Source organism: Anaerotignum faecicola, from assembly GCA_024460105.1.
Lineage (GTDB): Bacteria > Bacillota > Clostridia > Lachnospirales > Anaerotignaceae > JANFXS01.
Window position 1 is genome coordinate 113777 of the sequence record JANFXS010000005.1, and the last position, 57671, is coordinate 171447.

General features: G+C 48.0%; 68 protein-coding genes and 3 pseudogenes (2 of these 71 running past the window's edge). All 71 read left to right on the forward strand.

The features are described from left to right. On the forward strand, positions 1–34 hold the 3' end of the coding sequence (rplO, locus tag NE664_09540) for a 50S ribosomal protein L15 (protein ID MCQ4726888.1). It extends 407 nt beyond the left edge of the window; only the last 34 of its 441 coding nucleotides appear in the window; the start codon falls outside the window, past its left edge; its stop codon occupies positions 32–34. Next, a complete protein-coding gene (gene secY / locus NE664_09545; protein ID MCQ4726889.1) occupies positions 35–1294 on the forward strand; it encodes a preprotein translocase subunit SecY in 1260 nt (419 codons plus the stop codon). 90 nt (positions 1295–1384) lie between these two features. After that, positions 1385–2023 (forward strand): adenylate kinase, encoded by a 639-nt coding sequence (locus NE664_09550; protein MCQ4726890.1) that lies wholly within the window; start codon positions 1385–1387, stop codon positions 2021–2023. Then, positions 2023–2769, forward strand: coding sequence for a type I methionyl aminopeptidase (map, locus tag NE664_09555; GenBank protein ID MCQ4726891.1), 747 nt, complete (start codon positions 2023–2025; stop codon positions 2767–2769). Before NE664_09550 ends, map begins: the two co-directional genes overlap by 1 nt. 42 nt (positions 2770–2811) lie before the next feature. Continuing rightward, complete coding sequence (locus NE664_09560) at positions 2812–3078, forward strand: KOW domain-containing RNA-binding protein (protein MCQ4726892.1); 267 nt, start codon at positions 2812–2814, stop codon at positions 3076–3078. A gap of 14 nt (positions 3079–3092) precedes the next feature. Further along, positions 3093–3311, forward strand: a complete 219-nt coding sequence (gene infA, locus NE664_09565; protein ID MCQ4726893.1) for a translation initiation factor IF-1 — start codon at positions 3093–3095, stop codon at positions 3309–3311. Between the two features lie 27 nt (positions 3312–3338). Next, positions 3339–3452 (forward strand): 50S ribosomal protein L36, encoded by a 114-nt coding sequence (gene rpmJ / locus NE664_09570; GenBank protein ID MCQ4726894.1) that lies wholly within the window; start codon positions 3339–3341, stop codon positions 3450–3452. 181 nt (positions 3453–3633) lie between these two features. Further along, positions 3634–4002: a 30S ribosomal protein S13 gene (gene rpsM, locus NE664_09575; GenBank protein ID MCQ4726895.1), complete on the forward strand. Its 369-nt coding sequence runs from the start codon at positions 3634–3636 to the stop codon at positions 4000–4002. A gap of 22 nt (positions 4003–4024) precedes the next feature. After that, positions 4025–4426 carry a 30S ribosomal protein S11 gene (gene rpsK / locus NE664_09580; GenBank protein ID MCQ4726896.1) on the forward strand — a complete coding sequence of 134 codons (402 nt, stop codon included), beginning with the start codon at positions 4025–4027 and terminating at the stop codon, positions 4424–4426. Positions 4427–4445: 19 nt separating this feature from the next. Then, positions 4446–5048, forward strand: a complete 603-nt coding sequence (gene rpsD, locus NE664_09585; GenBank protein ID MCQ4726897.1) for a 30S ribosomal protein S4 — start codon at positions 4446–4448, stop codon at positions 5046–5048. Positions 5049–5197: 149 nt separating this feature from the next. Further along, a complete protein-coding gene (locus NE664_09590; protein MCQ4726898.1) occupies positions 5198–6157 on the forward strand; it encodes a DNA-directed RNA polymerase subunit alpha in 960 nt (319 codons plus the stop codon). Between the two features lie 160 nt (positions 6158–6317). Continuing rightward, positions 6318–6860: a 50S ribosomal protein L17 gene (locus NE664_09595; protein MCQ4726899.1), complete on the forward strand. Its 543-nt coding sequence runs from the start codon at positions 6318–6320 to the stop codon at positions 6858–6860. Positions 6861–7317: 457 nt separating this feature from the next. Next, entirely contained in the window at positions 7318–8187 is an 870-nt protein-coding gene (locus tag NE664_09600; protein MCQ4726900.1) for an energy-coupling factor transporter ATPase, read from the forward strand. Then, on the forward strand, positions 8163–9020 hold the full coding sequence (locus NE664_09605; protein ID MCQ4726901.1) for an energy-coupling factor transporter ATPase: 858 nt from the start codon (positions 8163–8165) through the stop codon (positions 9018–9020). The genes NE664_09600 and NE664_09605 overlap by 25 nt, the downstream gene beginning before the upstream one ends. Continuing rightward, positions 9021–9824, forward strand: a complete 804-nt coding sequence (locus NE664_09610; protein ID MCQ4726902.1) for an energy-coupling factor transporter transmembrane protein EcfT — start codon at positions 9021–9023, stop codon at positions 9822–9824. Next, on the forward strand, positions 9821–10576 hold the full coding sequence (gene truA, locus NE664_09615) for a tRNA pseudouridine(38-40) synthase TruA (GenBank protein ID MCQ4726903.1): 756 nt from the start codon (positions 9821–9823) through the stop codon (positions 10574–10576). Before NE664_09610 ends, truA begins: the two co-directional genes overlap by 4 nt. Before the next feature lie 203 nt (positions 10577–10779). Then, complete coding sequence (gene rplM, locus NE664_09620; protein MCQ4726904.1) at positions 10780–11217, forward strand: 50S ribosomal protein L13; 438 nt, start codon at positions 10780–10782, stop codon at positions 11215–11217. A gap of 23 nt (positions 11218–11240) precedes the next feature. After that, positions 11241–11633, forward strand: a complete 393-nt coding sequence (rpsI, locus tag NE664_09625) for a 30S ribosomal protein S9 (GenBank protein MCQ4726905.1) — start codon at positions 11241–11243, stop codon at positions 11631–11633. Between the two features lie 477 nt (positions 11634–12110). Continuing rightward, positions 12111–12932 carry a ParA family protein gene (locus NE664_09630; protein ID MCQ4726906.1) on the forward strand — a complete coding sequence of 274 codons (822 nt, stop codon included), beginning with the start codon at positions 12111–12113 and terminating at the stop codon, positions 12930–12932. Continuing rightward, entirely contained in the window at positions 12889–13824 is a 936-nt protein-coding gene (locus NE664_09635; GenBank protein MCQ4726907.1) for a ParB/RepB/Spo0J family partition protein, read from the forward strand. The genes NE664_09630 and NE664_09635 overlap by 44 nt, the downstream gene beginning before the upstream one ends. Positions 13825–13836: 12 nt before the next feature. Further along, positions 13837–14106, forward strand: coding sequence for a DUF5720 family protein (locus NE664_09640; GenBank protein MCQ4726908.1), 270 nt, complete (start codon positions 13837–13839; stop codon positions 14104–14106). Between the two features lies 1 nt (position 14107). Further along, the gene (locus NE664_09645) at positions 14108–14611 is read left to right on the forward strand and encodes a hypothetical protein (protein MCQ4726909.1); all 504 of its coding nucleotides are present in this window, start codon (positions 14108–14110) and stop codon (positions 14609–14611) included. A gap of 60 nt (positions 14612–14671) precedes the next feature. Then, a complete protein-coding gene (locus NE664_09650; GenBank protein MCQ4726910.1) occupies positions 14672–15550 on the forward strand; it encodes a helix-turn-helix domain-containing protein in 879 nt (292 codons plus the stop codon). Between the two features lie 34 nt (positions 15551–15584). Continuing rightward, positions 15585–16331: a BRO family protein gene (locus NE664_09655; GenBank protein MCQ4726911.1), complete on the forward strand. Its 747-nt coding sequence runs from the start codon at positions 15585–15587 to the stop codon at positions 16329–16331. 22 nt (positions 16332–16353) lie between these two features. Continuing rightward, positions 16354–16665: a DUF5720 family protein gene (locus tag NE664_09660; protein MCQ4726912.1), complete on the forward strand. Its 312-nt coding sequence runs from the start codon at positions 16354–16356 to the stop codon at positions 16663–16665. A gap of 12 nt (positions 16666–16677) precedes the next feature. Beyond that, positions 16678–17097, forward strand: coding sequence for a DUF4313 domain-containing protein (locus NE664_09665; protein MCQ4726913.1), 420 nt, complete (start codon positions 16678–16680; stop codon positions 17095–17097). Between the two features lie 86 nt (positions 17098–17183). Next, complete coding sequence (locus NE664_09670; GenBank protein ID MCQ4726914.1) at positions 17184–17684, forward strand: PcfB family protein; 501 nt, start codon at positions 17184–17186, stop codon at positions 17682–17684. After that, the gene (locus NE664_09675; GenBank protein MCQ4726915.1) at positions 17681–17992 is read left to right on the forward strand and encodes a conjugal transfer protein TraG; all 312 of its coding nucleotides are present in this window, start codon (positions 17681–17683) and stop codon (positions 17990–17992) included. Before NE664_09670 ends, NE664_09675 begins: the two co-directional genes overlap by 4 nt. Positions 17993–18014: 22 nt before the next feature. Further along, complete coding sequence (locus NE664_09680; protein MCQ4726916.1) at positions 18015–19889, forward strand: recombinase family protein; 1875 nt, start codon at positions 18015–18017, stop codon at positions 19887–19889. A gap of 78 nt (positions 19890–19967) precedes the next feature. Next, entirely contained in the window at positions 19968–20159 is a 192-nt protein-coding gene (locus NE664_09685; protein ID MCQ4726917.1) for a transposon-encoded TnpW family protein, read from the forward strand. Between the two features lie 134 nt (positions 20160–20293). Continuing rightward, positions 20294–20590 carry a hypothetical protein gene (locus tag NE664_09690; GenBank protein ID MCQ4726918.1) on the forward strand — a complete coding sequence of 99 codons (297 nt, stop codon included), beginning with the start codon at positions 20294–20296 and terminating at the stop codon, positions 20588–20590. A 185-nt stretch (positions 20591–20775) separates the two neighbouring features. Next, a complete protein-coding gene (locus NE664_09695) occupies positions 20776–21609 on the forward strand; it encodes a methyltransferase domain-containing protein (GenBank protein ID MCQ4726919.1) in 834 nt (277 codons plus the stop codon). A 131-nt stretch (positions 21610–21740) separates the two neighbouring features. Next, positions 21741–22037, forward strand: a complete 297-nt coding sequence (locus tag NE664_09700; GenBank protein ID MCQ4726920.1) for a DUF3847 domain-containing protein — start codon at positions 21741–21743, stop codon at positions 22035–22037. Between the two features lie 231 nt (positions 22038–22268). Continuing rightward, entirely contained in the window at positions 22269–23777 is a 1509-nt protein-coding gene (locus NE664_09705; protein MCQ4726921.1) for a MobA/MobL family protein, read from the forward strand. 15 nt (positions 23778–23792) lie between these two features. Beyond that, positions 23793–25694 (forward strand): AAA family ATPase, encoded by a 1902-nt coding sequence (locus NE664_09710; GenBank protein MCQ4726922.1) that lies wholly within the window; start codon positions 23793–23795, stop codon positions 25692–25694. Positions 25695–25788: 94 nt separating this feature from the next. Further along, positions 25789–26013: pseudogene (locus tag NE664_09715) on the forward strand (type IV secretory system conjugative DNA transfer family protein). A 94-nt stretch (positions 26014–26107) separates the two neighbouring features. Then, positions 26108–28513, forward strand: coding sequence for a recombinase family protein (locus NE664_09720; GenBank protein MCQ4726923.1), 2406 nt, complete (start codon positions 26108–26110; stop codon positions 28511–28513). After that, the gene (locus NE664_09725; GenBank protein MCQ4726924.1) at positions 28510–28671 is read left to right on the forward strand and encodes a hypothetical protein; all 162 of its coding nucleotides are present in this window, start codon (positions 28510–28512) and stop codon (positions 28669–28671) included. The genes NE664_09720 and NE664_09725 overlap by 4 nt, the downstream gene beginning before the upstream one ends. Positions 28672–28681: 10 nt before the next feature. After that, positions 28682–29029, forward strand: a complete 348-nt coding sequence (locus NE664_09730) for a TnpV protein (GenBank protein MCQ4726925.1) — start codon at positions 28682–28684, stop codon at positions 29027–29029. A gap of 14 nt (positions 29030–29043) precedes the next feature. Further along, on the forward strand, positions 29044–29343 hold the full coding sequence (locus NE664_09735; GenBank protein ID MCQ4726926.1) for a hypothetical protein: 300 nt from the start codon (positions 29044–29046) through the stop codon (positions 29341–29343). Positions 29344–29441: 98 nt separating this feature from the next. Next, the gene (locus NE664_09740; GenBank protein ID MCQ4726927.1) at positions 29442–29765 is read left to right on the forward strand and encodes a hypothetical protein; all 324 of its coding nucleotides are present in this window, start codon (positions 29442–29444) and stop codon (positions 29763–29765) included. Further along, positions 29746–30033 (forward strand): molecular chaperone, encoded by a 288-nt coding sequence (locus NE664_09745; protein ID MCQ4726928.1) that lies wholly within the window; start codon positions 29746–29748, stop codon positions 30031–30033. Before NE664_09740 ends, NE664_09745 begins: the two co-directional genes overlap by 20 nt. A 249-nt stretch (positions 30034–30282) precedes the next feature. Then, a complete protein-coding gene (gene dcm / locus NE664_09750; GenBank protein ID MCQ4726929.1) occupies positions 30283–31542 on the forward strand; it encodes a DNA (cytosine-5-)-methyltransferase in 1260 nt (419 codons plus the stop codon). 12 nt (positions 31543–31554) lie between these two features. Beyond that, positions 31555–32946 carry a hypothetical protein gene (locus NE664_09755; GenBank protein ID MCQ4726930.1) on the forward strand — a complete coding sequence of 464 codons (1392 nt, stop codon included), beginning with the start codon at positions 31555–31557 and terminating at the stop codon, positions 32944–32946. Continuing rightward, positions 32936–33523 carry a hypothetical protein gene (locus NE664_09760; protein ID MCQ4726931.1) on the forward strand — a complete coding sequence of 196 codons (588 nt, stop codon included), beginning with the start codon at positions 32936–32938 and terminating at the stop codon, positions 33521–33523. The genes NE664_09755 and NE664_09760 overlap by 11 nt, the downstream gene beginning before the upstream one ends. Before the next feature lie 83 nt (positions 33524–33606). After that, entirely contained in the window at positions 33607–33924 is a 318-nt protein-coding gene (locus NE664_09765) for a DUF3847 domain-containing protein (protein MCQ4726932.1), read from the forward strand. Positions 33925–34206: 282 nt separating this feature from the next. After that, positions 34207–35802, forward strand: coding sequence for a MobA/MobL family protein (locus NE664_09770; protein MCQ4726933.1), 1596 nt, complete (start codon positions 34207–34209; stop codon positions 35800–35802). Positions 35803–35867: 65 nt separating this feature from the next. Next, positions 35868–36494 carry a CHC2 zinc finger domain-containing protein gene (locus tag NE664_09775; protein ID MCQ4726934.1) on the forward strand — a complete coding sequence of 209 codons (627 nt, stop codon included), beginning with the start codon at positions 35868–35870 and terminating at the stop codon, positions 36492–36494. After that, on the forward strand, positions 36451–37779 hold the full coding sequence (locus NE664_09780; protein ID MCQ4726935.1) for a virulence-associated E family protein: 1329 nt from the start codon (positions 36451–36453) through the stop codon (positions 37777–37779). The genes NE664_09775 and NE664_09780 overlap by 44 nt, the downstream gene beginning before the upstream one ends. 251 nt (positions 37780–38030) lie before the next feature. Then, entirely contained in the window at positions 38031–38210 is a 180-nt protein-coding gene (locus tag NE664_09785) for a transposon-encoded TnpW family protein (GenBank protein ID MCQ4726936.1), read from the forward strand. 46 nt (positions 38211–38256) lie between these two features. Further along, positions 38257–39567 (forward strand): annotated as a pseudogene (locus NE664_09790) (type IV secretory system conjugative DNA transfer family protein). 219 nt (positions 39568–39786) lie between these two features. Then, positions 39787–39915, forward strand: a pseudogene (locus NE664_09795) (Maff2 family protein). A 274-nt stretch (positions 39916–40189) separates the two neighbouring features. Next, entirely contained in the window at positions 40190–40711 is a 522-nt protein-coding gene (locus tag NE664_09800; protein ID MCQ4726937.1) for an ATP-binding protein, read from the forward strand. A gap of 361 nt (positions 40712–41072) precedes the next feature. After that, entirely contained in the window at positions 41073–42992 is a 1920-nt protein-coding gene (tet(32), locus tag NE664_09805; protein MCQ4726938.1) for a tetracycline resistance ribosomal protection protein Tet(32), read from the forward strand. 81 nt (positions 42993–43073) lie between these two features. Further along, on the forward strand, positions 43074–43529 hold the full coding sequence (locus tag NE664_09810) for a helix-turn-helix domain-containing protein (protein ID MCQ4726939.1): 456 nt from the start codon (positions 43074–43076) through the stop codon (positions 43527–43529). Between the two features lie 213 nt (positions 43530–43742). After that, positions 43743–44510, forward strand: a complete 768-nt coding sequence (locus NE664_09815) for a class I SAM-dependent methyltransferase (GenBank protein MCQ4726940.1) — start codon at positions 43743–43745, stop codon at positions 44508–44510. Between the two features lie 204 nt (positions 44511–44714). Further along, positions 44715–45161, forward strand: coding sequence for a sigma-70 family RNA polymerase sigma factor (locus tag NE664_09820; protein MCQ4726941.1), 447 nt, complete (start codon positions 44715–44717; stop codon positions 45159–45161). Beyond that, positions 45151–45354, forward strand: coding sequence for a helix-turn-helix domain-containing protein (locus NE664_09825; GenBank protein ID MCQ4726942.1), 204 nt, complete (start codon positions 45151–45153; stop codon positions 45352–45354). The genes NE664_09820 and NE664_09825 overlap by 11 nt, the downstream gene beginning before the upstream one ends. A gap of 624 nt (positions 45355–45978) precedes the next feature. Next, a complete protein-coding gene (gene mobC / locus NE664_09830) occupies positions 45979–46377 on the forward strand; it encodes a plasmid mobilization relaxosome protein MobC (protein MCQ4726943.1) in 399 nt (132 codons plus the stop codon). Continuing rightward, positions 46349–47971 carry a relaxase/mobilization nuclease domain-containing protein gene (locus NE664_09835; protein ID MCQ4726944.1) on the forward strand — a complete coding sequence of 541 codons (1623 nt, stop codon included), beginning with the start codon at positions 46349–46351 and terminating at the stop codon, positions 47969–47971. Before mobC ends, NE664_09835 begins: the two co-directional genes overlap by 29 nt. A gap of 185 nt (positions 47972–48156) precedes the next feature. Next, on the forward strand, positions 48157–48369 hold the full coding sequence (locus NE664_09840) for a hypothetical protein (protein MCQ4726945.1): 213 nt from the start codon (positions 48157–48159) through the stop codon (positions 48367–48369). Continuing rightward, complete coding sequence (locus tag NE664_09845; GenBank protein MCQ4726946.1) at positions 48359–49114, forward strand: phage replisome organizer N-terminal domain-containing protein; 756 nt, start codon at positions 48359–48361, stop codon at positions 49112–49114. The genes NE664_09840 and NE664_09845 overlap by 11 nt, the downstream gene beginning before the upstream one ends. Then, entirely contained in the window at positions 49111–49965 is an 855-nt protein-coding gene (locus NE664_09850) for an ATP-binding protein (GenBank protein ID MCQ4726947.1), read from the forward strand. The genes NE664_09845 and NE664_09850 overlap by 4 nt, the downstream gene beginning before the upstream one ends. Further along, on the forward strand, positions 49962–50150 hold the full coding sequence (locus NE664_09855) for a transposon-encoded TnpW family protein (protein ID MCQ4726948.1): 189 nt from the start codon (positions 49962–49964) through the stop codon (positions 50148–50150). Before NE664_09850 ends, NE664_09855 begins: the two co-directional genes overlap by 4 nt. Before the next feature lie 111 nt (positions 50151–50261). Next, the gene (locus NE664_09860; protein ID MCQ4726949.1) at positions 50262–51872 is read left to right on the forward strand and encodes a recombinase family protein; all 1611 of its coding nucleotides are present in this window, start codon (positions 50262–50264) and stop codon (positions 51870–51872) included. Between the two features lie 21 nt (positions 51873–51893). After that, entirely contained in the window at positions 51894–52058 is a 165-nt protein-coding gene (locus NE664_09865; GenBank protein ID MCQ4726950.1) for a Maff2 family protein, read from the forward strand. A 69-nt stretch (positions 52059–52127) separates the two neighbouring features. After that, positions 52128–52997, forward strand: coding sequence for a CD0415/CD1112 family protein (locus NE664_09870; protein ID MCQ4726951.1), 870 nt, complete (start codon positions 52128–52130; stop codon positions 52995–52997). Positions 52998–53017: 20 nt separating this feature from the next. Then, positions 53018–53473, forward strand: coding sequence for a PrgI family protein (locus tag NE664_09875; GenBank protein ID MCQ4726952.1), 456 nt, complete (start codon positions 53018–53020; stop codon positions 53471–53473). Beyond that, positions 53430–55832 (forward strand): ATP-binding protein, encoded by a 2403-nt coding sequence (locus tag NE664_09880; protein ID MCQ4726953.1) that lies wholly within the window; start codon positions 53430–53432, stop codon positions 55830–55832. Before NE664_09875 ends, NE664_09880 begins: the two co-directional genes overlap by 44 nt. Beyond that, the gene (locus NE664_09885) at positions 55829–56212 is read left to right on the forward strand and encodes a DUF3851 domain-containing protein (GenBank protein ID MCQ4726954.1); all 384 of its coding nucleotides are present in this window, start codon (positions 55829–55831) and stop codon (positions 56210–56212) included. The genes NE664_09880 and NE664_09885 overlap by 4 nt, the downstream gene beginning before the upstream one ends. Beyond that, a protein-coding gene (locus NE664_09890) for a CHAP domain-containing protein (protein MCQ4726955.1) crosses the window boundary here: on the forward strand, positions 56205–57671 show its 5' portion. The gene runs 270 nt beyond the window's last position; only the first 1467 of its 1737 coding nucleotides appear in the window; it begins with the start codon at positions 56205–56207; its stop codon lies off the right edge, out of view. Before NE664_09885 ends, NE664_09890 begins: the two co-directional genes overlap by 8 nt.

The following is a 57671-nucleotide window of genomic DNA, read 5'->3' on the forward strand; positions in this document are numbered from 1 at the left end:
AGAGGCAGCCGGCGGAAAAGCAGAGGTGATCTAATTGTTAAAGTTGTTCATCAACTCATGGAAAGTTAAGGACATAAGGAATAAAATCCTTTATACACTGCTTATTCTTGCTATTGTAAGGCTTGGGGCACATATCGCACTTCCAGGAATTGATGTTGTGGCTATAAAGGCCAGCCAGAATGCCTATTCCACAGGAACACTTTACAATATAATCGCGGGCGGATATAATTCAAGATGGTCTATAATGGCAATGGGTATCGGCCCATATATTACATCTTCGATTATAATGCAGCTTCTTACTGTAGCCATACCTAAAATCGAGCAGCTCAGCAAGGAAGGAGAAGAAGGGAGAAAGAAAATATCCTCATATTCTCGCTATCTTACGGTTGTGCTTGCGCTTATACAAGGTATCGGCATGACTTACAGCTATTCGGGAATGTTTATATCGGACAGCAAGTTCTTATATGTTGCTTCTGTAATTTCACTTGTTGCGGGCACAATGTTTGTTATGTGGCTTGCGGAACAGATTACCGCAAAGGGTATTTCAAACGGTTCGTCGATGATTATTTTCATTAACATCGTTTCAAACCTGCCAAACGGTATCAGGACGCTTGTATACTATGCGCAGACAGGCGATGCAACTGGAATTATTAAGGTGGCGGCTATACTTTTAATTTTGCTTGTTGTACTTGTATTTATAGTTGTTATAAACGAAGGCGAAAGAAGGATTCCGGTCCAGTATTCGTCTAAGCTTGCCGGAAGAAGAAATGTTGGCGGACAAAGTTCATATATGCCTATCAAAGTAAACACGGCGGGCGTTATTTCAATAATTTTCGCAATTTCGCTCCTCCAGTTCCCTGAAATGATTAGCCAGTTTATACCGGCTAAAGGGGCGTTTGCCAAGATTATTGAAATTTTAAGAATGACGCATCCGATAGGGGCGGCGCTTTATGTACTGCTTATTATTTTCTTTGCATATTTTTATACGTCAATCGTTATTAATCCTAACGAAATCGCGGAAAATATGAAAAAGAACGGCGGATTTATACCCGGTATCAGGCCGGGACAGCCTACAAGCGCGTTTATATCAAGGGTTGTAAACAGGATTACCCTTGTGGGCGCATTGGTATTTGCATGCGTTGCGCTGGTTCCTATTTTACTTCAGTGGATATTCGGCCTCAGCGTCGGTTTCGGTGGCACTACTCTTATAATCGTTGTAGGAGTTTGTCTTGACATTGTTAAGTCGCTTGAAAGCCAGCTCCTTATGAGGCATTATAAAGGTTTCTTAAACTAAAACTAAACTGCCCGGGGGAAACAGCAACAGGAAACACCCTTCCCCCAAGTTGTTTAGGGCGTATATATTTGTTGAAAAGAGGGAATGCAGATGAAATTGGTACTTATCGGCGCTCCGGCAGCGGGTAAAGGTACACAGGCAAGGAAGCTTATTGCAAAATACAGCTTGGCATATATCTCAACGGGCGACATGCTCCGTGAGGAAGTTGCAAAAGGCACTGAACTTGGCAAGCAGGTTAAAAGCGTAATGGCAAGCGGCGGACTTGTATCGGACGAAATGATAATCGCTATTGTTAAAGAACGCATCAAGGCTGACGACTGTAAAAACGGATTTATTTTGGACGGCTTCCCACGCACTGTCGTACAGGCGCAAAAGCTTGACGAGCTTATAGGGGGCATTGACAAGGCTATCTATATCAATGCGCCGGACGAGGTTATGCTTGAAAGAATAACAGCGCGCGAAACATGCCCTAAATGCGGAGCTTCATACAATAAAATTTCTATGCCTTCCAAGGTTAAAGGGATATGCGACGTATGCGGCGATGAACTTGTACAAAGGAAGGACGACACCCTTGAAGCGGGCAAAGCCCGTCTTGCAACTTTCCACAGCCAAAGCGAGCCGCTTGTCGGATACTATGAAAAACAAGGCAGGCTTTTTGAAGTCGACGGACTTAAAGGCGCTGACAGCGTGTTCAGCGATATTGTTGCCGAATTAGGGGAGAAAGCCTAATGGGAATATTTATAAAATCTGAAGAACAGATTGAAAAAATGCGCGTTGCCGGGAAAATACTCAAGGACCTTATCGAAGTTTTGAAAAATGAAGTCAGGCCGGGAGTTACAACGCTTGAACTTGATAAAATTGCCGAAAGCTTCATAAGAGAAAGAGGAGCGGCGCCTAGCTTTAAAGGTTACGGCGGGTTTCCGGCTTCAATATGCGCCTCTGTAAACGATGAAGTTATCCACGGTATACCAAGTTTAAGAAAGCTTAGAAACGGCGATATTATAAGTATCGACATGGGTTCATATATCGGCGGTTTCCACGGCGATTGTGCTAGGACGTTTGCCGTGGGCGAAATAAGCGAGGAAAACCGTAAGCTGATTGACGTTACCGAACAGAGTTTTTTTGAAGGGATTAAATTTGCCAAAGCGGGCAATCATCTGTATGAAATCTCTTCGGCTGTACAGAGGTATGTTGAGTCAAACGGGTTTACTGTAGTAAGGGATTATGTAGGCCATGGCATCGGCAAGGATATGCATGAAGATCCGGCTGTTCCGAACTATAAGCAGATTGGACGCGGGCCGAAGCTCCAAAAGGGTATGGCCCTTGCGATAGAACCTATGGTAAATGCCGGAACTTACAATATAAAAGTATTGGACGACGGCTGGACGGTTATAACTGCCGACGGACGCAATGCCGCCCATTATGAAAACACTATTATTATTACCGACGGGGAACCGGAAATACTTACTTTATGATAAAGGATGGTATATAAAAATCACAGTTTGAGGTGAGCGTAGATGGAATACACCCAAGGTCAAGTGGTTTATTCAAAAAGTGGGCGTGACAAAACCCTGCCTTTTGTGGTATTATCAGTAGACGGGGAATACCTTATATTGGCGGACGGTGATAAACGTACCATTGAACATCCTAAGCGTAAAAAAATTAAGCATGTTCAGAAAACCAATTATATTTGTTTGAGTATTCAGGAAAAGCTCGTTAACAAAAGCTATATGCTTAATGCGGATATAAGAAAAGCGCTGAAGGAATTCAGCCAGAGAAGTTAAGGAGGTTCTAACGCGTGTCTAAAGACGATGTTATAGAGGTAGAGGGAACCGTTTTGGAGAAACTTCCTAATGCCATGTTCCAGGTTGAGCTTGAAAACGGGCATAAGATATTGGCTCATATCTCCGGCAAACTGAGGATGAATTTTATCAGGATATTGCCCGGGGATAAGGTACTCATTGAAATGTCCCCCTATGATTTAACAAAGGGAAGAATTATCTGGAGGGCAAAATAAGCAGATTCAGGAAAGGAGAAATTCACAATGAAGGTTAGACCATCTGTAAAACCAATGTGTGAAAAATGCAGAATCATTAAAAGAAAAGGCCGTGTTATGGTTATCTGTGAAAACCCGAAACACAAACAGAAACAGGGCTGATTTTTATAAAACTACTATGGCTTAATATAGGTGCATGAAACCTTGAAGGCAAGAAGGAAACCGTCATTTCGGCGGGCCGCGGCTTTGCGGAAGCGGCTGACATTTTATTTTGTATTCCGTAGGGGCAGGGGCCGGACAGACAGATAAACTTATATATTATTAATGGAGGTGCAAAGTACACATGGCACGTATCGCTGGTGTAGATTTACCAAGGGAAAAACGCGTTGAAATTGGCCTTACTTACGTTTACGGCATTGGTCATGCAAGCGCTATCAGAATATTAAAAGAAGCAGGCGTTAATCCTGATACAAGGGTTAGGGATTTAACTGACGACGAAGTTTCAAAAATCCGTGACGTGATTGACAAATCACAGAAGGTTGAAGGCGATTTAAGAAGGGAAATAGCTTTAAATATTAAACGTCTTGTTGAAATCGGCTGCTACAGGGGCATCCGTCACAGAAAAGGCCTTCCTGTAAGAGGACAGAAAACAAAAACAAACGCTAGGACAAGAAAAGGCCCTAGGAAAACAGTTGCAAATAAGAAGAAATAAGTAAGAGGAGGGTACTTGCAAAATGGCAAAGAAAGCTGTTAAAAAAGCAACTACACGCAGACGTCGTGACAAAAAACATGTTGAACGCGGTCAGGCTCATATTCAGTCTACCTTTAATAATACAATCGTAACAATTACAGATACAGCAGGAAACGCACTTTCATGGGCAAGCGCCGGACAGTTAGGGTTCAGGGGTTCAAGAAAGTCAACTCCGTATGCGGCTCAGATGGCGGCAGACACAGCGGCTCAGGCTTGCTCGGATTACGGCCTTAAAAGCGTTGAAGTTTTCGTTAAAGGCCCGGGCAGCGGACGTGAAGCTGCTATCCGCGCCCTTCAGGCAGCGGGCCTCAGCGTTACAATGATTAAAGACGTTACTCCTGTTCCACACAACGGATGCAGGCCGCCAAAACGCAGAAGAGTCTAATTAGGAGGTGCTCAGTTAAATGGCAAGAGATATGGTACCAGTTCTTAAAAGATGCAGGTCGCTTGACCTTGATCCGATATATTTAGGAATTGCAAAGAAATCTAAAAAACAACCGCAGAACACAAGAAGGAAAATAAGCGAATACGGCCTTCAGATGAGGGAAAAACAGAAAGCTAAATTTATCTACGGCGTTCTTGAAAAGCAGTTCAGGGGCTACTATGCAAAAGCTGAAAAAATGGCTAAAAAAGAAGGTATCCCGGGCGAAAACTTACTTATGTTATTAGAGCTTAGGCTTGATAACGTTATGTTCAGGCTTGGATACGGCCGTACAAGGAAGGAAGCAAGGCAGATTGTACGCCACAAACATGTGCTTGTTAACGGAAAGCCTGTTGATATCCCTTCATACCAGCTTAAAGTAGGCGATACTGTTGAAATTAAAGAACAGTACAAAAATGCACAGAGATATAAAGACGTGCTTGAAGTAACAGATACAAGGATTGTTCCGGAATGGCTTTCGGCAAATCATGACGCTTTAAGCGGCAGCATTGTTGCAAGGCCTCAGAGGGCTCAGATTGACGTTCCTGTTGAAGAAACATTAATTGTCGAGCTCTACTCAAAATAATAAAGATATGAGAATTAAGTTCCCGCGCTTTAGAATAAGCGTGGGTACTTACTTCTTTATTTCAGCGGTGGAAATTTTTCCCTGCTTTGTAAAGTTTAACTATGCCGGTGAAGCGGCAAAAACTAAAATCCATAGGGGAGGTTTGAATAGTGTTCGAGTTTGAGAAACCTCGTATCGAAATTGCTGAAATGGCACAAGACGGAACATATGGACGTTTTGTTGTTGAACCCCTTGAAAGAGGATATGGAACAACACTTGGCAATTCGCTTAGGCGGATACTTCTTTCTTCATTGCCGGGCGTTGCTGTTAGCAATGTCAAAATTGACGGAGTGCTCCATGAATTTAGCACTGTTGCGGGCGTTAAGGAAGACGTAACGGAAATTATACTTAACCTTAAAGGCCTTGCTATAAAGAACACAAGCGACAGCTATGAGCCGAAGGTTGCCTATATCGACGTTGACGGCGAGGGCGAAGTTAAAGGATCGGATATCAAGGCCGACAGCGATATTGAGATAATGAACCCAGACCACCATATCGCAACTTTAAGCGGAGGCCCTAACAGCAAGCTTTATATGGAGATTACCATTACAAGAGGGCGGGGCTATGTCGGCAGCGACAAAAATAAAAAAGACGATCAGCCGATCGGCATGCTCCCTGTAGACTCAATTTATACGCCTGTAAGGCGGGTTAATTTCCTTGTTGAAAACACAAGGGTCGGCCAGATTACAGACTATGACAAGCTTACGCTGGAAGTTTGGACAAACGGCACTATAACGCCGGACGACGCCGTCAGCTACGGCGCGAAAATTTTAAACGAGCACCTTAACCTTTTTGTAGACCTTTCGGAAAACGCTAAGAATGCCGAGATAATGGTTGAAAAAGAGGAAGGCAAGAAAGAAAAAGTTCTTGAAATGAGTATTGAAGAGCTTGATCTTTCCGTGCGTTCGTATAACTGCCTTAAACGTGCGGGAATCAACACTGTTGAAGACCTTGCAAGCAAGACGGAAGAAGAAATGATGAAAGTGCGGAACCTGGGACGCAAATCCTTGGAAGAAGTGCTTAACAAAATGGCGGAGCTTGGGCTTGCATTAAGGCCTGGCGACGAATAATTATTAAAAGCAGGCGTTAATTTATCATTAAATATTTGGATTAACAGCGGCTGTGTTTGTAACTATTGTTAATAAAGCGGGCAAGGTTGCACTGGGACGTAAGACCGAAGGAGCTGTCGCAGTGGGGTAAACCTTGCGTCAAACAGGAGGATTTTAAATTATGACTGCATCAGGATACAGGAAACTCGGAAAAACATCTTCACAGAGGAAAGCCCTTTTAAGGAACCAGGTTACAAATCTTTTATACCATGGCAAAATTACAACAACAGACACAAGGGCAAAAGAGGTTAGGAGAATCGCTGAGAAGATGATTACTCTTGCCGTTAAAGAAAAAGATAACTTTACAGAAGTCGAAGTTATGGCTAAAGTGCCTAAAAAAGACGAAAACGGCAAACGCGTTAAAGAAGTTGTTAACGGCAAAAAAGTAACGGTTTATGATGAAGTTAAGAAAACAATCAAGAAAGACAACCCTTCAAGGTTAAATGCAAGAAGGAAAATGCTTGCTTATCTTTATCCTGTAACAGAAATGCCGAAAGACGGAAGGAAAGCAAGGAAGCTCGCTAAGGAAGTAGATATGTGCGCTAAACTTTTTGACGAAATCGCGCCGAAATATGCTGACCGCAAAGGCGGGTACACAAGGATGATTAAGCTTGGCATGCGTAAAGGCGACGCTGCCGAAATGGTTATTTTAGAGCTTGTATAATATGCTGCTTTAAACGTCTTAAGGCGTAAATCAATGGGGATTAAGTTGGCTTAATCCCCATTTTTGAGATTGAGGCAAATTAAAATTCGCCTTATGGGACAACATAATATTTCTTACTTTATTTGTGGTTTTTATTAAGAACAGGGTACGGCTGGTTTTAATAAAAACTATAAATTCTTTGCATTTTTGCTTTTTTATGGCCCGCTTTGGAAATTAAGTTTATATTATAGGAAAGAATAAGTTTTGGAAACGTAAGGCCGGTATAAATATAAGATGATTGAGGGCGTATTGTATCAGGCTTAGACGGCGCGGCATTTGAGAGAATACGGCTTAAAATGGCATGAAGGATTTGGAGCGGAAGATTAGCGGGCGGCAGATTTTTAAACTGTAAGGCGCTTGCAGTAAGAAGAAAAAACAGGCAGGCTTTTATAAGAACCTTATAAATGGGGTGGATTAGATGGATTTAATGGTGAAGTCCGAAAATTTAAAATATGAGTATAAAAGAACTTTTGAAAATGGGAACGAAACGCACACTGAAACTGTAGTCGCCCTTAACGGCGTTAGTATAGAAATCGAAAGGGGCAGCTTCGTAGCCGTTTTAGGACATAACGGGAGCGGAAAATCAACCTTTGCAAAACATATTAACGCGCTTATTAAACCGACGGAAGGCACGATTATTGTAGACGGATACGACACGGCGAATGATGAATTTATATGGAATATAAGGCAGAGCGCCGGCATGGTTTTCCAAAACCCCGATAATCAGATTGTAGCGACGGTAGTCGAAGAGGATGTGGCTTTCGGTCCGGAAAATCTTGGTATCGAGCCTAAGGAGATCCGAAGGAGGGTTGACGCGGCGCTTGAAAATGTCGGAATGGCCGAATTTAAAAAGCATACGCCAAGCAAACTTAGCGGCGGACAGAAACAGAGGATTGCCATTGCGGGAATACTTGCAATGAAACCCAAATGCATAGTTCTGGATGAGCCAACCGCAATGCTTGATCCCATAGGGCGACGGGACGTTATTGAAACGGTTAAACGCCTTAATAAAGAAGAAGGCATAACAATTGTCCTTATTACGCACTATATGGACGAAACTGTCGGAGCTGACAAAGTTATTGTTATAGATAACGGAAATGTCGTGATGCAGGGAGCTCCCAGGGAAATATTCGTTCAGGTGGAAACTTTAAAAAAGTATGGCCTGGACGTTCCGCAGGCCACGGAAATAGCATATAATTTACGCAGATTGGGAATAGATATTCCGGCGGATATATTAACGGCAGATGAAATGGTAGGTGCGGTATGTCAATTAAAATCAACCATTTAACACATATTTACAATGAAGGCACGGCCATGGCAAAAACGGCTTTGGACGATGTGAATTTAGAGATTAACGACGGGGAATTTATAGGGCTGATCGGCCATACGGGAAGCGGAAAATCAACTTTGATACAGCACCTTAACGCCCTTATTAAGCCTACGGGCGGTGAAATCCTCTTAAACGGCGTCGATATAAACGCCGATAAAAGCAAATTAAAGAATATCAGGCAAAAGGTCGGGCTTGTTTTCCAGTATCCGGAGCATCAGCTTTTTGAAATGACGGTTTATAAAGATGTATGTTACGGCCCGGCAAACTTAGGCCTTGACGAAAAAGAAATTGATAAGAGAGCGCGGGAATCGCTTGAAACTGTCGGAATAAGCGAAGATATATTTGAAAAATCGCCTTTTGAGTTAAGCGGCGGGCAGAAAAGGCGCGTTGCCATAGCCGGAATACTTGCCATGAAGCCGGAAGTGCTCATATTGGACGAGCCGACGGCGGGACTTGATCCGAAAGGCCGCGATGAAATACTGGACGCCGTAAAAGAAATGCATAAAAGGCTTGGCATAACAGTTATACTTGTTTCCCACAGCATGGAGGACGTTGCAAGGCTGGTAGACAGGATAATTGTAATGCATAAAGGAAAGGCGGCCCTTACGGGAACTCCAAAAGAAGTTTTTGCCCAAGCCGAATTTTTGGAAAGTATTGGCCTTGCGGCGCCGCAGGCAAGTTATATAATGAAGGGCCTCAGGGAAAAGGGATTTGACGTGCCTGAAGATATTTTTACTATAGACGATGCGACAAAGGCTATATATGAGCTTATAAACGGGGTGAAACCATAAATGATTAGGGATATAACAATAGGACAGTATTATATGGTGGATTCCTTTATCCACAGGCTTGATCCGCGGTTGAAAATAGCGGCTGTTTTCACTTATGTCATATGCCTGTTTATAATTGACGATATTTATACATATGCTTTTTCAATAGCGGCTTTGGCGGCGGCTATTGCCGTTTCAAAAGTCCCCCTTAAATTTATTTTAAGGGGAATAAAAAGCATTATGATAATTATAATCTTGACGGCTCTTATTAATGTGCTTACAACGAAAGGCCAGCATGTATTCTACCAGTGGGGATTTATTACCGTGACGCTTGAAGGTGTGTATATGGCGGTAAAGATGGTTGTAAGGCTTATAATGCTTATTATAAGCTCGTCGCTTCTGACGCTCACAACAACGCCGATACAGCTTACAGACGGTATCGAATATTTATTGAAACCGTTTTCAAAAATTGGCGTGCCTTCCCATGAAATAGCAATGATGATGACTATAGCGCTGAGATTCATACCTACGCTCCTTGACGAAACCGACAAAATTATGAAAGCGCAGCAGGCAAGGGGCGCGGATTTTGAAACAGGCGGACTTATGCAGAAAGCCAAAAGCCTTGTGCCGATTCTTGTGCCGCTTTTTATATCGGCCTTCAGGCGCGCCGACGAGCTTGCAATGGCTATGGAAGCAAGATGTTATAACGGCGGCAATAACAGAACGAGAATGAATGAAATGGCTTTTACAAAGGCCGATCTTTATGCGGCGGCGGCAGTATGTTTTTATGTTGCGGTTACAATTATACTGATGGTGGCGCTATGATGAAAAAAAGGATAATGATTACTGTGGCATATGATGGCAGCGAATATTTCGGTTGGCAGAAACAGGCCGATAAAAGCTGCCCGACGGTGCAGGAAACTTTGGAAAAGTCGCTCGGCGTTTTTTTTAAGCAGGAAATAAACTGCATAGGGGCAAGCCGCACTGACAGGGGCGTCCATGCCTTCGGTCAGAGAGCTGTGATAGAGGTTTATACAACCGTTCCGACGGAAAAGCTTCCTATGGCGCTTCATTCATTCCTGCCGGAGGACATTTCTGTTGTGGACGCCGTAGAGGTGGAGGAGAACTTCCATCCGAGATACGACTGTATACAAAAAACGTATGAATATAAAATATATAATGCAAAGTACAGGAACCCTGTTTTTAGGAAATACAGTGAATTTAATCATAACAATTTGGATATAATAGCCATGGACGCAGCCGCAAAGGCGCTTATAGGCGAACATGATTTTAAATCGTTTGCCGCAAGCGGCGGCAGTGCAAAAACGAGCGTAAGAACAATTTTTGACATTTCCGTAAAAAAAAGCGGCGATTTTATCATTATAAGGGTAACGGGAAACGGATTCCTTTACAATATGGTGAGGATTATTGCCGGAACGCTTATACTGGCGGGAGAAGGCAAGATCGACCGCCGCGGCGTCAAAGAGATACTCGAAGCAAAAGACAGGACGAAAGCCGGCAAAACGGCAGGCCCGCAGGGCCTTACGCTTGTGGAAATTAAGTATGACAAATACTAAAATTACCCTTGACACACCCGGACAGTTGTATTATACTAGTTCTGTTCGACAGCCACTTAAAAACTCGTTAGCCCCGAGTTTTGAAATATAGGAAATTTACAATAATGTGTTGTTTTGCGATTGGTTTTGGCTTTAAGCCCCCCACAAGCTTGAAGCAAAAGCTTTTGGCAAAGCGTTTTGATTTTAAGGAGGTTACGTTAACTATGAGGACAACATACATAGCTAAACAAGCTGATATTGAAAGAAAATGGTATGTTGTAGACGCCAGTGGCAAAACATTAGGCCGTCTTGCATCTGAAATCGCAAAGGTTTTAAAAGGCAAAAACAAACCTATGTACACATCTTTTATTGATACGGGAGATTATGTAATTGTTGTAAACGCTGAAAAAATTGCCGTTACAGGCAAAAAAATGGATCAGAAGCTTTACACCCATCATACAGGCCATATCGGCGGCTTAAAACAGGTTACTTTAAAAAGAATGTTGGAAACAAAGCCAGAAGCAGTTATTACACATGCTGTAAAAGGTATGCTTCCTAAAAATACGCTTGGCAGGAATATGATTAAAAAACTCCATGTTTATGCCGGTCCTGACCACAGGCATGAAGCACAGAAACCTGAAGTTTTAGAAATCAACGCTTAATTTAGGAAGAGGGAGGAAGCAAAATGGCAGTAGCAAGATATTACGGCACAGGCAGAAGGAAATCATCTGTTGCAAGGGTTTACTTAGTACCGGGCAGCGGAAATATTACTATAAATAAAAGAAGCATAGACGATTATTTCGGTCTTGAAACATTAAAGCTTATTGTTCGTCAGCCTCTTGAGCTTACGGAAACAGGCGCAAAATTCGACGTTCTCGTTAATGTTCACGGCGGCGGATATACAGGCCAGGCAGGCGCTATCAGGCACGGTATTTCAAGGGCTTTGCTCGAAGCGGACAGCGATTACAGGCCTTCTTTAAAGAAAGCCGGATTTTTAACGCGTGATCCAAGGATGAAAGAAAGAAAGAAATACGGTCTCAAGGCAGCTCGTCGCGCGCCTCAGTTCAGCAAGAGATAATCTGCTGTTCAAACCGTATCAAAATGGTTCAAAAACCCCGGAAAATCAAGGTTTTCCGGGGTTTTACTGTATCTAAACGGGCTGATATGGTTTGACCAAATTTGGCAAATCGAGAGCCGTTTTCACCCAATTTTTAGTGGTCCGCAAGTGGTTAACCGGCCAAAAAGAGGGCAAAAAGAGGGTCAAGTGGTGCCCAAAGTGGTTAACCGAGAGCCGATTTTGGGGTGTTTTTGGAGGTACTTTTCAGCCTGCCTTCCCCTCGTTTTGGGCTGTGGCAGTTTGGCATAGTTTGACCTAATTTGAATAATTGAATATGAATTTGATATAGCACTCAGTATAAAATGACTGGGTGCTTTTTTCATTTCAGGAACTCGTATTCCGGCGATAGAAAGAGCCGTCACTTCACTTTTTATTTTGGAGTGGCGGCTTTTTCTATTTCCAGAAGCAACAGCAACAATTAGAAATGAGGTGAAGTCAATGAACACGCAAATCATTGCCATTGCCAACCAGAAGGGCGGCGTTGGCAAAACCACCACCTGTGCCAATCTTGGAATCGGTTTGGCGCAGGCCGGAAAGAAAGTCCTGCTGATCGACGGAGACCCGCAAGGAAGCCTGACGATCAGCTTGGGCAATCCCCAGCCGGACAAGCTGCCCTTTACGCTGTCGGACGCTATGGGACGCATCCTGATGGATGAGCCGCTCCGTCCCGGCGAGGGTATCCTGCACCACCCTGAGGGCGTAGACCTGATGCCTGCGGACATCCAGTTATCCGGTATGGAAGTATCTCTGGTAAATGCCATGAGCCGTGAGACTGTCTTGCGGCAATATCTGGACACGCTGAAGGGGCAATACTCCCATATCCTCATCGACTGCCAGCCCTCTCTGGGGATGCTCACAGTCAATGCGCTGGCCGCTGCGAACAGGATCATAATTCCCGTTCAGGCAGAGTATCTGCCCGCCAAAGGGCTGGAACAACTGCTCTCCACGGTGAACAAGGTAAAGCGGCAGATCAACCCCAAGCTCCAGATAGACGGTATCCTGCTGACGATGGTGGACAGCCGAACCAACTTTGCCAAAGAGATCTCCGCGCTCCTGCGGGAGACCTATGGCAGCAAGATCAAAGTATTCGGCACAGAGATTCCCCATTCTGTTCGGGCAAAGGAAATCAGCGCCGAGGGAAAAAGCATTTTTGCCCATGATCCCGGCGGCAAGGTGGCAGAGGGCTACAAAAATCTGACGAAGGAGGTGTTGAAACTTGAAAAGCAGCGCGAAAAAAATAGAGCTGGCCTCGGTAGATGATCTGTTTTCCACCGAAGAAGGTCGCCAGGATGCAAAGCTGGAAAAGATTCAGGAAATTCCGTTGTCTGAACTGCATCCGTTTAAGAACCACCCATTCAAAGTCAAGGATGACGAAGCCATGATGGAGACCGCTGACAGTATCAAGCAGTATGGCGTTCTGGTTCCGGCGATTGCCCGACCGGACCCGGAGGGCGGTTATGAGCTGGTGGCCGGACACAGGCGGCACAGAGCCAGTGAGCTGGCAGAAAAGGAAACTATGCCGGTCATTGTTCGGGATTTGGATGATGATGCCGCCACGATCATTATGGTTGACAGCAATTTACAACGAGAAAGCCTGCTCCCCAGTGAAAGAGCATTTGCTTATAAAATGAAGCTGAATGCCATGAAACATCAGGGGGAGAGAGTTGATTTAACTTGTTCCCAAGTTGGGAACAAGTTAGAGGGCAAGAAGTCCAGCGAGGTTTTGGCAGAGCAAGTTGGGCAGAGTAAAAACCAGATTTTTCGCTATATCCGTCTGACAGAGCTGATTCCAGAATTGATGGATATGGTGGATGAAAAGAAGATTGCCCTGAACCCAGCCTATGAGCTGTCCTTTCTCAAAAAAGAAGAACAGACAGATCTGCTGGACGCCATGGACAGCGAACAGGCTACCCCTTCCCTTTCCCAAGCCCAGCGGCTCAAGAAATACAGCCAGGAGGGGCATCTGACCCTCGATATGATGCGTGTCATCATGGGTGAGGAAAAGAAAAGTGATCTGGACCGAGTGACATTTACCTCTGACACCTTGCGGAAGTATTTCCCTAAAAGCTATACGCCCCAGCGGATGCAAGAAACCATCATCAAGCTGCTGGAGGCATGGCAGAAAAAGCGTCAGAGAGACCAGGAACGATGAAAGGAGCCGCCTATGAGGGATATTTCAGCCCGTGAGCTGAAAGGACACAACATTCTCGCCGTAGAGAGGTTTTGGGATAACACCCGCTGGATGATTGAGTTTTCCGTCCTGCGTCCCAGCACTCCTTACGGCAGCCCCGGAGATGAAATGCGGCTGTTTTTGACTGAGGACGGGTATCAGTCCGCCCTGCAAAGCCAGCAGCGCCGGGAGATCAAGATCAAAAGGCACGCCCGTGTAATTGAGGGGCATGTCTTGGATGTAAAGAAAAAACGGAGAAAATAAGATGTTTAGAGAAAAAGAAATTTGCAATGCCATCAGGACGGCGTATCTTTATCTTTTCCCCGACAAAAAGGAGCGGAAAAGGGCGCTCTCCAGATTGAACATGGAACTTGTGGCGCAGTCTGTCCGCTATCGTGGGGAAAGTGTCCTTGCTTACCAGACCGCTGGGAACCATGAGTGTTCTTTGAACTACTATGGGCCAGAGTTGTTTCCGCAGCGGGGATTTTGTATTTACCAAAAAACTATCCAGAGTCATTCTACGCAGGTGGATGCTTCTTGCATCAGGGAACTATGGCTCTTGGAGGACGGGCGGTTTGTGGATGTCTCCTGCGTGAATACGAAATATCGTTCGGCGTATGAAAGGTTTTCTACCTGTTACCGTACTATCCATCATATCGTCAGGGAGCGGGACTGGCAGGACTATCCAGCGGAGGAGGTTGCCGACGCCTTTGAGGACATCAGCCGCTATCCCTTTGATGGGAGACCAGGAGTTTTCTATGAAGTTTGAGCCGCGTCTTTACTGACAGCGGCTTTTGTTATTTTCTGACCACAGGAAGGAGTGAAGTGAATGGCAGTCTACCGCGTACAACGGACACGCGATTACACCGTTATGTCAAATTATCATCTGAAGGATAAGGGGCTGACCTTAAAGTCTAAGGGTCTGCTCTCCATGATCCTGTCGCTCCCAGAGGAGTGGAATTACACTACAAGAGGTCTGGCTTCCATCTGTAAGGAGGGTGTGGACGCCATTGGCTCTGCACTCAAAGAGCTGGAAACAGCTGGCTACATTGTTCGCAGGCAGCTTCGCGGCACGAATGGCCGTATTACTGATACCGAGTACATCATTTATGAACAGCCACAGCCAAAGAAGCCAGATCTGTCCCAGCCGGATACGGCTTCACCAGATACGGAAACCCCGGATATGGTAAAACCGGATACGGAAAAGCCCGCAGAATTAAATATAGAGAAATCAAATACAGAAAAATCAATTACTTATGGATCAAGTACCGATTCCATTCTCTTCCGGGAAACAGCGGCTGCAAGACCGCCGGAACGGAAAGGAAGGGAAGCGATGTCTGTCACAGAGATAGAAAATTATCGGGAGTTGATTTTGGAGAATATCGAGTATGACTGCTTGAAGCAGCGTTATCCTCTCTACCTGGATGACCTAAATGAGATCGTAGAGCTGTTGGTAGAAACGGTCTGTGCCAAACGAAAGACCACCCGAATCTCTGGGGCAGACTTCCCTCACGAGATTGTGCGTTCCCGCTTTTTGAAGTTGGATAGCTCCCACATCGAGTTTGTCATGGACTGTCTGCAAAAGAACACCACCCAGGTACGCAACATGAAGCAGTACCTGCTTGCGGTGCTGTTCAATGCGCCTACCACCATGAACAATCACTTCACTTCATTGGTCAACCACGATATGCACGCAGGCGGCTGGTAAAGGCTGCCTTTTATCATGCCAAAGGAGGCACGACATGAACCAGATGGAAATTTTCAAAAACCCGGAGTTTGGCAGTATCCGTGTCATTGAGGAAAACGGCAAATACCTGTTCTGCGGAACGGATGTGGCCGCTGCGCTGGGGTACAGCAATCCCCGCGATGCAATTATCCGCCATTGTAGGTATGTCGTGAAACGCGACGCACCTCACCCACAAAGCCCCGACCGCAAAATCAGTATGACTTTTATCCCAGAAGGCGATTTGTACCGCCTGATCGTTCATAGCAAATTGCCATCGGCAGAGCAGTTTGAACGGTGGGTATTCGATGAGGTCCTGCCTACCATTCGTAAGCACGGGGCTTATCTCACAAAAGAGAAGCTGTGGGAGATTGCCACTTCCCCGGAAGCTCTGATGAAGCTCTGCTCAGACCTGTTGGCTGAGCGTGAAGCGAATATTTCTCTGCGTAAGGAAAATGCACAGCTGGAGGGCAAAGCCGCTTTCTATGACCTGTTCATCGACTTAAAGCACAGCACCAATCTCAGGACTACCGCCAAAGAGTTGGATGTCCCGGAGCGCCGGTTTGTCCGGTTTCTGATAGAACGGCGGTTTGTGTACCGCACGGCATCCGGCAATGTGCTGCCTTATGCCAATGTGAAAAATGCAGGGCTGTTTTGCGTTAAAGACTACTGCAACCACGGTCATACCGGTTCCTACACGCTGGTCACGCCCCAGGGCAAGCTCTACTTTGCCCAGCTGCGGGAGATGATCTTGCTGGTCTCATAAGAACAGAAAGGAAGTGGGTTTTATGCAGGAAGGCAAAACAATCGGTCAGCTGATGGAGGAAATGCGCCAGAAAGCCAGGGCGCAGAACTACCACGGCCATGACTACATGGATCTCCAGCGATTTGCGGAGAACACGCGGCACATGATTATTTTTGATGTGCTGACCCATGACTCCCCGGTGGGCTGGAAAGGAGAACGCACCCGCCTGTTTTTGTCAGAGATAGGCTATGAAAAAGCTCTGGACAGTCAGGCAAAGGGGCAGATCAAGATTCTCAGCCATGCAAAGGTCAGAAATGGAGATTTGTTTTATGACCACAAAGAACAGATACGATAGGAGGAATCCGATATGAATGAGGAAAAGAAAGTACCCTTCAAGTGGGAATACGGGGAAGAAACCATATCGCTGCAACTTGGAATGTATGCGAATAATCAGCGGCTCTATATCGGCATGATTACCCATACAGAAGATAGAGCAGAGCCGTTTGCAGATATGACGGTGAACCTTCCAGGGTATTCCCTGGACCCCGGAGAGGCGTTTATTTCCGGTGACATCAGCAAGGACCTGCTGAGATTCATCAAAGAGAACAAATTGGGGAAGGTGCTTCCCTATCAGGTGCAGTCCGGTTATGGAAAATATTCTGCTGTTGCCTTTGATCTGGAAAAGTTGAAGGCATTTGACCCTAAAGGCGTGGCAGAGTTTCGGAAAGAGTGGAATCTGCCGGATAAAAAGCCGGTAAAGAAAAAGAACCGCGGGATGGAGCGATGAAGAAATATTTTCTCCGGCGGCTGGTGGTTCCGCCTTAGAAAGAAATGCACCACCCCTGCACATTTTGTGGAAAGGAGGAGATGAAAATGCAGGAAGAAGTGGAAAACAGGACTTTAACGCTGGTTGTCAGCGGAACAAAGTTTACCGGCAGGCTGCTCAAAGCTGCCATCAGTAAGTACATGGCCCACTGCAAGGAGAAGAAGCTGCAAAAACAGAGAAGCCGTGACGCTCCTGTGACACCCCACGGCAAACAGACCGTCAAGCAGCTCATTGGTCAGAATCAGGGGATCTCCAATATTGAGATCACAGACCCCTCCATCAAGGAATTTGAGAAGATCGCCCGAAAATATGGTGTGGACTATGCGGTAAAGAAAGACCGCAGCAGCTCCCCGCCCAAGTATCTGATCTTTTTCAAAGGCCGTGACGCCGACGCACTGACCGCTGCATTTACCGAGTACACCAGCAAAAAGGTCAAGAAGGCCGAGAAAACGGAACGCCCGTCTGTGCTGGCAAAACTCAGTCAGTTCAAAGAGATGGTCAAAAATGCCGTGGTGGATCGTACCAAGCGAAAGGAGCTGGAGCGATGAAAAAGCAGTTTGACATCAAAAAGCTCGTTTTGCTGAACCTGCCCTATCTCCTGATGGGGCTGTTTGCTACCAACTTCGGGGAGGCATGGCGGCTGGCTCAGGGGGCAAATGCTTCGGAAAAATTCCTTTCCCTGTTTGCCGTCCTGCCTGGGGCGCTGCAAAGTTTCTGGCCCAGCCTGCACCCGTTGGATCTGCTGGTGGGGCTGTGCTGCGGTGCTGGTCTGCGTCTGGCGGTATATCTCAAGAGCAAGAACGCCAAGAAGTACCGTCACGGCATGGAGTATGGTTCTGCACGGTGGAGTGCATAATCTTAAGTGTAAAGAACTCTACATGGACGCACAGGAGGATATGCACATGAATGATTACAACAAAATCACAGCCCTTTACTCCCGCCTTTCCGTAGGCGACGAGGACAGGGACGGCGGCGAAAGCAACTCCATACAGAACCAGAAGAAGTTTTTGGAAAGCTACGCCAGACAGCTAAAATTGACGAATATCCGGCACTACATTGACGACGATGAAAGCGGCAGATTTTTCGACCGCTCCGCCTACTCCCGCATGATAGAGGACGTAGAAAACGGTAAAATCGGCGTGTGTATTATGAAAGACATGACCCGCTGGGGGCGCGACTATCTCCAAGTCGGCAACGCTATGGAGATATTCAGACGGAACAATGTGCGCTTTATCGCGGTCAACAACGGGATAGACAGCGAGAAGCCCGACACATTGGAGTTTGCGCCCTTTATCAACATCATGTCGGAGTGGTACGCAAAGGACATCAGCAAGAAAGTAAAGACCGGCATTAAGACGAAGGGCATGAGTGGAAAGCCGATTGCCACCGAAGCTCTCTATGGCTATGTCAAATCCCCGGACAACAAGGATTTTTGGATAATCGACGAGGAAGCCGCCGGAGTTGTCCGTTTGATTTTTCGCCTGTTTCTGGACGGGAAAAACCGCAACCAAATCGCCGTATATCTGACGCAGGCGCAAATCCCAACGCCCACATTCTACATGAAAGAGCGCGGGCGGGGAACGTGCAAAAACAGGGCGCTCAATGAGGATAACCGTTACAAGTGGAACAAAGCCACTTTGACCCATATCCTTACACGGCAGGAGTATTGCGGCGATGTAGTCAACTTCAAGACTACAAAGCATTTCCGGGACAAGCGGAACCACTATGTAGACCGGAGCCAATGGCAGATAACCGAAAATGTGCATGAGCCGATTATTGACCGCGCCGACTTTGAAACCGCACAGCGGATTTTGGAAAACGCGCCCGTCAGACGCCCCAACGGGGACGGGGAAATCCACCCTTTGTCGGGCTTGCTTTTCTGTAAGGATTGCGGCGCAAAAATGCACATCCGCATAGATTACAGAAACGGCGGCAAGCGGCACGTTGCCTATTGCAGCGAGTACCACAAGGGAAAAGCCAAAAACCCCAAATGCCATTCCCCGCACATCATTGACGCGGACTTGCTCATGCAGACCGTCGCGGAAGTGCTGAAGAAAATCGAGGACTATTCTATCAGCAACCGGGCGGAGTTTGAAGCCTTAGTGAAAAAGAACCTTGCCATGCAGCAGACCGACCAGACCAAAAAGCAGCAGAAGCGTATCCCACAAATCACGACGCGCCTTGAACAGATCGACAAGGTGCTGAACAAGCTCTATGAGGACAACGCCCTCGGCACTATCCCGCAAGACCGCTACGAGCAAATGTCGCAGAAGTATTCAGAAGAATACTACGCATTGAAAACGGAGCTTTCCATACTCCAAGAGCAGCTATCCGCTTATGAGAACGCGGGAGGACGGGCGCAGAAGTTTTTGAAGCTGACGGAACGCCATGCCGCCTTTACTGACCTCACCCCCGCCATTCTCAACGAGTTTATCAGCAGGATTGAAGTGCATGAGCGCGACCAGAAAAGGGCGAGATACGCAATCCAGCACATCAGCATATATTTCAACTATATCGGCAGATTTGAGAACGAAGTAACGCAGCTTGCAGAGCCGACAGAGCAGGAAATCCGGCAAATGCGGGAAGAAATCGAAGAAGCCAAAAAGGAAAAGAGCCGCGCCTACCACCGGAAGTATTCAAGGGAGTACCGGGCGCGAAACCTTGAAAAGCAGCGGGAGTATGAGCGTATCAAGGCGCGGGAATACCGGGCAAGGAGAAAGGCGCAGACCGCCGCCGCACAGCCCGCACAGTAAAACAGAATAACCGACAACCAAGAGGGATTTTCCGGCTACGGGAAGTCCCTCTTTTGTGCCCGGAGAAAGGAGCTGCCTATGGCAGAACAGACCCCCGACAGTATCATCACGACGCAGAGAAACGGGCAGACTATTGTTGCGGAGTTATTTTTCAATCACAGCAGCACAGAAACATTCCGCGACAAGCTGCTCAAGACGATACTTGCCGACAGTTCGTGTTTATCTGCGTCTGACGGTCAAGAGCCGGAAAAATCGGAAATCTTGCGATAACAGCCGCCCCGACGATACATTCCACGTCCGGGCGGTTTTTATCGTCAAAAACGCCGTTTTCTCCAAGTCAAGAGCCGGAGAAAACACCCGAAAAATGCCCCTATTGCGTAACAGGGGCACAGAAAGGAGTTTGCATGAGAACAGGGCTTACCAAGCAGGAAAAGACCACCGATATTTGGTTTGACGAGAAAGACCCCCTTATCCATATCCGCACCCACAACACCGCCTTGAAAAAGCGTCTGCTTGCATACAGCCGCCGTTATCCGGCGATCTGCCAGCAGACTGACGCAGACCCGGAAACGGGCTGCATGGAGTTTGACATTGAGAAAGGCCGCTTCTCTTTCCGTCTGACCGCCCCATACAGCGAGGAACGGCGGGAAGCGGCGCGGCGGTATGCCAGAGAGAGCAACGTCGCCGACAGGCTGAAATAGAGTTGAAATGTTCATAGTTTTGTGCTATACTTTTTCTAAAAGCAGAGTAATACTGCGGAATTGATTGGAGGACAACACAATGGTTACATTTATGAGATTAAGATAAAACCGCGAGTTATGTTGCGGTTATCCGTATTGCATAACTCGCTTATTGAAGCAGAGATGTAATTACGGAGGAAAAACAAATGAATAATAATTTATCACGCTTTGCAGACAGCAAGGTTTATTTTCAATGCCCAATTTGCACAAAATCAATGGATATACAAGGCAATAGCCTAATTTGTAGACATGGACATTGCTTTGATATTTCAAGATATGGGTATGTAAATTTGTTGTTAAAATCATCGCCCAAAACCAACTACAGCAAGCGGTCTTTTGACAACCGGCACCAAATTTTGGAGTATGGCATGTATGATGTTGTGTTGGAGAAAATCATACAGTTTATTTCTGATACGCCATCTATAAGAAACATTTTAGATGTTGGTTGCGGCGAGGGTTTCTATGCAAGGCAGATACAGCAAAGAACAGAACGAAACATCTTTGCCTTTGACTTGTCAAGGGAGGCAATACAGATTGCATCAAAAAAAGACAAGCGCAAAGCAGTGAAGTGGTTTGTTACTGACTTATCAAAAATCCCTTTGAAAGACGGAAGTATGGATTGTATTTTAGACATATTTTCGCCTGCACACTACAAAGAATTTCAGCGATTGCTATCTCCTAACGGATATGTTGTGAAAGTAATTCCTACGAAAAATCATTTGAGGGAAATCAGGACTAAAGTGCAAGCACACTTGAAAAATCCAGATTATTCAAATGAGTCTGTCGTTGAATATTTTGAGAAATATCTTAAAACCATTTCAAGAGAAACGGTTTCAGCCACCGTACAGTTGTCATCAGAACAAAGAATGTCGTTTATTGAAATGACGCCGCTTCTCTTTTGCGTTGAAAAAGATTGCGTTGATTGGCGTACTCTCACACATTTGACAATCGAAGCTGATGTTTTAATAGGAATGTATTAAAGGGCGTATTGATATTTAATATTCCCATTTATTGAGCAGAACGGAGTAAACCAAACACCCTAATCAAAAGGACAGCCGAGGAAATCGACTGTCCTTTTTCTATGCCGACAGGTAGAAAGGAGTGACCACCCATGACGAAACCGAGAGAAAAAAAACGCGAGGAATTGCAAGCCGAGATTGAGGACGGGAAGAAGAAAATCCGGCAGCTTGAAAATCGGGAAAAGGTGTTGCGGCAAAAGTTATCCCAAGAGGAACGCCGGACGCGCAGCCACCGGCTGGTCGTCCGAGGCGCAGTCTTTGAGAGCATTGTGCCGGAAGCCAAGACCATGACCGATGAGGAAGCCGCCGCCTTTCTCCGGCTTGCCCTGACGAGCGAGGAAGCGCGGGCTTATCTGAAAAAACGCACCGAGGGCGGGAAAAGCGAATAATCCCTTTGGAACAAAGGGCGCACTTATACACCCTTGCGGGCGTGTGCGCTCTGCCGAGGGCGTATCTCCGCACAGGGAACTTTCCCCGCGCTCCGATATGGCGGCTTTGCCGCAACAAGGGGCTGCACCCCTTGCGCCGCTTACGCGGCTATCCCTGCACACCCACAAAAACAGTACACCCGCCGTTGGCGTCTGTACCATTTTTGCGGGTTTGGTTATCCTATCCGGGAGGTGATACCCATAGCCATTTACCATTGTAACATCGGCATTGTGAGCCGAGGAAAAGGCAAGTCAGCCGTTGCCGCAGCCGCCTATCGAAGCGGCGAGAAAATCACAAACGAGTGGGACGGAATGACCCATGACTACACCCGCAAGCGCGGCGTTGTCCATACGGAAATCCTACTGCCGCCCCATGCCCCGCCCTCTTTCTCTGACCGTTCAACCTTGTGGAACAGCGTGGAGCTTTACGAGAAAGCCGGGAACGCCCAGCTTGCCAGAGAGATTGACGCAGCACTCCCCATAGAATTATCCAGAGAGGAACAGATCCGGCTTGTCCGTGAATACTGTTCCTCTCAATTTGTTTCAAGAGGAATGTGCGTTGATTTTGCCATTCACGACACCGACAGCGGCAACCCCCATTGTCATATCATGCTTACCATGCGCCCCCTTGACGAGCGCGGCGCATGGGCGGCGAAGTCCAAAAAGGAATATGACCTTGACGAGAACGGCGAGCGCATACGCTTACCAAGCGGCAGATACAAGACACACAAAGTTGACCTCACAGGCTGGAACGACAAGGGCAACGCGCTTTTATGGCGCAAGGCATGGGCGGATATTTCAAACGCCTACCTTGAACGCGCCGGACACCCGGAGCGTATCGACTACCGCAGCAACGCCGAGCGCGGCATTGACGAGCTGCCCACCGTCCACATGGGCGTAGCGGCCTGTCAAATGGAGAAGAAAGGCATAGCCACCGAGAAAGGCGAGCTGAACCGGAATATCCGAAAGGCAAACCGCCTTATCCGGGAAATCAGGGCGCAGATTGGAAAGCTCAAAGAATGGATTGGCGAACTGTTCAAGGCGCGGGAAACCGCCCCGGAGCAGCCCCCGCAATCCCCCGGCCTTGCAAATCTGCTGATGAAGTATTTAAGCGTTCAGAGAGAAAAGAGCCGGAAGTATTCGCAGAGTTGGCAAAGGCAGCACGCCGCCGATGAACTGAAAACCGTTGCAAAGGCGGTCAACTATCTTTCCGAGCATGGTATTTCTACCCTTGCGGAGCTGGACGCTGCCCTTTCCTCTGTCAGCGACCAAGCCGACGCTATCCGGGAGGGCATGAAAACCGCCGAGAAGCGCATGAAAGAATTGCAGAAATTGATTGAATACGGGAAGAACTACACCGAGTACAAGCCCATTCACGACGAGCTGAAAAAGCTGAAAAATGGCTGGACGAGCAAGCGTGACAAGTACGAGGAAGCCCACCGCGCCGAGCTTACGCTATGGAACGCAGCGAGCCGCTATCTCCATGCAAATCTGCCGAAAGGGACAAAGACCTTGCCTATCTCTGAATGGGAAAAAGAGTACGCCACTCTCAGCGGGCAGAGAACAGCGGAATATACCAAGCTGAAAGAAACCCGCGCCGAGGTTGCCGAGCTGCACAATATCCGCAAGTGCGTTGATATTGCACTGAAAGCCGACCAGCCGGAGCAGACCCGCGCCAAGCGGCACGACTTAGAACGATGAATGGAGTTGAGATTTTTGTACTACACCCAAGAACAGATAGACCGGGCGAATCAAGCCGACCTTGTTTCTTTCCTGCAATCACAGGGCGAGCAGCTTACCCGCGCCGGGAATGAATACCGCTGGAAACGGCACGACAGCTTGACCGTCCGGGGAAACAAATGGTACAGGCACAGCCAGAGCAAGGGCGGCGGCCCCGTTGATTTTGTTATAGAGTTTTTCGGCAAGAGCTTCACCGAAGCCGTGGAACTTCTCACAGGAGAAAAGGGAGCCGCACCGCCGCCGGACAGACCTTGCCCCGCGTCCCTTTCCGACTTCCGGCTACCACCCCCAAACAGCGACAACCGAACAGCGAGGAACTACCTCACAGCAGCCCGCCGCATTGATGAAGATGTGACGGGCTTTTTCTTTGCCCGCGGCGATATTTACGAGGACGCAGCCCACCACAACGCCGTATTTGTGGGGCGGGACGAGGACGGAATACCGCGCTACGCCCACAGCAAGGGAACGGCGGGAAACTTCCGGCTCGATGTGAAAGGCAGCGACAAAGCCTTTAATTTCTGTTACCGGGGCGAGGGCGACAGGCTTTTTGCCTTTGAAGCCCCCGTTGACCTGCTCTCTTTCCTCTGCCTGTTCAAAAAGGAATGGCAGAAGCAGAGCTATTTGTCATTGGGCGGCGTGGGAGAAAAAGCCCTATTGCGTTTCCTTTCTGACCGTCCGAACATCAAGACCGTTTACCTCTGCCTTGACAGCGACCAAGCCGGAAACGACGCTTGTAGCCGCCTTGCGGAGCTTGTGCCGGAGGGCTTGACCGTCCACCGCCTTGTGCCGCTGTTTAAGGACTGGAACGAGGTATTGCAGCACCGGGCAGAAATCACAGACGGGAAGTATATCCAGGAAGCAGTTTACGGCCTGAAAGAGCCGCCGCAGGAAGAAACCGTCGAGATTATCCGCATGAGCGAGGTTGACACGCAGACCGTTGAATGGCTATGGGAGCCGTATATCCCTTTCGGGAAAGTAACCATTGTGCAAGGCAACCCCGGCGAGGGCAAGACCACCTTTGCCCTACGCCTTGCCGCTGCCTGCACCACCGGGGGAACGCTGCCGGGAATGAAGCCCCTGCCGCCATTCCAAGTGATTTACCAGACCGCCGAGGACGGGCTGGGCGATACCGTCAAGCCCCGCTTGATAGAAGCCGAAGCCGACCTTGACCGCGTGCTTGTGATTGATGAAGCCAAGCGGGAGCTTACCCTCTCCGACGAGCGCATAGAAAAGGCAATCACGCAGAACGGGGCGCGGTTGATTATCCTTGACCCAATACAGGCGTACATGGGCGAAAAGACCGACATGAACCGGGCAAACGAAGTGCGCCCCATGTTCCGCCGTCTTGCCGATGTTGCCGAGCGTACCGGGTGCGCCGTTATCCTTATCGGACACTTGAACAAAGCTGCCGGAGGGCAGAGCGCATACCGGGGCTTAGGTTCTATCGACTTCCGCGCCGCAGCAAGGAGCGTCCTGCTGATCGGGCGCGTGAAGCGGGAGCCGAATGTGCGTGTTATCGTCCATGACAAATCTTCCCTGGCGCCGGAGGGCAAGCCCGTTGCCTTTTGCCTTGACCCGGAAACAGGCTTTTCATGGATAGGCGAATACGACATAACCGCCGACGAGCTGCTATCCGGCGCGGGCGGGAACACCGCCACCAAGACCGAACAAGCCGAGAAGCTGATACTTGACCTGCTTGCAGACGGGAAAGAGCTTGCCAGCGAGGACATTGTAAAGGCCGCAGCCGAAGCCGGAATATCCGAGAGGACGGTACAGAACGCCAAGCGCAACATGGGCAGCATTTTGGGCGCAAGGCGTGTCGGCGGTCAATGGTATAACTTCATCAAGAAGAAGCAGCCGCCCGAACCCGCAAGCTGAAAGTGCAAAACGCAGACCCTTTGCACTTTGCACTTTCGCACTTTCACAAGAATTTGCGTCAATAACTCAAAAAAGCACTTGACAAAACGCTTCATGGGGAACCCGTGAGGATATTGCTCCCTACATCGACCCGGTGTTCCAGAACAATGTCATTCTCACAAAAACCGAAAGCCTGACCATGAACAGCCGCCCCAAGGACCCCAAGACCGCCAGAAACAAAAATGTGCTGGTGATCGGCGGCTCCGGTTCCGGTAAGACCCGCTTCTGGTTGAAGCCCAATCTGATGCAGATGCACAGTTCTTATGTGGTCACAGACCCCAACGGTTATACTATAAGCAGATAGACAAAGGGTGTGTTTCACAAGCACGACCGATGTTTACCTGCTTAATTACATAAAGAAGGGAGGTAAAACCGTGGCAAAGAAAGAAGAAATCAAAATTACAGCTCTGTATGAGCGTTTATCAAGAGATGATGAACAGGCTGGAGAATCGAACTCCATCCAGAACCAAAAGAAATATCTTGAAGAATATGCCCGTCAGCATGGGCTGAGAAATATCCGGCACTTCTATGATGACGGCTATTCCGGTACGAACTTTAATCGTCCCGGTTTTGCCGCCCTGCTGGAAGAAGTCGAAGCCGGACGAGTGGAGACCCTTGTGGTAAAGGATCTCAGTCGTTTTGGTAGAAACTACCTGCAAGTTGGCTACTACACAGAAATCCTTTTCCCGAAAAAGGGCGTTCGGTTCATAGCCATCAACAACAATGTGGACAGTGCTACCCCGCAGGACAATGACTTCACGCCGTTCTTGAACATCATGAACGAATGGTACGCCAAGGACACCAGCAACAAAATTAAGGCAATCTTCAAGTCCAGAATGAAAGACGGAATGCGATGCAGCGGCTCTATCCCGTATGGTTACAAGAGAAAGCCGGACGATAAGCAGACTCTCATCGTGGACGAGCCAGCCGCAGAGGTTGTCAGAAAAATCTTCCGTCTGGTTTGTCAGGGCAACAGCACCACCGCCATTGCGGAAATGCTGACAGCAGAGAAGGTGCTGATTCCCTCCGCTTATGCAGCCTTAAATCAGCCGAAGAATTGCAGACACAAGAATGTGACAGACCCCTGCCGATGGAGTGCAACCACCGTTGGCTACATCCTTGATCGGCAGGAATATCTCGGTCATACTGTGTTGGGCAAGTCCATCTGCGAGAACTTCAAGACCAAGCAGCGCAGAGCCGCAACGCCGGACGAGCTGATGATTTTCCCCGATACGCATGAAGCCATCATCGACCAAGACACATGGGATATTGCCAGAAAGATTCGCTCGAAGAAAAAGCCGAGAGTGGCGAATGGCACCTACTCCCACCGCCTGTCCGGCTTGGTGTACTGTGCTGACTGTGGCGCAAGAATGGGATTTATCAGTCCCGAAGCAAATCATAGCGAAAAGCACTATGATTCAGATTCCGCTTTTCAATGCGGCAATTATCGGAGCAAGAGCGGAGAATGTGTTTCCCACTATGTAAAAACATCGGTTCTGGAAGCGGCAATTTTACAGGCAATTCAGGCAGTAAGCAAATATGTCCTTGAAAACGAGGACGAGTTTATTCAGCAGCTCAAAGCCGTTTGGAATGAGCAGCAGACCAGAACGGCAAACAATGGCTATCAGGAACTTGCCGAAGCAAAGAAACGAATGGCTGAGCTGGACGAGAAAATCAACAAGCTCTATGAGAGTACCTTGAGCGGCTTGCTGCCGGAGCGACAGGCACAGCGCATGATTCAGCAATACGATGAAGAACAGATTTTGCTGGAAAAGCGTGTTGCAGAGCTGGAAAATCTGGTTCAGCACGATGAAATCAAGCAGGTGGACGCATCCCGTTTTATCGCTCTGGTCAAGAAATACCGGGACTGCGAGGAGCTGACCGACACTATGCTCTATGCATTCATTGACAGGATTGAGGTTCACGAAGCCACAGGCGGTCGAACCATTTACCGACAGCAGAACATTGATATTCATTTCAATTTCATCGGTAACTACTACCCGCCTGTTGAAACTGTTTCCGAGGAAGAACGCATTGCCGCCATCGAAGCCGAGCAGCTGCGAAAGAAGCAGGAAAAGGGCAAACGCTCGGAAAAACGCAGAAAGCAAAAGCTGTATGCTATGCGAGAAGCTGCACAAGCCGGAGACCCGGTTGCTATCGCACAGTATGAAGAACATCTGGCATATCAGCGTGAGCGGAATCAGAAGCACCGCCAGAAGCTAAAGGAAGCCAGAGAAGCCAGCCCGGAATATATCAGTCAGTTAGAGGAAAAAGAGCGCATCAAGCGTGAAAAGATACTCGAAACTGAGCGTAAGCGAGTGGAGCGAGCCAAAAAGAAAAACAAACTGACACGGGCTGAGCTGAAAGAAAAGGCAAAGACAGACCCCGAAGCAGCCAAGCAGCTGGAAGCAATGAGAGCCAAGGAAGCCGAAGCCAGACAGCGCAAAAAGGAGCGTGAGGAAGCGAGGATGGCAGCTGATCCAGAGTACGCCGCCATGATGGAAGCCCGAAAAAAGGAGTATATCCGCACAAGGACTGCCAAGCGCAAAGCTGAACACAAAGCCCTTGTGGAGCTTGCCAAGACCGATGAAGAAGCCGCAAGGAAGCTGGCTGAGAAGCGGAAATATCAGAGCGAAGCCACCGTTAAGTGCTATCAGAAATTGAAAGCCGATGCGGAAGCCGGAGACCCCGAAGCCATCAAACGATACGAAGCCCACCTTGCCAAGCGCAGAGAGGACTACCACAAAAAGAAAGCAGAAAAGGAGGATATTCCAGCATGAACGAGTTATGGATAGTCAGATTTGTCCGCAAGGACGGCAAGCCGGACGAGGAATATTACTATCGTTCTCTTGCCGAAGCAGAGCATCACAAGAACCTGTTTCTGGACGATGATTCCGGGCTGTATGAGCGCATTGAAATCGTCAGTGACAAACATTAAGGAGGACACTATGGAACTGAAATTCATCAAGAGCGGAGATTACTACATCCCCGACATTCAACTGCAAAACCCGAATATCCGTCTTGGAAAGTGGGGGCTGATGCGAAAGTCGTATCTGCGGATAGCACAGCCGTTTCTCTTTTCGGAGATGGTACTGAGCGAAACGCTATATCCCCATTGTGCGGAAATTGAAGCCGCCGCCAAGAGCCGTATGAACATCATCCTTCCCCAGCTGATGAAACACTACGGTGTGACCGAACGGCTCAAAGCCACAAATCAGCTTGAATGGGTTCGCCAGATGAACGCTTGTGTGGCACAGGCAGAGGAAGTCATTAAGGACGAGCTAATTTACAGCTAAGCAAGGAGGAAACCATGGGACTGATAAAGCTAATCATTAAGTTGCTGGTGCTGCCGCTGATTGTGGCAGTCACCTTGATACAATGGGTCGGTATCTTCTTCACGCAGTTTTCGACCGTTATCTTCAATTTGCTTGCCGGGCTGATGTTCCTGATAACGATTGCCGGATGGATGTTCGGCATCAGCGCAGGAGCAGAAACGCTCCAACTGCTGGCAGTTGCCTTTGTGGTCTTTATCATCCCTCACATTGCGGAATGGCTGATTATTAGAATCGCCGTTATTAACTACGGACTGCGTGATTTTATCAAGTCCTGACCCAACAATTTTATATCGTCAGCAAAGCGACAGGTATTTCCTTGTGAAGTCCCTGCCGCTTTTATTTTATCAAATCAAAGGAGAACAAAACTATGACAATGAACCAGAAGAAAGCACTGTACGCCTTTGGCAGCCCTGACCGTGAAGCAACGGTCAACCGTTTCTGTACGCTGGCAGAGCTTGCCCCCGATCCTGCCGTAAAGCGATTCTTCCTTGCAATCGCAAGAGAAATGAACACCCCGACCGCCGACCGTTGGTATCGCTGTATGTTCTTCAATCTCCGCTTAGAGATGGAAGCATATCTGCGCTACGAAAAGGCTTTTGAGCGCATCGTGAGAGGCTGTCCGGCAGAGGATTGCGAGGACGGCATGGAATACAATGAGGAATGGGAGGATGACGAATATGACCCTGACAAAGTATGAGAAAGAGACCATTATCCTGTTCAACAAGGGCGAGGACACCGCCCACATCCAGACCTACAATGCCGGACTGCGAAAGCGGCTGGCAGCGTTCAGCAAGAAACACCCCGACCTTTGCTGCTTGGAAAAATCCTTCGCCCAGGGCGGCGTGATCTATGTGCTGGACAAGTCCAGACTGTCTATCCGACTGCAAGCACCGTACAGCGAAGAACGCAGACGGAAAGCAAGCGAGAGCGCAAAGCAAACCGGGTTCAAGAGCCGGACGGAATAATGTAACAGTTAGGGGCGATATGCGGTCAAAATGTCGAGCTTACATCCGATGTTTTGACTGCTCGCCAACGAAGAAATATACTATTGCATAATTCAAATGCTCATCTTAAAACATCTGTTCGATGTGCGTATATTGAAATTGTGTCCTCTGATGTCCATTCATGTCCTACATTTTCCTCTCTTCTGTTGACATTCGGGGGTTCGTATATTAGAATAAAGAATGTAAAAAACAGAGTGGAGGAATTTACCTATGGATACGGAACTGTTAACTGTTTCTCAAACAGCTCAATATCTACAGCTATCCGAAAAAACTATACGGCGAATGATTGGCAATGGTAGCTTACCCGCTTCAAAACTTGGCAATCATACGTGGCGAATTCGAGCTTGTGATGTTGATGAATATGTATCTAATTCTCACCAAAACAAGCCAATGTGTAACAATGCAGGCTCTTATGTCTTAGATCTTGAAATGCCAGAACGCCCTCGTCTCATTTCCTTGTTTTCCGGATGTGGTGGAATGGATTTAGGTTTCAAGAAGGCGGGATTTGATATTGTTTTTGCGAACGATTTTGATTCAGATGCTCAAGCGATATACTCGCTCAATTTGGGCAATATAGATCGGCGTGACATATTGTCAGTTGGCGAAGATGAAATTCCAGATGGAGATATTCTTACTGCGGGATTCCCGTGCCAGCCGTTCTCTAATGCCGGAAATCGTAAAGGTGTCCACGATTCTCGTGGCATGCTATATAAAGAATGTTTACGTATTATTCGAAAGAAGATGCCGAAGGTAATTGTTTTTGAGAATGTTAAGGGATTGCTTTCAACGAAATATATTGATGGACGCAACTTAGCAGAAGTCATAGTAGAAGATCTGTCCAGCATGAATGGCATTGGATACAATGTTGTGCATCAACTTGTAAACGCATCAGACTATGGCGTTCCTCAGAATCGTCAGAGAGTTTTGTTTGTTGGTGTACGCAAGGATTTAGGAATCACATTTGAGTTTCCTAAAAAGCAATGTAAAGATAATTTGACATTACGGCATATTCTAAACGTACCGTCTGAAGTAGCTAACAATGTAGACTGGTCCCTTTCTCCGCAGGCTTTGGATATGATTAAATATATTCCTGAGGGCGGCTCGTGGAAAGATGTTCCGTATGAGCATTTAGCCCCTCGTTTCCAAAGAATCAGAGATAATATGAAGAAGTATCATTCGCCTAACTTCTATCGGCGTTTTTCGAGAGATGAAATTTGCGGAACTATGACAGCATCTGCTCAGCCGGAGAATTGCGGTATTATACATCCCTATGAGGACAGAAGATTTACTGTTCGAGAAGTTGCACGTATTCAAACCTTCCCCGATGATTTTAACTTCTTAACGGATACAGCACGAAATATAACCGCAATGTATAAAGTCATAGGAAATGCTGTTCCGGTTACATTAGCATATAATATTGCTTCTGCAATAATGGAGCAAGTGTTCAAGAAAAATGGAAGCGAAAAGTAAGGGGATAGAATAATGGATACAGATAAAGCATACTTATTGGGGTTAATTATAGGTGGTGGCGTATTCGGAAATGCAGAAGATGTATTTAGTATTCGCTTACCATACAAAAAATGGGGTTCATACCTTGAAAACCCACAGCGTGCGGGTGAAATTGCAGGGGATATTTTGCGTAAAGTAGGACAAATGTTTCGGGCTGTCTACGACCTTTCTGTTCAATACGAAACAACACCCGGAGGCACATGGACAATTCTCTGTGAAGGTGATACAACAGCAGTAAAAAATGACCTCATGCATTATGGTATTGCTTGTGAGGGCGAACTTCGAGGAACTGCTGATATCAGTCAGGTGGTATTAGAATTAGTTGATGACAATCTTAAGCGCCGCTTCATTGCAGGATTAGCAGATACTATTGGTAGTATGGCAAAATCGCAGCGCCGCTTTACGGATGAGCATCAGATTATTTCTTTTGAAATAAAAGGTTACAACTTTAAGTTTGTTTGTGAATTGTGTCGGCTACTATATAGCATAAATTGTATCCCTGATCAGGTTAACTGGAATCACCCCAACATCCATTGTACAAGCGATTCGTACTATGCCCAATGGAATAAAGGATTTAAGCTGAGAATTCTGTTGGATCAATATGCTCAGTTCGGAGCATTCGCATTCAGAACCAAGGCGGAAACGTCAAACGAAAATCGTAGATTACAAAGAGAAATTCACGCTGCGGAAAGATGTGAGACCAGAGATATGCATTTCACTCCATCTACCGTACATCCAGCTGAAAATGATGCTCGCTTGCCGGAAGTTATTAGGGGTGGGCACTTCATTCATTTCAGGCACTTCTGCACTGTTATGGGATGTGAACACGCCCCGTACTGTAAAATCAGGGAGCAGTTCGAACACATTGGAGAACTGATAAATCCATTTCCGATTTTGCATAAGGACAGCTATACACAGATAGAGAATATCATTCAGGAAGACCCGTTGCTGTTTAGTCGTGATTACACTACGCTCAACATCAACGTCCGAAATTTAATAGAACAATATAACGAAGATAAAACAGCTTTGCTATATGGAACCACTGCTAATACCGGCTACCCGATAGCTGAAATACTCCAAGCTGTTGCCTACGTTATTGCAAATGATGATGAACTTTCCGGCAAGCGCCCAAAAGGGTATTTTCAAATCGTTGAACGGCATTCAAACAATGATGCAGGTTTAACAGTAGAAATAAGAAAGCCGGACTTGCTTACACCGTTAGTCATTGTAGGAAATGGTCGTGGAGCTTTAATCGGCGCAAGAAATCCTGAGGTCTATAAAAGATTAGTGACAGTCTCGCCAGATAACGAATACAAATTGCTTGTTCGTAGAATTACCGAGGAGGATTTGTCAAATGCCCGGTAAGCATAGTCGGAATGAAGTTTCGTATTATCCAGAAATACAGACCTTCATAGAAGCTCAACTTAAAAGCAATTTCAAAGCAAAGCGTCATAAAGAACTTAGCGTTTTTTGGGGCATTGGTGAACTAAAAACCAATCTGCAAAGAATTATTGCTGAGCATCCTGATAAATGCACCTGTGTCAAAAACTTTGCAAATCGAGTCCCACCGCTTAATCTTGATATTTTTGCTTTAGTTACTGATGGGACACAATTTGAAATTCTAATTCTTGAGGTTAAGCTAATGAATAGCGCTGGACTTAAAGAATGGTCGCAGCTGGTTGGATACTGTCTGGTCTCGGGAGCAAAGTATGGTTTACTTGTCAATATTGATAATGGAGCAAGCCCTCGTTTAGCTCATATTCTCTCAACGGAAGCCCATATTTCTGACATTCAGACTATCGTTGAAGGCGAACATCATGAGCATTGCCTTGGATTTATGCAATGGGATAGTTTAACGCAAAGTTTTGAATATAGCAATTTGGGGTTAATTAAATCTTTATCTGAGCTAAGTAAGCACTTGGCAGACGAGTTCACAAATTAAACAATTCTATAATGACCAAGGCAAAGGCGATCAACCGTAAAAAGTTGGTCGCTTTTGTTTTGCCCATTATCAGAAAGGAGAAGTTGCCCATGAGCGAAGAATTGGAAAAGCTGAGACACAAACAGTATGTTGCGGAACGCAAGCTGACCGCAGCCAAGCACAAGGAGAAGCGATTGCAGAGCGAGCTGAAACGGCTGACCAGAAGCGAGAGAACCCATCGGCTTTGCACTCGTGCCGGAATGTTGGAGACCTTTTTGAAAGAGCCGACCGTTCTGACCGATGAGGATGTGATGGAGCTGCTGACCTTCATCTTCCAGAGCGAAGCGGTTCAAAAGAAGCTGAACCTGCTGATTGAGAGCCGGAGAGAAACGCAGGAAGTGGACGAGGGCGAAAACCCTTGACGGAGACAAGGGCGCAATTATACACCACCTAAAGATGGTGATTGCGTTCTGCCGAAAGCCCATTGCATGGAGCCTGATGATTTCCGCAAAAGTCCCTTGCTCCATTCATCCAGAGGAAGCTACACTTCCCCTGCGCTGGCTTTGCCAGCTACCCCTTTGTGGACTTGCCGCCGAGGAACGATTGCAAGCAATCATTCCCCGACAACAAGTGAATATCCCCCCTCGACCGTACTGAAAAGTATCGGTCTTTTTTTGTACCATCGAAAGGAGGTTCAAACCAAAATGCCAGTACCTCATTTGGAAATCCGCATCGTCCAGCGAAGCAAGGGCAGCTCTGCTGTTGCCGGAGCTGCCTACCAAGCCGGAGAGAAGCTGTTTTCCGAGTATGACCAGAAGATGAAAAACTACCTTTACAAGAAAGAGGTGGTTTACACAGAGGTCATGTTGCCCAACAATGCCCCACCCGGATATGCTGACCGAGCAACACTTTGGAACGCAGCTGAGGAAGTAGAGAAGCAATGGAATTCCCAGCTTGCAAGGCGATTTGTGGTTGCCTTACCAAGAGAAGCGCCGCCCGAAATGTATCCGCAGATGATGCAAGAATACTGCCGAGAGCATTTTGTGTCCAAGGGAATGTGCTGTGATTTTGCAATCCATGACCCAGATCCTCCCGGACACAATCCCCATTGCCATATCATGCTGACCATGAGAGCCATTGATGAAAACGGAAAGTGGCTGTCCAAGAGCCGCAAGGTTTATGACCTTGACGAGAACGGAGAACGTATCAGACTTCCCTCCGGCAACTGGAAAAGCCACAAGGAGGATACCGTTGATTGGAACGAGCAGTACCATGCCGAGGAATGGAGACACGGCTGGGAGCTTGTTCAGAACAAGTATCTGGAACTTGCCGGAAGTCCTGAGCGAGTGAATATGCGCTCTTATGAACGGCAGGGACTGGATAAGATTCCGACCGTCCACATGGGAGCCGCCGTTTGCGCTCTGGAACGCAAGGGCATTGAAACCAACATCGGCAATCTCAACCGGGATATTAAGGCGGCTAACCGCATGATGAATGCCATCCGCAGCACCATCCAAAATCTGCGGAACTGGATTGCAGACATTGTGGAAGCAACCAAGGAAGCCTTTGCAGAAACGGAAGCACAAGCAAAGAACACTTCCCCCGATCTGGTCATTCTGCTGCGTGATTATCTGAACTTACGCAAGGCAGAACGCAGCGACTGGTCAAGATACGGTCAGCAGAAAGGCACGACCGATGACTTGAAGGCGGTCTCCAAAGCAATGATCTATCTGAAAGAGCATGGGCTTTTCACGCTGGAAGATTTGGATGTAGCCCTGCAAGGAATGAGCGAGAAGTCCAAGGGCATCAACGCCGCTATGAAGAAAGCATCTGCCCGCATGAAGGTCATTACCGGCATTCAGAACGCCGTGGCAGACTGCCAGACCCACAAAGCGGTTCATGACAAGTATCTGAAAATCGGCTGGAAAGCACGACAGGCAGCGTTTGCAGAAAGCCACAAGGACGAGCTGGACAGCTTCAACAAAGCGTTCCGCTATCTCAAAAAGCAGGGCGTGGATTTGAATGTCAATCTGGATTCCCTGCAAGCGGAATATGACAAGTTGAAAGCGACACACACCGAGCTTGCTGGACAGCTTGCCACCGCCAAGGAGGAATTGCAGCCGATGAAAGATATTCGCTATTGGGTCAGCAAAGTCCTCATGCCGGAGCAGTCCGAGGTCGAGAAGAAGCCCGAACCGAAGCACTCCGTCACGGAGAAGATAAAGTTTCTGCAAGAGCAGAGCAGCAATCAGCAGGAGCAGAAAACCCCGCAACAGAAAAAACAGAATATGGAACTGTAAGGCACTTGCCGTTTTCATTGTGAAAATGTCAGGTGTCTTTTTTTGTTCCCCGAAAGGAAGATGCAATGAATGTATTTGAAGCGGTCAAACAGAACTTGACCACCCGACAGGCGGCAGAGATGTACGGCATTCAGGTCAACCGTCATGGCATGGCAGTCTGCCCGTTTCACAATGACAAGAATCCCAGCATGAAGGTGGACAAGCGTTTCCATTGTTTCGCTTGCCAAGCGGACGGAGATGCAGTTGATTTTGTTTCCCGTCTGTTCGGACTGCCCAGCAAAGCCGCCGCTATGAAGCTGGCTGATGATTTCGGTATCAGCTACGACAACAGGCAGAAGCACAGAATCAAGCCCCATATCCGAGAGCCTACCCCGGAACAGAGATACCGCCAGGAAGAAAGCAGATGCTACAAGGTGCTGTCCGATTACTTCCATCATCTCAGGACATGGAAGCAACAATACGCACCAAAGCAGCCGGAGGACGAATGGCATCCTCTGTTCGTGGAAGCCCTGCAACGAGAAAGCCATATCGAATATCTGCTGGATGTTCTTCTGTACGGCACAGCCGAGGAAAAGAAGGCTCTGGTTGCCGAGCAAAGAAAAGAGGTGATGAATCTTGAACAACGATTTGCAGAACACCCAGACGAGCATGACCGTGGAGGAAGTCAGAGGAAGTCTGGACTCGACCGATAACGGAGCTGTCAAAAACAGCATCCGAAACTGTCTGACTGTATTTCAGAATGACCCGAAGCTGGAAGGAGCGATCCGCTACAACATCCTGACGGAGCGCATTGATATTGTGAAGCCGCTCTGGTGGAGCAAGCCGACAACGACCTTGAACGATACGGATTTGAATTACCTGATGCTCTATCTGGAAGATCAGTACACGCTGACCAGCGAAAAGAAAATCCAGAAAGCAATCTCCATTGTCGCTGACTGCAACAAGTACCACCCCGTCCGTGACTATCTGAACGGTCTGGAATGGGACGGCACCGAGCGCATCCGTTGCGCCCTGCCCCATTTTCTCGGAGCTGAGGGAAGTGAGTTCACCTATGAATGTCTGCGGCTGTTCATGTTGGGCGCAATCAGCCGGGTGTTCAAGCCGGGAAGCAAGTTTGAAACCATGCTCTGTCTGGTCGGAGGACAAGGCGCAGGAAAGTCCACCTTCTTCCGGCTGCTGGCAATCAAAGACGAGTGGTTTTCCGATGACCTGAAACGGATTGACGATGACAATGTTTACCGCAAGATGCAGGGACATTGGATTATCGAAATGTCCGAGATGATTGCCACCGCCAATGCCAAAAGTATTGAGGATATTAAGTCCTTTATAAGCAGAGTCAAGGAAACCTATAAAGTGCCGTATGAAACCCATCCGGCAGACCGATTGAGGCAATGCGTGTTCGGCGGCAGCTCCAATACGATGGACTTTCTGCCCCTTGACCGAAGCGGCAACCGAAGGTTTTTGCCCATCATGGTACACCCGGAACGAGCCGAGGTTCATATTCTGGAAGATGAAGCCGCATCGAGGGCGTATATCGACCTGATGTGGGCAGAAGCAATGACCATCTATCGGAGTGGTTCTTTTCGCCTTACCCTCTCAAAGCAGATGAACAAGGAGCTGCGGGAGCTGCAAAAGCAGTTCATGCCGGAGGACACCAAGGCAGGGCTGATTCAGTCTTTCCTTGATAATTTCAACGGCACACAGGTCTGCTCCAAGCTGATCTATGCAGAAGCTCTGAACCATTCCTTTGACGAGCCGAAGCAGTGGGAAATCCGGGAAATCAATGAAATCATGAACAACAGTATCGAGGGCTGGACAGCATTTCCCAATCCCCGAATCTTTGCCAAGTACGGCAGACAGCGAGGTTGGGAACGAGCCGATTCCGGCAACGAGCTATCAGCAACCGGCTCTGATTTGCCGGACGGTTTTCGTGAGCTGACCGAGGAAGAAGCCCAACAGATAGAGATTCCATTCTAAAAAATCGACCCTGTTGCCGGGCTGGTTGCTATCCCGTTGCCGACCCCGTTGCCGGGCTAATCCCTTAAATCTTTTTTATTTACAAGGGTTTTAAGAGTTCTAACAACGAAAGCAACGGAGAAATCAAAGAAAAAAGCAAAAACAGTATAAGAGCCAGATAGGACAATGTTCGAGGTTTTTTGAAGCCCGTTGCCGGACTTCGTTGCCGACACACACCCTGTCTGGCTTTTTCCGTTTCAAGGAGGTATCGCATGGCACAGAACAACAAAGCAACCCAAACACCCAAAGCAAATCCGGCAGGCTCGTTCAGCATGAGAATGGGCAGCACCACCTATATCATCGGCGTTCATTTCAGCTCAGAGAGCAAGGACACCTTGGAGGACAAGATGAAGCGGCTGATGCGTGATGATGTGAAAGCAGATAATTTCTAAGGCGAAAATTGTATGCAACACTTCTGTTTTCTATCTTGACAGGAACGACCCGAAGGGAACCATTTTGGTGGAGTGCGGAAAAATGCTCCAGCGGGGTGCGCCCAAGCTGGGCAAGGACGGAAAGCCCATGAAGGATAAGCACGGCAAGGTCATCTATGAACCTTACTGCATCAAGGTTCTAAATACCATCAACTTCCGAAAATCAATGCACTATAACCCTTTTGCCTATATCCATAGCGAAAAGGACATCTTGAAGCTGGTCACGACGCTGATCGCCAATACCAAAGGCGAGGGCAAGGCTGGAGACGATTTCTGGGTAAAAGCAGAAACCTTGTTGTACTGCGCGCTCATTGGCTATATCCACTATGAGGCTCCGGTGGAGGAGCAGAACTTCTCCACCCTCATTGAGTTCATCAACGCTATGGAAGTCCGTGAGGATGACGAGGAGTTCAAAAACCCCGTAGATCTGATGTTTGATGCGCTGGAAGCCGAGAAGCCAAACCACTTTGCGGTGCGCCAGTATAAGAAATATAAGCTGGCCGCCGGAAAAACAGCCAAGTCGATCCTGATTTCCTGTGGTGCGCGCCTTGCGGTATTCGACATTGCAGAGCTGCGTGAGGTCACAGCCTATGATGAGCTGGAGCTGGACACTCTGGGAGACCGGAAAACTGCCCTGTTCCTCATTATGAGCGACACGGACGATAGCTTTAACTTTTTGATCTCCATGTGCTACACCCAGCTGTTCAACCTCTTGTGTGAAAAGGCGGACGATGTGTATGGCGGCAGGCTCCCAGTCCATGTACGCTGCTTAATTGATGAAGCCGCCAATATCGGGCAGATTCCTCGTTTGGAAAAGCTGGTCGCTACCATCCGAAGCCGTGAGATCTCTGCCTGTCTGGTGTTGCAGGCGCAGAGTCAGCTCAAGGCGATCTATAAGGATAACGCAGATACCATCATCGGCAACATGGATACTTCCATCTTCCTAGGCGGTAAGGAGCCAACCACCCTCAAGGAGCTGGCTGCCGTGCTGGGCAAGGAAACCATCGACACCTACAACACCGGAGAGAGCCGTGGTCGGGAAACCTCCCATTCTCTCAACTATCAAAAATTGGGGAAAGAGCTGATGAGCCAGGATGAGCTTGCTGTTATGGATGGCGGCAAGTGTATCCTCCAGTTGCGTGGTGTGCGTCCTTTCCTTTCGGATAAGTACGACATTACCAAGCACCCCAATTTCAAGTACACTGCCGACGCGGACGATAAGAACGCTTTTGACATTGAAGCATTCCTGTCCGCAAGGCTGAAACTCAAGCCCAATGAGGTCTGCGAAGTATATGAAGTAGACACAAAGGGCGCTTAACTTCGTTCCGCTTTTGAAGGGAGTGATCTTATCTATTCGCCGCACCTGCCCTCTACGGGCCATTGGCGTACAAAGCGGACAATCGCAAGAAAAAATAATGAAAAAGGAGGACAGCCGGAATCATGCCCCCGGAAACCGGTCGGCAGATTGTTCCGGCTTTTGTATGCCTATGAAACATGACAAACCTATTTTTTAATCAGATTCCGGCTAACAAACTATATGGCATTTTTTGAACAGGCAATCACCGTTCTTCAGACCCTCGTTATCGCGCTCGGTGCCGGTCTTGGTATCTGGGGCGTTATCAACCTCTTGGAGGGCTACGGAAATGATAATCCGGGCGCAAATGCTCATGTACGGTAAGGAAGCAAGCAACCGAAAACAAGAGATAGACCGCCAGCACTACACTATTCCGAACCAAAGACCAAAAGATAAGCATTGTGGGAAAATCTAAACTTTTGGATTTTCCTACAATGCCGACTACGGCGGAATCCCTCCCACTCCTTATATCTTTCTTTCCGTATACATTGAATTTGTATTTAGTAAATGCTATAATGTCCCTATTCAAATTATAAATGTGTTGAATTAGTTACATGTACATATTTTTTGTGCCGGAGGAAGTGAAATGAAACAAAAAATTTATCTCATTACAGGCTTAATGGCTTCTGGAAAATCTACAGTTTCCGATTTACTGGCAAAATCAATAGAAAAATGCGTCCATCTTCGTGGTGATGTGTTCCGAAAAATGATTATTTCAGGCAGAGAAAATATGTCAGCTACCCCATCAGCGGAAGCAGTCCGCCAGCTGTACCTTCGATACAAATTGACTGCTGATGCGGCAAGGTCATACTTTGACAACGGCTTTTCTGTAGTGATCCAAGATAACTACTACGGTGATGAATTAAACCGAATGATAAATTATCTGCATAAATACCCTGTTGAGGTTGTCGTTCTTTGTCCAGATGTGGAAACAATAAAAGAAAGGGAACGATACAGGGAGAAAACAGGCTATTCCGGCTTTACGGTTGAAACCTTATACGATACATTTATGCAGACAACACCACGGATCGGCTTTTGGCTGGACAATTCCAATCAAACACCACAGCAGACAGCAGAAACCATTCTGAACACCAGGAAGCCGGTATGATTGTTACATATAAGGGGAAGAAAAATTTCTTTTAAGTACTTTCTTTCCTAAAACTGATGTGATATAATAGCTTCATTCCAGAAAAGGAGTAAAAAATATGCGGCAAGGTATTCTTAAATAAAACTATAATCAAATAGTGGGAACAAAGAATTATGATAGCTCCTTTTGTGGGGGCTTGGTTTTTTGTACCCAATTTAAAAATACTTTTGCCTTATCAATTTTGACATATTCAAAAAACAGCAATCACAAATAGGTGTATGCTGTATATGTGTATGTCCGCAAATTAGAATCCCCAGTGGTAAAAGTATTTTACTGCTGGGGATTTTTATGCCCTTTGGGGCTGTAAAGGGAGGACAATCACATGAAAATAATCAATATCGGCATTCTGGCCCATGTAGACGCAGGAAAAACTACATTGACAGAAAGTCTGCTATACACCAGTGGAGCGATTGCGGAACAGGGAAACGTGGATAAAGGGACCACAAGAACAGACACTATGATTTTGGAACGGCAACGGGGAATTACCATTCAGACAGCGGTTACTTCTTTTTATTGGAATGATTATAAAATCAATATCGTGGACACTCCCGGTCATATGGATTTTTTAACCGAAGCATACCGCTCTTTATCTGTCCTTGACGGAGCTGTTTTAGTCATTTCAGCAAAAGACGGCGTACAGGCACAAACCCGTATATTATTCCATGCGCTTCAGAAAATGGACATTCCGACAATTATCTTTATAAATAAGATAGACCAAAATGGGATCGACCTGCAGTGTGTTTACCAAAGCATTAAAGATAAACTTACCAGTGATATGATTGTCATGCAGGAGGTTTCCCTGTCGCCAAAGATAACCATGACCGATATTTCTGATTTAGACAAATGGGATATGATTATTTCCGGAAGCGATGAACTATTAGAACGATATGTTGCAGAGGATTCTTTGGATATACAGGAATTACAATATGAAAAGTGCAAAAGAACCAGATGCTGCTCTTTGTTTCCTGTTTATCATGGGAGTGCAAAAGACAATTTAGGAACAGAAAAACTGATTGAAGCGATTATAGAAACTTTCATTACAGAAACGGACGATATTCAGTCTGAATTATGTGGATATGTTTTTAAGGTTGAGTATACAGAGCGGAAAAAACGGCTTTCTTATTTACGCCTGTATCATGGGACGCTCCATTTACGGGATACCCTGCTGCTGTCAAAAAAGGAAAAAATAAAGATTACAGAAATGTGTATTCCGTCAAATGGTGAAATCGTCCCGGCTGACCATGCCTGTCCGGGAGAAATTGTTATTTTAGCTGATGATACTTTGAAACTGAACGATATCCTGGGAAATGAAAAACTCCTGCCTCACAAAACACGGATTGATAATCCCATGCCATTACTTCGGACAACGGTAGAGCCGCAAAAGCCGGAGCAAAGGGAAGCCCTGTTAAATGCCCTCGCAGAGATTGCTGATACAGACCCTCTTTTGCATTTTGACATTGATACTGTTACCCATGAGATTATGTTATCTTTTTTGGGAAAAGTACAGTTAGAAGTTATTTGTTCGCTATTAGAAGAAAAATATCATGTGGGCGTGGCTATGAAAGAGCCTTCGGTTATTTATCTGGAAAGACCGCAAAAAAAAGCGAGCTGCACGATTCATATTGAAGTGCCGCCGAATCCGTTTTGGGCATCTATTGGTTTGACTGTAACACCGCTTCCTGTTGGAAGCGGAACACAATATAAAAGCGAGGTATCTCTCGGCTATTTAAACCAAAGTTTTCAAAATGCCGTCATGGAGGGTGTGCGTTATGGAATGGAGCAGGGCTTATATGGCTGGGGAGTGACAGACTGCCAAATTTGTTTTGATTATGGAGTTTATTACAGCCCGGTCAGCACCCCCGCTGATTTTCGTTTTCTTGCGCCTGTCGTGTTGGAGCAGGCATTGAAAAAAGCAGGGACACAACTGTTGGAACCATACCTTTCCTTTACCCTTTTTGCACCGCAGGAATATCTTTCACGGGCTTATAATGATGCACCAAAGTATTGCGCAATCATTGAATCAACCAGACTTGAAAAAGATGAAGTTATTTTTAAGGGTGAAATCCCTGCCCGTTGTATCGGTGAATATAGGAATGATCTGAATTTTTATACAAATGGAAGAAGTGTCTGCATTACAGAATTAAAAGGGTATCAGGAAACTTCCGGCGAGCCTGTATTTCAGCCACGCCGCCCGAACAGCCGTTTAGACAAGATCCGGCATATGTTTCAGAAGATAATGTAACGTCTTGCGCAATGCAAGCGTTCATTGCTGGCTATTGCGAAATATCATTGATAAAATCAGCATCAGAGAGGAGGAACCATTTTGAACCAGAAACAGACGGATATTACAACAGGAAAGCAAATACGTCATCTGCGAACACAATCGGGAATGACACAGGAAGAACTGGCTGGGGAATTGAATGTTACCCGGCAGGCGCTATCGAATTGGGAGAGAGATGTTAATGAACCCGATTTAAATACGTTGAAAAAAATTTGTTTTCTTTTTGGAGTCCACATGGACGATTTTGCGAAGGAGGTAATAACAAAAATGGAAACATGTGAAAAAAAAGAGAAACGACAATTTAATAAGTATGATATGGCAATTGGACTTTTTTATGGTGTCGGGATATTTCTTGGCATTGGTATTTTCTTTGTTGGCGGTTTTATGACAATGTCGGGTGCAGGGTGGGGAGCATCACTATTTGGCGGTGGCTGTTTTTCTCTTGTATTTGGCTTGATATGCCATGCAGTTATTACATTGAGAAGAAATGACAAATGATGACATATCCTGCTTTCTAGACTTTTCGGTCATATCGCGTAAAAAAGCCGCTGCTTTTGGCTTTCCAATAGCGGCGGCAAAGGGAAATATCCTTTGAATACCTTACAGAAGAAAAGTTTTGCAGCATTATAAAAATAAAAGCCTATACCATTTTGGAAAGAAAAGATACATAATAGTCAAGACGGCAACAATCAGAAGTTATGGAGGGTAACAATGGAATATAGTAAGGAAGATTTAATGGAAGCAAAAAGGCAAATTTTGGGAGTGGGAGAGAACATGGGAACAGAGGAAAGTAAAAAAATCTGGGAGAAAAACGCACAATTTTGGGATAATGCAATGGGTGACAAATCTAATGAATTTCACAGAGAGGTAGTGCGTCCCAAAGTAACGGAACTTCTATCTCCTAATCCTGCGGATTACATTTTGGATATTGCGTGTGGCAATGGAAATTATTCTTCGTATCTTGCACAAAGAGGCGCTTCGATTGTCGCTTTTGATTACAGCAAAAAAATGATAGAATTGGCTAAAAGACGGCAATCACAATATGCAAAACAAATTGAATTTTGTGTAGCGGATGCGACCAATAGAGAAAGTATATTAGAATTAAAAAGAAATCGAGCCTTTACGAAAGCAGTTTCTAATATGGCAATTATGGATATTACGGATATTGAACCACTTCTTATGGCTGTTTATGAACTGTTGGAGGAAAGCGGAATTTTTGTCTTTGCAACGCAACACCCTTGTTTTATCACGTTGACTGAAAAATATATGACACCGCACAGTTACTATGGTATAGCGATTGAAGGGCAACCGGAGGAGCAGATTTATTATCATCGTTCCATACAAGATATTTTTAACCTTTGTTTTAGAGCTGGATTTGTCATTGATGGATTTTATGAAGAATGTTTCAAAAACAACAAAGAAATTCCTATGGTAATGATAGTAAGGCTTAAAAAGGTAAAACGTGATAGCTTAAAATAAATTCAAGTTTGCCGGATAAATAGCAAACCTGGCCGAGCCAGTCAACGGTCAAGATGAACGGGCTTCGCCCGCCGTTGACAGCCCCGCCCGGTTTTGCAGTTAGGCAGTCAAGGAGCGACAGCCTAAAGTGCTGCCGCCCCTTACTATCATAAAAAGCAACTACTAACCAGCCACAGCCCTTTTGGGAGGAAAGGGGGATTTTCCATGACCTGTACAGAAGAATATCGGGAACATATCGAGTACACTTTCCATGCCTTTTGCAAAGTCGTTATCCGAAATGCAACGATCAACGCAGCGAGGACACGGAGCAGGAAGCACAAAAGAGAAATATCCCTTGAATACCTCACAGACGAAAAGCACTACCCTTTAGGCACGACAGATGAATATTTCCAAGCCCCGGAGCCGGACGAGGAATACATACTTACCCTTTGCGGCGATACGGTCATTTTCAGCAGCGGCTTACTTGCGGAAGCCCTGTCACGGCTGGACGAACGGGAGCGGGAAATGATTTACCTGTCCTTTTTCAAGCGTATTCCACAGCACGAAATTGGCAGACAGTACGGGCGCAGCCGCAGCACAGCGGGCTACCATATCCGAAAAGTCCTACGGCAGCTCCAAGCGGAAATGGAGGGAATGGCATATGAGAAATAATAGGCTTCTCCCCTATGAAACAATCGTCCAAGCCACCAGCGGGGAGCCGGAAGCGGTGGGAACTGTATTGCAGTATTACCGCCGCCGCATACAATGTGCCGCCCGTGTGAATGGACGGGTAGACCAAGATACAGAGGACTACATCACCCAGACGCTTCTCACAGCTATTTTCAAGTTCCGCTTTGGGAGATAGCCCTACCGCCTACAACTGAATAACCGCCGCTTCGCCGGCAACCAGAAAGCAGTAAATCTATTCAACAGATTTGCTGCTTTTTTTCGTTCCTGTTTGGCATTTTTGAAAATCCCCAGTATGAAAAAACAAAAGGGAAAATTGCCGCCGCAGTTGGCAAAATCCCTTACTTATCCGTGGAGGGTATCAAAGAAAAAAATACTGCCATTGTCCGCCTTTTTCGGCTTGCGTGGTGTTGTAGGGAATAAGGGGAAATTCTAAAAATCTCCGTCCATTTTGCTTTGCGTGGTGTTGTAGGTAGTGAAAGGAAAATTTTCAAGATATGCCGGAATAGCGGGTAGCAAAGCCCTTTTGAAACGTCTTGTTAGCGGAAAGTACGGAAGCCGGGGAACGCCGGAGTTTTTCAGAGCAAGATTCTACCGCAGTACCAAAATTCGCTTATCGCTCATTTTGCCCCTGCGGGAATCTTGTTGGGGAGTGCCTTCCCCAAACCCTGCTTATGCGGCTTACGCCGCTGGAAAATCCCTCAAAATAATTTTTCGGATTTTTCAAAAACAGTTCCGCTTTACACCCTGTTTTTCTCCTATTAGTGAGAGGACACCACGCACAGCCGAAGGAGGTTTTACCATGCGAAAACGATATAACACGCCGCACCGCAGCCGGGTAGTCAAGACACGCATGACCGAGGAAGAATACGCCGAGTTTGCGGAAAGGCTTTCTGCTTACAACATGAGCCAAGCCGAGTTTATCCGGCAAGCCATAACCGGGGCAGCCATACGCCCCATCATAACCGTTTCCCCCGTCAATGACGAGTTGCTTGCCGCTGTCGGGAAGCTGACCGCCGAATACGGCAGGATCGGCGGCAACTTAAACCAGATAGCCCGGACGCTGAACGAGTGGCACAGCCCCTACCCGCAGCTTGCCGGGGAGGTACGGGCGGCGGTTTCCGACCTTGCTGCCCTAAAGTTTGAAGTCTTGCAGAAAGTGGGTGACGCTGTTGGCAACATTCAAACATATCAGCTCTAAAAATGCGGACTATGGCGCAGCGGAAGCCTATCTCACATTTGAGCATGACGAGTTTACCATGAAGCCCACCCTTGATGAAAACGGGCGGCTGATACCGAGGGAGGATTACCGCATTTCTTCCCTCAACTGTGGGGGCGAGGATTTCGCTGTTGCCTGTATGCGGGCTAATCTCCGCTATGAGAAAAACCAAAAACGGGAAGATGTGAAAAGCCACCACTATATCATCAGCTTTGACCCACGGGACGGGACAGACAACGGCTTGACCGTAGACCGGGCGCAGGAGCTGGGCGAGCAGTTCTGTAAAGAGCATTTCCCCGGACACCAAGCCTTAGTCTGCACCCACCCGGACGGGCATAACCACAGCGGCAATATCCATGTGCATATCGTCATCAACTCCCTGCGGATTTATGAAGTCCCGCTTCTGCCCTACATGGACAGACCAGCCGACACACGGGAGGGCTGCAAGCACCGCTGCACCAACGCCGCTATGGAATATTTCAAGAGTGAAGTCATGGAGATGTGCCACCGGGAGGGGCTTTACCAAATCGACCTCCTAAGCGGCAGCAAGGAACGGATAACCGAACGGGAATACTGGGCGGCAAAGAAAGGACAGCTTGCCCTTGATAAAGAGAACGCTGTCAGAGAAGCCGCAGGACAGCCGACCAAGCCCACCAAGTTTGAAACGGACAAGGCGAAGCTGCGCCGGACGATACGGCAGGCACTTTCCCAAGCTGGCAGCTTTGACGAATTTTCTTCCCTTTTGCTGCGGGAGGGTGTGACCGTCAAGGAGAGCCGGGGGCGGCTTTCCTACCTCACGCCGGACAGGACAAAGCCTATCACAGCCCGGAAGCTGGGGGACGATTTTGACAAGGCTGCTGTCCTTGTCCTGCTTACGCAGAACGCCCACAGAGCCGCCGAACAGAGCAAAGCCATACTCGAATACCCTGCCGCGGTTAAAAAGCTGTCACAAGGGGAAAAAACCACAAAAACCACCCCGGCAGACAACACCTTGCAGCGCATGGTTGACCGGGAAGCCAAGCGAGCCGAGGGCAAGGGCGTGGGCTATGACCGCTGGGCGGCAAAGCACAACCTAAAGCAAATGGCAGCTACCGTTACCGCCTATCAGCAGTACGGCTTTTCTTCCCCGGAGGAACTGGACGAAGCCTGTTCTGCCGCCTATACCGCCATGCGGGAAAGCCTTACAGAGCTGAAGCAGATGGAAAAGACGCTGAACGGGAAAAAGGAGCTGCAACGGCAGGTGCTTGCCTATTCCAAGACCCGCCCTGTCCGGGACGGGCTGAAACAGCAGAAAAACGCCAAAGCAAAAGCAGCCTACCGTCAGAAGTACGAAAGCGACTTTATCATAGCAGACGCAGCCGCCCGCTATTTCAGGGAAAACGGCATTTCCAAGCTGCCGAGCTATAAAGCCCTGCAAGCAGAGATTGAAACCCTTATCCAAGAGAAAAACAGCGGCTACAACGATTACCGGGCAAAACGGGAGGAATACCGCCGCTTACAGACTGTCAAGGGCAATATCGACCAGATTTTACACCGGGAGCGCAAGCCTGTGAAAAGGCAGGAACAGGAACGATAAAAACCGCCCCAAAATGTACCCGAACCTATACAGAACAAGGGGGCTGCCCCGTACCCTATCCGCAAATACCAAAGGATTTTTTAACGGGCTTATAGGGCAGAAAAAACCCGAAAATGATACCGAGATGATACAGAATTACCGCCGATACCGCCACACCAGCGGAAACGGCAGAAAGGAGCGCACCCATGCCAAGAATGAGCAAGAAACGGCGGCTGGAATGGTCTTTTTTCCTGCGGCAAGTGAAAGTCGGGAATTCCACCTGCGATCGTATCACATACAATGACCTCTGCCGGGGCTGTACCCATAGCTGCAAGCAGAGCTTCCGGGCGGTTATCATACTCTGCCCCCACTACTACTCCAAACGCCGGAAAAAGGAGGACAGGGACAATGGCAGATAACCGCAAGTATTACTACCTCAAGCTGAAAGAGAACTTTTTTGACAGCGACTCCATTGTGCTGCTGGAAGATATGAAAGACGGGATTTTATACTCCAATATCCTCTTGAAGCTGTACTTAAAATCGCTGAAAAACGGCGGGAAATTGCAGCTTGACGAGCATATCCCCTACACAGCGCAGATGATAGCGACACTGACCCGCCACCAGATAGGGACGGTTGAGAGGGCTTTAGAGATTTTCCGGCAGTTGGGGCTTGTGGAGCAGCTTGACAGCGGGGCTTTCTATATGACCGACATTGAGCTGATGATAGGACAGTCCTCTACCGAAGCCGAGCGGAAACGGGCTGCAAGACTGGAAAACAAGGCACTTTTACCGCCCCGGACAAAAGGCGGACATTTGTCCGACATTCGTCCACCAGAGATAGAGATAGAGATAGAGTTAGAGAAAGAGATAGAGATAGAAAAAGAGAGAGAGGGAGAAACGGGACACCCCGCCCCCGCCGCTTATGGCAGATACAACAATGTGATACTGACCGATACAGAGCTTTCCGGGCTAAAAACAGAGTTGCCCGACAAGTGGGAGTATTATATTGACCGGCTTTCCTGCCATATCGCTTCCACCGGGAAACAGTACCACAGCCATGCAGCCACCATTTACAAGTGGGCGCAGGAGGACGCTGCCAAAGGCAAGGCTGCCCCGAAACAGGGCATACCCGATTATTCATGCAAGGAGGGCGAGAGCTTATGAAAAACGGAATTGAAGCTATGATTACGGACATTACAGCCACTACCGCCGAAGCGGAGGACTACACAGGCGAGGACGGGCTTTTATACTGCGGTAAGTGCCATACGCCCAAAGAAGCCTATTTTGCAGAGGGAAAGACTTGTTTCGGGCGTGACCGCCACCCGGCAGAGTGCGACTGCCAGCGGGCAGCCCGTGAAAAGCAGCAAGCCGCCGAAAGCCGACAGAAGCACCTTGAAAAAGTGGAGGACTTGAAACGCCGGGGCTTTACCGACCCTGCTATGCGGAACTGGACATTTGAGCATGACAACGGCAGAAACCCGCAGACCGAAACCGCCCGCTTTTATGTGGAGAGCTGGGAAACCATGCAGGCTGAAAATATCGGCTACCTGTTTTGGGGCGGCGTGGGGACGGGAAAAAGCTACCTTGCCGCCTGTATCGCCAACGCCCTTATGGAAAAAGAGGTTGCCGTCTGCATGACAAACTTTGCAACGATACTGGGTGACCTTGCCGCCAGCTTTGAGGGCAGGAACGAATATATTTCCCGCCTTTGCAGCTACCCTCTGCTGATACTTGATGATTTCGGTATGGAGCGAGGAACAGAATACGGGCTGGAACAGGTTTACAGCGTGATTGACAGCCGTTACCGAAGCGGCAAGCCGCTGATCGCCACGACCAACCTCACGCTGGAGGAATTGCAGCACCCGCAGGACACGCCCCACGCCCGTATCTATGACAGGCTGACTTCCATGTGCGCCCCCGTCCGCTTCACGGGCAGCAACTTCCGAAAGGAAACCGCACAGGAAAAGCTGGAACGCTTAAAGCAACTGATGAAGCAGCGAAAGGAGAGCCTATGACAGAAACGAAACAGACAAGCACCACCAAAACAGACCGCCGCCCGGACTGTGTGACGGAAATCCGCATGGGCAACTCCGTCCTTACCGTTTCCGGCTTCTTCAAGCAGGGCGCAACCGACACCGCAGCCGACAAGATGATGAAAGTGCTGGAAGCGGAAGCTGCTACACAAAAAACGGCGATTTGACCGACCATAAAGAAGCAGATTTGACGCTTTTGCCGCTATACAGACAGCCGCCCCATGTGGTACAATCAAGGTACGGAATAGTGGGGCTGGCTGTCGGAAACGGAGGATTTTATGTTAAGACAGACCAACCAACAACCAATTACCGCCCTTTACCCAAGACTATCCCATGAGGACGAGCTGCAAGGCGAAAGCAATTCCATTTCCAATCAGAAGCGTATCCTTGAAACCTATGCAAAGCAGAACGGCTTTTCCAATCTGCGCTGGTACACGGACGACGGTTATTCTGGTGCGAACTTTCAAAGACCCGGTTTTCAAGCCATGCTTGCGGACATTGAAGCCGGAAAAGTCGGGACAGTTATCGTAAAGGATATGTCGAGGTTAGGGCGAAACTACCTGCAAGTGGGAATGTACACGGAAATGATTTTCCCACAGAAAGGTGTCCGCTTCATCGCTATCAATGACGGAGTGGACAGCGCACAGGGCGACAATGACTTTGCCCCGCTGCGGAATATCTTTAACGAATGGCTGGTGAGAGATACGAGCAAGAAAATCAAAGCAGTAAAACGCTCAAAAGGCATGAATGGCAAGCCCATCACAAGCAAGCCTGTGTATGGCTACCTCATGGACGAGGATGAAAATTTCATTATTGACGAGGAAGCTGCACCCGTAGTCAAGCAGATATACAACCTCTGTCTTGCCGGGAATGGTCCGACCAAGATAGCCCGTATGCTCACAGAGCAGCAAATCCCCACGCCGGGAACGCTTGAATACCGCAGGACGGGCAGCACCCGCCGCTACCACCCCGGCTATGAGTGCAAGTGGGCGACCAATACCGTAGTGCATATCCTTGAAAACCGGGAATACACAGGCTGTCTGGTAAATTTCAAGACAGAAAAACTTTCTTACAAAGTCAAGCACAGTGTAGAAAATCCCCCGGAAAAGCAAGTGATTTTCGAGAACCACCACGAGCCTATCATAGACACCCAAACATGGGAACGGGTGCAGGAGCTTCGCAAACAGCGCAAACGCCCAAACCGCTATGATGAAGTGGGTTTGTTCTCCGGCATACTGTTCTGTGCGGACTGCGGCAGCGTGATGTATCAGCAGCGATACCAGACGGACAAGCGCAAGCAGGACTGTTATATCTGCGGCAACTACAAGAAACGCACCCATGACTGTACGGCGCACTTTATCCGCACCGACCTCTTGACCGCTGGTGTACTCTCCAATCTGCGGAAAGTGACCAGCTATGCGGCAAAGCATGAAGCCCGGTTTATGAAACTCTTGATTGAGCAGAACGAGGACGGGGGCAAACGCAGGAACGCCGCCAAGAAAAAGGAACTGGAAGCCTCCGAGAAACGCATAGCCGAGTTATCCGCTATCTTCAAGCGGCTGTATGAGGACAGCGTGACCGGGCGCATATCAGACGAGCGTTTCACAGAGCTGTCGGCAGACTATGAAGCAGAGCAACGGGAGCTGAAAGAAAGAGCCGCTGCTATTCAAGCGGAGCTTTCCAAAGCACAGGAAGCCACCGTGAACGCAGAAAAGTTTATGAATGTTGTCCGGCGGCATACCAGCTTTGAAGAACTTACCCCTACTCTGCTGCGGGAGTTTGTAGAGAAAATCGTTGTGCATGAGTGCAGCTATGACGAGAACAAGACCCGCAGACAGGACATTGAGATTTATTATTCTTTTGTTGGCAAGGTGGACTTGCCCGAATAACCGCCCGACCTATCCGACACAATGCGCAAGTGCCGGATAGGAACGGCAAAATTTTTTACACTTCTATTACTTCTTTATCGCACATCAGTAAAGAGCCAGGGCATGAAGCAGCTTATGGCCGGCGCTGGTGTAGCCGTAGTCGGCATGGTCCTTGTACCTCTGCTCTCCGGGCTTTTCTCTGTCTAAGCGTCCCTGCATGAAATCCTTGCCGCTCCCGCTGCTTTGCGGGAGCGGCGGAAAGGAGGTTGACACCGTATGGATTTCTTACTTGAAGCCCTGACAAATTGGCTGAAAGAAATGCTGGTGGGCGGTATTATGAGCAACCTTTCGGGGATGTTTGACAGCGTAAACCAACAGGTCGCAGATATATCTGTACAGGTAGGACAGACCCCACAGGGATGGAATGGCAGTATTTTCAGTATGATTGAGAATCTGTCCAACTCCATCATGGTGCCGATTGCAGGCGTGATCCTGGCTATCGTGATGACCGTAGACCTGATCCAGATGATCGCAGACAAGAACAACCTGCATGATGTGGACACCTGGATGATTTTTAAGTGGGTGTTCAAGTCAGCCGCTGCCATCCTCATTGTCACAAACACATGGAATATCGTGATGGGCGTCTTTGATATGGCGCAGAGCGTGGTGGCACAGGCGGCAGGGATCATCGGTTCGGATGCGTCCATTGACATTTCCTCAGTTATGACCGATCTGGAACCAAGGCTGATGGAAATGGATCTGGGGCCGCTGTTCGGGCTTTGGTTCCAATCCCTCTTTATCGGCATTACCATGTGGGCGCTGTATATCTGTATCTTTATCGTCATTTATGGCCGTATGATCGAGATTTACCTTGTGACTTCGGTGGCTCCCGTTCCAATGGCTGCCATGATGGGCAAGGAATGGGGCGGTATGGGACAGAACTACCTCCGTTCCCTGCTGGCGCTGGGCTTTCAGGCGTTTCTCATCATCGTCTGCGTGGCAATTTATGCTGTGCTGGTGCAGAACATCGCTTTGGAAGATGACATCATCATGGCGATCTGGAGCTGCGTGGGTTACACCGTACTGCTGTGCTTTACGCTGTTCAAAACCGGCAGCCTTGCAAAATCAGTCTTTCAGGCGCATTAAAACGGAAGGAGGTTTCCACATTGGCTTATGTACCCGTACCCAAAGATTTAACCAAAGTCAAAACCAAGGTCATGTTCAATCTGACCCGAAGGCAGCTGGTCTGCTTTACCGCCGGGGCGCTTGTAGGCGTGCCGCTGTTCTTTTTGCTCCGTGAGCCTGCGGGAAACAGCATGGCCGCCATGTGTATGATGCTGGTCATGATGCCCTTCTTCCTGCTGGCAATGTATGAAAAGCATGGACAGCCCCTGGAAAAGATCGTCGGCAACATTCTAAAAGTGGCTGTGATCCGTCCCAAGCAGCGTCCCTACCAGACCAATAACTTTTATGCCGTATTAAAGCGGCAGGAAATGCTCGATAAGGAGGTGTATGACATTGTTCACCGCAATCAAAAACTGGCTGTATCGTCTGTTCGGCAAAACCGAGGAAAAAACTGTGCAGCCGGTAAAGACAAAGAAAAAGCTGTCCCGCGCCGATAAAAAGCAGATCGAAGCGGCCATTGCCCGCGCCAACCGCACGGACAAAAAAGGAAAATCGGCACAGGACAGTATCCCCTATGAACGGATGTGGCCGGATGGGATCTGCCGCGTATCGGACAGCCACTACACAAAGATCATTCAGTTTCAGGACATCAACTATCAGCTCTCCCAAAATGAAGATAAGACCGCGATCTTTGAGGGCTGGTGTGATTTCCTCAATTATTTCGACAGCTCGATTCACTTCCAGTTGTCTTTTCTGAACCTTGCGGCATCGGAGGAGACCTTTGCCAACTCTATTTCCATCCCACCCCAGGGGGATGCCTTTGACAGTATCCGTGAGGAATACACCACGATGCTGCAAAATCAGCTGGCCAGAGGCAACAACGGTCTCATCAAGACCAAATACCTGACCTTTGGTATCGACGCTGACAGCATCAAAGTTGCCAAGCCCCGTCTGGAGCGTATTGAGACCGATATACTCAATAACTTCAAGCGTCTTGGCGTAGCCGCCAGAACACTGGACGGTAAGGAAAGGCTTTCCCAGCTTCATGCGGTATTCCACATGGACGAACAGCTCCCATTTCAGTTTGAATGGGACTGGCTGGCTCCTTCCGGTTTGTCTACGAAAGATTTTATTGCACCAAGCTCCTTTGAGTTCCGCACCGGCAAGCAGTTCCGTATGGGCAAGAAATACGGGACTGTTTCTTTTTTGCAGATTTTAGCCCCAGAGCTGAATGACCGTCTGCTGGCTGATTTTCTGGATATGGAAAGCTCGCTCATTGTGAGTATTCACATTCAGTCGGTGGATCAGGTGAAAGCCATTAAGACGGTAAAGCGCAAGATTACCGACCTGGACCGCAGTAAGATCGAGGAACAGAAAAAAGCAGTTCGCGCAGGATACGACATGGACATCATTCCCTCTGACCTTGCCACCTACGGCAGTGAAGCGAAAAAGCTGTTGCAGGATTTGCAGAGCCGAAACGAGAGAATGTTCCTTGTCTCCTTTTTGGTGCTGAACACAGCGGACAATCCCCGTCAGCTTGGCAACAACATCTTTCAGGCAGGCTCTATTGCCCAGAAGTATAACTGTCAGCTGACCAGACTGGACTTTCAGCAGGAAGAAGGGCTGATGAGCTGTCTGCCTCTGGGACTCAATCAGATCGAGATCCAGCGAGGGCTGACCACCAGTTCTACGGCTATCTTTGTACCGTTCACCACACAGGAACTGTTTCAGAACGGCAAAGAAGCCCTGTACTACGGCATCAACGCTCTGTCCAACAACCTCATCATGGTGGACCGAAAGTTGCTGAAAAACCCCAACGGCTTGATACTTGGGACACCTGGAAGTGGCAAGTCCTTTAGCGCAAAACGAGAAATCGCCAACTGCTTTTTGCTTACCAATGATGATGTTATCATCTGTGACCCGGAAGCTGAGTACGCACCTCTTGTTGAGCGTCTGCATGGGCAGGTCATCAAGATCTCGCCTACCTCAACCAACTACATCAATCCGATGGACCTGAACCTGGACTACTCGGATGATGAAAGCCCGCTGTCCCTCAAGTCTGACTTTATCCTCAGCTTGTGTGAGCTGATCGTGGGCGGTAAGGACGGATTGCAGCCGGTGCAGAAAACCATCATCGACCGTTGTGTGCGTCTGGTCTATCAGACCTACCTCAACGACCCACGCCCGGAGAATATGCCGATTCTGGAGGATCTATATAACCTGCTCCGTTCACAGGAAGAAAAGGAAGCCCAGTATATCGCCACGGCCCTTGAAATCTATGTAACCGGCTCCCTCAATGTGTTCAACCACCAGAGCAATGTGGACATCAATAACCGCATTGTCTGCTATGACATCAAGGAACTGGGCAAGCAGCTCAAGAAAATCGGTATGCTGGTGGTCCAGGATCAGGTGTGGAACCGCGTTACCATCAACCGTGCCGCTCACAAGTCCACCCGCTACTACATCGACGAGATGCACCTGCTTCTGAAAGAGGAACAGACCGCCGCTTATACGGTGGAAATCTGGAAGCGATTCCGTAAGTGGGGCGGCATTCCCACAGGTATCACCCAGAATGTCAAAGACCTGCTTTCCAGCCGTGAGGTGGAGAACATCTTTGAAAACTCCGACTTCGTGTATATGCTCAACCAGGCAGGCGGAGACCGACAGATTCTCGCCAAGCAGCTGGGCATCTCCACGCACCAGCTGAGCTATGTGACCCACTCCGGTGAGGGCGAGGGTCTGCTGTTCTATGGCTCCACGATCCTGCCTTTCGTGGATCACTTCCCGAAGAATACCGAGCTTTACCGCATTATGACCACCAAACCCCAGGAACTGAAAAAGAAGGAGGATGAATGATGATGAACCCCAACATTTTGAATCAAAACCCGCTGATGTTTTTTGACAGGGCGGTAAATGCCCAGCGCAGCCAGCTGCTTACGGTCATGGCTGATGCGGTAAGTGAGTGCCGCACGGCGGCAGATCAGGCAGCTGAACTGAATGAGACCGGTCAGGTGGGGCTTCTCCGTCTGGCAGAAGTCTGGAGCGCCATCCGTGCCAAGGAAGGCATGGGCGGTCTGGTTCTGGAAGGAACCGAAGCAAAGATCCTGTCTGATGTGGTGGCACAGTTTTATGCCTACCTGTCCGGCTGTATGTTCAACGATCCTGTGGGGATGGCCATTTATGCAGAGCTGCACTACATGATGTCCTCCCTCATGCTGGGAGAATGGTTTGAATAAAGAGCCGCGCCTGCGCTTTACCGATGAGGAACGGGCTGACCCTGCGCTGGAAAAGCCGATCCGCAAAGCGGAGAAAGCTGCGGCCAGAGCAGATAAGGCGCAGGCCAATATTCCAAAGAAAAAGGTCAGGCAGACAGTTATTGACCCGGATACCGGAAAAAAGACCTCGAAGCTGACCTTTGAGGACAAGAAAAAGCCACCCTCCAAACTTTCTCAGAGAGTGAAGGAAGCACCCGTCCATCTGGTCGCGGGCAAGCTCCACAAAGAAATCCGGGAAACAGAACAGGACAATGTGGGCGTGGAAAGCGCCCACAAGTCCGAGGAGGCGGTGGAGACCGGCGCTTATCTGGTGCGGGAGGGCTACCGCAGCCACAAGCTGAAGCCGTACCGCAAAGCAGCCCAGGCAGAGCGTCAACTGGAAAAGGCAAATGTAAATGTCCTGTACCAGAAATCTTTGCAGGAAAATCCCCAGTTTTCCAGCAATCCTCTTTCCCGTTGGCAGCAAAAGCAGGCCATCAAAAAGCAGTATGCCGCCGCCAAGCGCACCGGTCAGACTGCCGGAAATACCGCCCAGGCTGCGTCCAAAACAGGAAAGGCCGCAAGGACGGTAAAAGAAAAGGCACAGCAGGCAGGGGCATTCGTCATGCGCCACAAAAAGGGCTTCCTGATCGCAGGGGTTTTATTCCTCATCGCCTGTATGCTGATGAATACCATGTCCTCTTGTTCCATGATGGCGCAGAGCATTGGTTCCGTTCTCTCCGGCACCACCTATCCGTCGGATGACCCGGAAATGCTGGCGGTGGAGGCGGATTATGCAGCCAGAGAAGCCCAGTTGCAGGAGGAAATCGACAACATCGAAAGCAGCCACCCAGGGTATGACGAGTATCGTTATGACCTTGGCATGATCGGCCATGACCCCCATGAGCTGGCGGCCTTTCTCTCTGCTGTCTTGCAGGGCTACACCAGGCAAAGCGCCCAGGCAGAGCTGGCGCGTGTGTTTGCAGCACAGTATCAGCTGACGCTTACCGAGGAAGTGGAGATCCGTTACCGCACGGAGACTTCCACCGACCCGGAGACCGGCGAGACCACCTCAGAAGAAGTTCCCTATGAGTATTACATTCTGAATGTAAAACTCACCAGCAAGCCCATTTCGGCTGTGGCGTCGGAGTTGCTGACCCCGGAGCAGATGGAGATGTACCAGGTCTACCGACAGACCATGGGCAATAAGCCGCTGTTGTTTGGCGGCGGTTCCCCTGATACCAGCGGCTCGGAAGATCTGTCCGGTGTGCAGTTCATCAATGGCACTCGCCCTGGCAATCCGCAGCTGGTGGAACTGGCGAAAAGTCAGGTGGGCAATGTAGGCGGCTATCCTTACTGGAGCTGGTACGGTTTTGACAGCCGTGTGGAATGGTGTGCCTGCTTTGTATCCTGGTGCTATAACCAGGCAGGAAAAAGTGAG

What these genes read in the sequence shown, in the direction of transcription:
- NE664_09550 (MCQ4726890.1), top strand. Translation starts at nt 1,385, where the DNA reads ATGAAATTGGTACTTATCGGCGCTCCGGCAGCGGGTAAAGGTACACAG.
- map (MCQ4726891.1), top strand. Translation starts at nt 2,023, where the DNA reads ATGGGAATATTTATAAAATCTGAAGAACAGATTGAAAAAATGCGCGTT.
- NE664_09560 (MCQ4726892.1), top strand. Translation starts at nt 2,812, where the DNA reads ATGGAATACACCCAAGGTCAAGTGGTTTATTCAAAAAGTGGGCGTGAC.
- rpmJ (MCQ4726894.1), top strand. Translation starts at nt 3,339, where the DNA reads ATGAAGGTTAGACCATCTGTAAAACCAATGTGTGAAAAATGCAGAATC.
- rpsM (MCQ4726895.1), top strand. Translation starts at nt 3,634, where the DNA reads ATGGCACGTATCGCTGGTGTAGATTTACCAAGGGAAAAACGCGTTGAA.
- rpsK (MCQ4726896.1), top strand. Translation starts at nt 4,025, where the DNA reads ATGGCAAAGAAAGCTGTTAAAAAAGCAACTACACGCAGACGTCGTGAC.
- rpsD (MCQ4726897.1), top strand. Translation starts at nt 4,446, where the DNA reads ATGGCAAGAGATATGGTACCAGTTCTTAAAAGATGCAGGTCGCTTGAC.
- NE664_09595 (MCQ4726899.1), top strand. Translation starts at nt 6,318, where the DNA reads ATGACTGCATCAGGATACAGGAAACTCGGAAAAACATCTTCACAGAGG.
- NE664_09600 (MCQ4726900.1), top strand. Translation starts at nt 7,318, where the DNA reads ATGGATTTAATGGTGAAGTCCGAAAATTTAAAATATGAGTATAAAAGA.
- NE664_09605 (MCQ4726901.1), top strand. Translation starts at nt 8,163, where the DNA reads ATGTCAATTAAAATCAACCATTTAACACATATTTACAATGAAGGCACG.
- NE664_09610 (MCQ4726902.1), top strand. Translation starts at nt 9,021, where the DNA reads ATGATTAGGGATATAACAATAGGACAGTATTATATGGTGGATTCCTTT.
- truA (MCQ4726903.1), top strand. Translation starts at nt 9,821, where the DNA reads ATGATGAAAAAAAGGATAATGATTACTGTGGCATATGATGGCAGCGAA.
- rplM (MCQ4726904.1), top strand. Translation starts at nt 10,780, where the DNA reads ATGAGGACAACATACATAGCTAAACAAGCTGATATTGAAAGAAAATGG.
- rpsI (MCQ4726905.1), top strand. Translation starts at nt 11,241, where the DNA reads ATGGCAGTAGCAAGATATTACGGCACAGGCAGAAGGAAATCATCTGTT.
- NE664_09630 (MCQ4726906.1), top strand. Translation starts at nt 12,111, where the DNA reads ATGAACACGCAAATCATTGCCATTGCCAACCAGAAGGGCGGCGTTGGC.
- NE664_09640 (MCQ4726908.1), top strand. Translation starts at nt 13,837, where the DNA reads ATGAGGGATATTTCAGCCCGTGAGCTGAAAGGACACAACATTCTCGCC.
- NE664_09645 (MCQ4726909.1), top strand. Translation starts at nt 14,108, where the DNA reads ATGTTTAGAGAAAAAGAAATTTGCAATGCCATCAGGACGGCGTATCTT.
- NE664_09650 (MCQ4726910.1), top strand. Translation starts at nt 14,672, where the DNA reads ATGGCAGTCTACCGCGTACAACGGACACGCGATTACACCGTTATGTCA.
- NE664_09655 (MCQ4726911.1), top strand. Translation starts at nt 15,585, where the DNA reads ATGAACCAGATGGAAATTTTCAAAAACCCGGAGTTTGGCAGTATCCGT.
- NE664_09660 (MCQ4726912.1), top strand. Translation starts at nt 16,354, where the DNA reads ATGCAGGAAGGCAAAACAATCGGTCAGCTGATGGAGGAAATGCGCCAG.
- NE664_09665 (MCQ4726913.1), top strand. Translation starts at nt 16,678, where the DNA reads ATGAATGAGGAAAAGAAAGTACCCTTCAAGTGGGAATACGGGGAAGAA.
- NE664_09670 (MCQ4726914.1), top strand. Translation starts at nt 17,184, where the DNA reads ATGCAGGAAGAAGTGGAAAACAGGACTTTAACGCTGGTTGTCAGCGGA.
- NE664_09675 (MCQ4726915.1), top strand. Translation starts at nt 17,681, where the DNA reads ATGAAAAAGCAGTTTGACATCAAAAAGCTCGTTTTGCTGAACCTGCCC.
- NE664_09680 (MCQ4726916.1), top strand. Translation starts at nt 18,015, where the DNA reads ATGGACGCACAGGAGGATATGCACATGAATGATTACAACAAAATCACA.
- NE664_09685 (MCQ4726917.1), top strand. Translation starts at nt 19,968, where the DNA reads ATGGCAGAACAGACCCCCGACAGTATCATCACGACGCAGAGAAACGGG.
- NE664_09690 (MCQ4726918.1), top strand. Translation starts at nt 20,294, where the DNA reads ATGAGAACAGGGCTTACCAAGCAGGAAAAGACCACCGATATTTGGTTT.
- NE664_09695 (MCQ4726919.1), top strand. Translation starts at nt 20,776, where the DNA reads ATGAATAATAATTTATCACGCTTTGCAGACAGCAAGGTTTATTTTCAA.
- NE664_09700 (MCQ4726920.1), top strand. Translation starts at nt 21,741, where the DNA reads ATGACGAAACCGAGAGAAAAAAAACGCGAGGAATTGCAAGCCGAGATT.
- NE664_09725 (MCQ4726924.1), top strand. Translation starts at nt 28,510, where the DNA reads ATGAACGAGTTATGGATAGTCAGATTTGTCCGCAAGGACGGCAAGCCG.
- NE664_09730 (MCQ4726925.1), top strand. Translation starts at nt 28,682, where the DNA reads ATGGAACTGAAATTCATCAAGAGCGGAGATTACTACATCCCCGACATT.
- NE664_09735 (MCQ4726926.1), top strand. Translation starts at nt 29,044, where the DNA reads ATGGGACTGATAAAGCTAATCATTAAGTTGCTGGTGCTGCCGCTGATT.
- NE664_09740 (MCQ4726927.1), top strand. Translation starts at nt 29,442, where the DNA reads ATGAACCAGAAGAAAGCACTGTACGCCTTTGGCAGCCCTGACCGTGAA.
- NE664_09745 (MCQ4726928.1), top strand. Translation starts at nt 29,746, where the DNA reads ATGACCCTGACAAAGTATGAGAAAGAGACCATTATCCTGTTCAACAAG.
- dcm (MCQ4726929.1), top strand. Translation starts at nt 30,283, where the DNA reads ATGGATACGGAACTGTTAACTGTTTCTCAAACAGCTCAATATCTACAG.
- NE664_09755 (MCQ4726930.1), top strand. Translation starts at nt 31,555, where the DNA reads ATGGATACAGATAAAGCATACTTATTGGGGTTAATTATAGGTGGTGGC.
- NE664_09760 (MCQ4726931.1), top strand. Translation starts at nt 32,936, where the DNA reads ATGCCCGGTAAGCATAGTCGGAATGAAGTTTCGTATTATCCAGAAATA.
- NE664_09770 (MCQ4726933.1), top strand. Translation starts at nt 34,207, where the DNA reads ATGCCAGTACCTCATTTGGAAATCCGCATCGTCCAGCGAAGCAAGGGC.
- NE664_09775 (MCQ4726934.1), top strand. Translation starts at nt 35,868, where the DNA reads ATGAATGTATTTGAAGCGGTCAAACAGAACTTGACCACCCGACAGGCG.
- NE664_09780 (MCQ4726935.1), top strand. Translation starts at nt 36,451, where the DNA reads ATGACCGTGGAGGAAGTCAGAGGAAGTCTGGACTCGACCGATAACGGA.
- NE664_09785 (MCQ4726936.1), top strand. Translation starts at nt 38,031, where the DNA reads ATGGCACAGAACAACAAAGCAACCCAAACACCCAAAGCAAATCCGGCA.
- NE664_09800 (MCQ4726937.1), top strand. Translation starts at nt 40,190, where the DNA reads ATGAAACAAAAAATTTATCTCATTACAGGCTTAATGGCTTCTGGAAAA.
- NE664_09815 (MCQ4726940.1), top strand. Translation starts at nt 43,743, where the DNA reads ATGGAATATAGTAAGGAAGATTTAATGGAAGCAAAAAGGCAAATTTTG.
- NE664_09820 (MCQ4726941.1), top strand. Translation starts at nt 44,715, where the DNA reads ATGACCTGTACAGAAGAATATCGGGAACATATCGAGTACACTTTCCAT.
- NE664_09825 (MCQ4726942.1), top strand. Translation starts at nt 45,151, where the DNA reads ATGAGAAATAATAGGCTTCTCCCCTATGAAACAATCGTCCAAGCCACC.
- mobC (MCQ4726943.1), top strand. Translation starts at nt 45,979, where the DNA reads ATGCGAAAACGATATAACACGCCGCACCGCAGCCGGGTAGTCAAGACA.
- NE664_09840 (MCQ4726945.1), top strand. Translation starts at nt 48,157, where the DNA reads ATGCCAAGAATGAGCAAGAAACGGCGGCTGGAATGGTCTTTTTTCCTG.
- NE664_09845 (MCQ4726946.1), top strand. Translation starts at nt 48,359, where the DNA reads ATGGCAGATAACCGCAAGTATTACTACCTCAAGCTGAAAGAGAACTTT.
- NE664_09850 (MCQ4726947.1), top strand. Translation starts at nt 49,111, where the DNA reads ATGAAAAACGGAATTGAAGCTATGATTACGGACATTACAGCCACTACC.
- NE664_09855 (MCQ4726948.1), top strand. Translation starts at nt 49,962, where the DNA reads ATGACAGAAACGAAACAGACAAGCACCACCAAAACAGACCGCCGCCCG.
- NE664_09860 (MCQ4726949.1), top strand. Translation starts at nt 50,262, where the DNA reads ATGTTAAGACAGACCAACCAACAACCAATTACCGCCCTTTACCCAAGA.
- NE664_09865 (MCQ4726950.1), top strand. Translation starts at nt 51,894, where the DNA reads ATGCGCAAGTGCCGGATAGGAACGGCAAAATTTTTTACACTTCTATTA.
- NE664_09870 (MCQ4726951.1), top strand. Translation starts at nt 52,128, where the DNA reads ATGGATTTCTTACTTGAAGCCCTGACAAATTGGCTGAAAGAAATGCTG.
- NE664_09885 (MCQ4726954.1), top strand. Translation starts at nt 55,829, where the DNA reads ATGATGATGAACCCCAACATTTTGAATCAAAACCCGCTGATGTTTTTT.